General features: G+C 69.7%; 51 protein-coding genes and 1 pseudogene (2 of these 52 cut by a window edge). 31 read left to right on the plus strand and 21 right to left on the minus strand.

Annotated elements, in window-relative coordinates:
• From asnB to ACQHIV_RS15565, 9 genes are all read left to right on the plus strand, one after another.
• On the plus strand, positions 1 to 1053 hold the 3' portion of the coding sequence (asnB, locus tag ACQHIV_RS15525; RefSeq protein ID WP_427894899.1) for an asparagine synthase (glutamine-hydrolyzing). Its footprint begins 867 nt before the window's first position; only the last 1053 of its 1920 coding nucleotides appear in the window; its start codon lies beyond the left edge, outside the window; the stop codon is at positions 1051 to 1053.
• Positions 1054 to 1061: 8 nt separating this feature from the next.
• Positions 1062 to 3215 carry a bi-domain-containing oxidoreductase gene (locus tag ACQHIV_RS15530; RefSeq protein ID WP_427894901.1) on the plus strand — a complete coding sequence of 718 codons (2154 nt, stop codon included), beginning with the start codon at positions 1062 to 1064 and terminating at the stop codon, positions 3213 to 3215.
• Entirely contained in the window at positions 3212 to 5125 is a 1914-nt protein-coding gene (locus ACQHIV_RS15535; protein ID WP_427894903.1) for an alginate lyase family protein, read from the plus strand. The genes ACQHIV_RS15530 and ACQHIV_RS15535 overlap by 4 nt, the downstream gene beginning before the upstream one ends.
• A 75-nt stretch (positions 5126 to 5200) precedes the next feature.
• Positions 5201 to 6424: a Wzz/FepE/Etk N-terminal domain-containing protein gene (locus tag ACQHIV_RS15540; protein WP_427894904.1), complete on the plus strand. Its 1224-nt coding sequence runs from the start codon at positions 5201 to 5203 to the stop codon at positions 6422 to 6424.
• Positions 6421 to 8052: a hypothetical protein gene (locus ACQHIV_RS15545; RefSeq protein WP_427894906.1), complete on the plus strand. Its 1632-nt coding sequence runs from the start codon at positions 6421 to 6423 to the stop codon at positions 8050 to 8052. The genes ACQHIV_RS15540 and ACQHIV_RS15545 overlap by 4 nt, the downstream gene beginning before the upstream one ends.
• Positions 8049 to 9308 carry an O-antigen ligase family protein gene (locus tag ACQHIV_RS15550; RefSeq protein ID WP_427894908.1) on the plus strand — a complete coding sequence of 420 codons (1260 nt, stop codon included), beginning with the start codon at positions 8049 to 8051 and terminating at the stop codon, positions 9306 to 9308. The genes ACQHIV_RS15545 and ACQHIV_RS15550 overlap by 4 nt, the downstream gene beginning before the upstream one ends.
• Entirely contained in the window at positions 9305 to 10507 is a 1203-nt protein-coding gene (locus tag ACQHIV_RS15555; RefSeq protein ID WP_427894910.1) for a glycosyltransferase family 4 protein, read from the plus strand. Before ACQHIV_RS15550 ends, ACQHIV_RS15555 begins: the two co-directional genes overlap by 4 nt.
• 12 nt (positions 10508 to 10519) lie before the next feature.
• Complete coding sequence (locus ACQHIV_RS15560; protein ID WP_427894912.1) at positions 10520 to 12142, plus strand: right-handed parallel beta-helix repeat-containing protein; 1623 nt, start codon at positions 10520 to 10522, stop codon at positions 12140 to 12142.
• On the plus strand, positions 12139 to 12483 hold the full coding sequence (locus ACQHIV_RS15565; RefSeq protein WP_427894914.1) for a hypothetical protein: 345 nt from the start codon (positions 12139 to 12141) through the stop codon (positions 12481 to 12483). Before ACQHIV_RS15560 ends, ACQHIV_RS15565 begins: the two co-directional genes overlap by 4 nt.
• A gap of 38 nt (positions 12484 to 12521) precedes the next feature.
• Here the strand turns inward: ACQHIV_RS15565 and ACQHIV_RS15570 are convergent, their stop codons facing one another.
• From ACQHIV_RS15570 to ACQHIV_RS15585, 4 genes are all read right to left on the minus strand, one after another.
• Complete coding sequence (locus tag ACQHIV_RS15570) at positions 12522 to 13067, minus strand: RNA polymerase sigma factor (protein WP_427894916.1); 546 nt, start codon at positions 13065 to 13067, stop codon at positions 12522 to 12524.
• Entirely contained in the window at positions 13057 to 14583 is a 1527-nt protein-coding gene (locus tag ACQHIV_RS15575; protein ID WP_427894918.1) for a sugar transferase, read from the minus strand. The genes ACQHIV_RS15570 and ACQHIV_RS15575 overlap by 11 nt, the downstream gene beginning before the upstream one ends.
• A gap of 281 nt (positions 14584 to 14864) precedes the next feature.
• Positions 14865 to 15140 carry a PspA-associated protein PspAA gene (gene pspAA / locus ACQHIV_RS15580; RefSeq protein ID WP_344201623.1) on the minus strand — a complete coding sequence of 92 codons (276 nt, stop codon included), beginning with the start codon at positions 15138 to 15140 and terminating at the stop codon, positions 14865 to 14867.
• Complete coding sequence (locus ACQHIV_RS15585; protein WP_427894920.1) at positions 15137 to 15964, minus strand: PspA/IM30 family protein; 828 nt, start codon at positions 15962 to 15964, stop codon at positions 15137 to 15139. Before ACQHIV_RS15585 ends, pspAA begins: the two co-directional genes overlap by 4 nt.
• Before the next feature lie 164 nt (positions 15965 to 16128).
• On the opposite strand from ACQHIV_RS15585, the gene ACQHIV_RS15590 reads away from it, so the two are divergent.
• The 14 genes from ACQHIV_RS15590 to ACQHIV_RS15655 all read left to right on the plus strand — a co-directional run bounded on the left by ACQHIV_RS15590 (position 16129) and on the right by ACQHIV_RS15655 (position 29084).
• Positions 16129 to 16716 (plus strand): DUF3043 domain-containing protein, encoded by a 588-nt coding sequence (locus tag ACQHIV_RS15590; protein ID WP_427894922.1) that lies wholly within the window; start codon positions 16129 to 16131, stop codon positions 16714 to 16716.
• Positions 16717 to 16739: 23 nt separating this feature from the next.
• Complete coding sequence (locus tag ACQHIV_RS15595) at positions 16740 to 17750, plus strand: aldo/keto reductase family protein (protein WP_427894924.1); 1011 nt, start codon at positions 16740 to 16742, stop codon at positions 17748 to 17750.
• Positions 17747 to 17956: a hypothetical protein gene (locus ACQHIV_RS15600; RefSeq protein ID WP_325035728.1), complete on the plus strand. Its 210-nt coding sequence runs from the start codon at positions 17747 to 17749 to the stop codon at positions 17954 to 17956. The genes ACQHIV_RS15595 and ACQHIV_RS15600 overlap by 4 nt, the downstream gene beginning before the upstream one ends.
• Positions 17957 to 18171: 215 nt before the next feature.
• Positions 18172 to 18873, plus strand: a complete 702-nt coding sequence (locus tag ACQHIV_RS15605) for an SCO2322 family protein (protein WP_427894926.1) — start codon at positions 18172 to 18174, stop codon at positions 18871 to 18873.
• Positions 18874 to 19959 (plus strand): energy-coupling factor transporter transmembrane component T, encoded by a 1086-nt coding sequence (locus ACQHIV_RS15610; RefSeq protein WP_427894928.1) that lies wholly within the window; start codon positions 18874 to 18876, stop codon positions 19957 to 19959. It begins immediately after the preceding gene.
• On the plus strand, positions 19956 to 21563 hold the full coding sequence (locus ACQHIV_RS15615) for an ABC transporter ATP-binding protein (protein WP_427894929.1): 1608 nt from the start codon (positions 19956 to 19958) through the stop codon (positions 21561 to 21563). The genes ACQHIV_RS15610 and ACQHIV_RS15615 overlap by 4 nt, the downstream gene beginning before the upstream one ends.
• Positions 21560 to 22369 carry an ECF transporter S component gene (locus ACQHIV_RS15620; RefSeq protein ID WP_427894931.1) on the plus strand — a complete coding sequence of 270 codons (810 nt, stop codon included), beginning with the start codon at positions 21560 to 21562 and terminating at the stop codon, positions 22367 to 22369. The genes ACQHIV_RS15615 and ACQHIV_RS15620 overlap by 4 nt, the downstream gene beginning before the upstream one ends.
• Positions 22362 to 22889 (plus strand): bifunctional adenosylcobinamide kinase/adenosylcobinamide-phosphate guanylyltransferase, encoded by a 528-nt coding sequence (locus tag ACQHIV_RS15625; protein ID WP_427894933.1) that lies wholly within the window; start codon positions 22362 to 22364, stop codon positions 22887 to 22889. Before ACQHIV_RS15620 ends, ACQHIV_RS15625 begins: the two co-directional genes overlap by 8 nt.
• Entirely contained in the window at positions 22886 to 23671 is a 786-nt protein-coding gene (locus ACQHIV_RS15630; protein WP_427894935.1) for an adenosylcobinamide-GDP ribazoletransferase, read from the plus strand. The genes ACQHIV_RS15625 and ACQHIV_RS15630 overlap by 4 nt, the downstream gene beginning before the upstream one ends.
• 150 nt (positions 23672 to 23821) lie before the next feature.
• Positions 23822 to 24997, plus strand: coding sequence for an ROK family transcriptional regulator (locus ACQHIV_RS15635; RefSeq protein ID WP_427894937.1), 1176 nt, complete (start codon positions 23822 to 23824; stop codon positions 24995 to 24997).
• A gap of 82 nt (positions 24998 to 25079) precedes the next feature.
• Positions 25080 to 26150 (plus strand): sugar ABC transporter substrate-binding protein, encoded by a 1071-nt coding sequence (locus tag ACQHIV_RS15640; RefSeq protein WP_427894939.1) that lies wholly within the window; start codon positions 25080 to 25082, stop codon positions 26148 to 26150.
• Between the two features lie 136 nt (positions 26151 to 26286).
• Positions 26287 to 27102: an ATP-binding cassette domain-containing protein gene (locus ACQHIV_RS15645; RefSeq protein WP_427894941.1), complete on the plus strand. Its 816-nt coding sequence runs from the start codon at positions 26287 to 26289 to the stop codon at positions 27100 to 27102.
• On the plus strand, positions 27099 to 28400 hold the full coding sequence (locus tag ACQHIV_RS15650) for a sugar ABC transporter permease (protein ID WP_427894943.1): 1302 nt from the start codon (positions 27099 to 27101) through the stop codon (positions 28398 to 28400). The genes ACQHIV_RS15645 and ACQHIV_RS15650 overlap by 4 nt, the downstream gene beginning before the upstream one ends.
• A 114-nt stretch (positions 28401 to 28514) precedes the next feature.
• A complete protein-coding gene (locus ACQHIV_RS15655; protein ID WP_427894945.1) occupies positions 28515 to 29084 on the plus strand; it encodes a hypothetical protein in 570 nt (189 codons plus the stop codon).
• Positions 29085 to 29136: 52 nt separating this feature from the next.
• Here the strand turns inward: ACQHIV_RS15655 and ACQHIV_RS15660 are convergent, their stop codons facing one another.
• The 6 genes from ACQHIV_RS15660 to gcvT all read right to left on the minus strand — a co-directional run bounded on the left by ACQHIV_RS15660 (position 29137) and on the right by gcvT (position 36804).
• Complete coding sequence (locus ACQHIV_RS15660) at positions 29137 to 30204, minus strand: ABC transporter ATP-binding protein (RefSeq protein ID WP_427894947.1); 1068 nt, start codon at positions 30202 to 30204, stop codon at positions 29137 to 29139.
• A 20-nt stretch (positions 30205 to 30224) separates the two neighbouring features.
• Positions 30225 to 31436 (minus strand): ABC transporter ATP-binding protein, encoded by a 1212-nt coding sequence (locus ACQHIV_RS15665; RefSeq protein ID WP_427894949.1) that lies wholly within the window; start codon positions 31434 to 31436, stop codon positions 30225 to 30227.
• Positions 31433 to 32425, minus strand: coding sequence for an ABC transporter permease (locus ACQHIV_RS15670; protein ID WP_427894951.1), 993 nt, complete (start codon positions 32423 to 32425; stop codon positions 31433 to 31435). Before ACQHIV_RS15670 ends, ACQHIV_RS15665 begins: the two co-directional genes overlap by 4 nt.
• A 95-nt stretch (positions 32426 to 32520) precedes the next feature.
• Entirely contained in the window at positions 32521 to 34281 is a 1761-nt protein-coding gene (locus ACQHIV_RS15675; protein WP_427894953.1) for an ABC transporter substrate-binding protein, read from the minus strand.
• A 41-nt stretch (positions 34282 to 34322) separates the two neighbouring features.
• Entirely contained in the window at positions 34323 to 35330 is a 1008-nt protein-coding gene (locus tag ACQHIV_RS15680) for an ABC transporter permease (RefSeq protein WP_427894954.1), read from the minus strand.
• A gap of 361 nt (positions 35331 to 35691) precedes the next feature.
• The gene (gene gcvT, locus ACQHIV_RS15685; RefSeq protein WP_427894956.1) at positions 35692 to 36804 is read right to left on the minus strand and encodes a glycine cleavage system aminomethyltransferase GcvT; all 1113 of its coding nucleotides are present in this window, start codon (positions 36802 to 36804) and stop codon (positions 35692 to 35694) included.
• Positions 36805 to 36902: 98 nt separating this feature from the next.
• Here gcvT and ACQHIV_RS15690 point away from each other — a divergent pair, with 98 nt between their 5' ends.
• Positions 36903 to 38396 (plus strand): leucyl aminopeptidase, encoded by a 1494-nt coding sequence (locus ACQHIV_RS15690; RefSeq protein WP_427894958.1) that lies wholly within the window; start codon positions 36903 to 36905, stop codon positions 38394 to 38396.
• Here ACQHIV_RS15690 and ACQHIV_RS15695 read toward each other — a convergent pair.
• On the minus strand, positions 38390 to 38710 hold the full coding sequence (locus ACQHIV_RS15695; RefSeq protein WP_427894960.1) for a cupin domain-containing protein: 321 nt from the start codon (positions 38708 to 38710) through the stop codon (positions 38390 to 38392). The two genes, ACQHIV_RS15690 and ACQHIV_RS15695, sit on opposite strands and share 7 nt — an antisense overlap.
• A gap of 1 nt (position 38711) precedes the next feature.
• Positions 38712 to 39377 carry a DUF2848 domain-containing protein gene (locus ACQHIV_RS15700; RefSeq protein ID WP_427894961.1) on the minus strand — a complete coding sequence of 222 codons (666 nt, stop codon included), beginning with the start codon at positions 39375 to 39377 and terminating at the stop codon, positions 38712 to 38714.
• Positions 39378 to 39452: 75 nt separating this feature from the next.
• On the opposite strand from ACQHIV_RS15700, the gene ACQHIV_RS15705 reads away from it, so the two are divergent.
• Entirely contained in the window at positions 39453 to 40742 is a 1290-nt protein-coding gene (locus ACQHIV_RS15705) for an MFS transporter (protein WP_427894962.1), read from the plus strand.
• Here ACQHIV_RS15705 and ACQHIV_RS15710 read toward each other — a convergent pair.
• On the minus strand, positions 40729 to 41367 hold the full coding sequence (locus tag ACQHIV_RS15710; RefSeq protein ID WP_427894963.1) for a GntR family transcriptional regulator: 639 nt from the start codon (positions 41365 to 41367) through the stop codon (positions 40729 to 40731). The two genes, ACQHIV_RS15705 and ACQHIV_RS15710, sit on opposite strands and share 14 nt — an antisense overlap.
• A 29-nt stretch (positions 41368 to 41396) precedes the next feature.
• Between ACQHIV_RS15710 and ACQHIV_RS15715 the strand changes: the two genes are divergently transcribed.
• Positions 41397 to 42167, plus strand: a complete 771-nt coding sequence (locus tag ACQHIV_RS15715) for a nitrilase-related carbon-nitrogen hydrolase (RefSeq protein WP_427894964.1) — start codon at positions 41397 to 41399, stop codon at positions 42165 to 42167.
• Here the strand turns inward: ACQHIV_RS15715 and ACQHIV_RS15720 are convergent.
• Positions 42164 to 42478, minus strand: coding sequence for a hypothetical protein (locus ACQHIV_RS15720; RefSeq protein WP_427894965.1), 315 nt, complete (start codon positions 42476 to 42478; stop codon positions 42164 to 42166). The two genes, ACQHIV_RS15715 and ACQHIV_RS15720, sit on opposite strands and share 4 nt — an antisense overlap.
• Positions 42479 to 42661: 183 nt before the next feature.
• On the opposite strand from ACQHIV_RS15720, the gene lpdA reads away from it, so the two are divergent.
• From lpdA to ACQHIV_RS15735, 3 genes are all read left to right on the plus strand, one after another.
• Positions 42662 to 44041 carry a dihydrolipoyl dehydrogenase gene (lpdA, locus tag ACQHIV_RS15725; protein WP_427894967.1) on the plus strand — a complete coding sequence of 460 codons (1380 nt, stop codon included), beginning with the start codon at positions 42662 to 42664 and terminating at the stop codon, positions 44039 to 44041.
• Between the two features lie 127 nt (positions 44042 to 44168).
• Positions 44169 to 46148 (plus strand): 2-oxoglutarate dehydrogenase, E2 component, dihydrolipoamide succinyltransferase, encoded by a 1980-nt coding sequence (gene sucB, locus ACQHIV_RS15730; protein ID WP_427894969.1) that lies wholly within the window; start codon positions 44169 to 44171, stop codon positions 46146 to 46148.
• A gap of 88 nt (positions 46149 to 46236) precedes the next feature.
• A complete protein-coding gene (locus ACQHIV_RS15735) occupies positions 46237 to 47124 on the plus strand; it encodes a TIGR01777 family oxidoreductase (protein WP_427894971.1) in 888 nt (295 codons plus the stop codon).
• On the opposite strand, the gene ACQHIV_RS15740 is transcribed toward ACQHIV_RS15735, so the two are convergent.
• From ACQHIV_RS15740 to ACQHIV_RS15750, 3 genes and pseudogenes are all read right to left on the minus strand, one after another.
• Positions 47121 to 47450, minus strand: a complete 330-nt coding sequence (locus tag ACQHIV_RS15740; RefSeq protein ID WP_427896689.1) for a hypothetical protein — start codon at positions 47448 to 47450, stop codon at positions 47121 to 47123. The genes ACQHIV_RS15735 and ACQHIV_RS15740 overlap by 4 nt on opposite strands.
• 377 nt (positions 47451 to 47827) lie before the next feature.
• Positions 47828 to 48289, minus strand: a complete 462-nt coding sequence (locus ACQHIV_RS15745; RefSeq protein WP_427896691.1) for a hypothetical protein — start codon at positions 48287 to 48289, stop codon at positions 47828 to 47830.
• 1450 nt (positions 48290 to 49739) lie between these two features.
• Positions 49740 to 50201, minus strand: a pseudogene (locus ACQHIV_RS15750) (protein kinase domain-containing protein); the annotation flags it as partial.
• 117 nt (positions 50202 to 50318) lie between these two features.
• Between ACQHIV_RS15750 and lipB the strand changes: the two are divergent.
• Complete coding sequence (gene lipB, locus ACQHIV_RS15755; protein ID WP_427894972.1) at positions 50319 to 51035, plus strand: lipoyl(octanoyl) transferase LipB; 717 nt, start codon at positions 50319 to 50321, stop codon at positions 51033 to 51035.
• On the opposite strand, the gene ACQHIV_RS15760 is transcribed toward lipB, so the two are convergent.
• On the minus strand, positions 51017 to 52390 hold the full coding sequence (locus ACQHIV_RS15760; RefSeq protein ID WP_427894974.1) for a sulfatase family protein: 1374 nt from the start codon (positions 52388 to 52390) through the stop codon (positions 51017 to 51019). The two genes, lipB and ACQHIV_RS15760, sit on opposite strands and share 19 nt — an antisense overlap.
• 147 nt (positions 52391 to 52537) lie before the next feature.
• Here ACQHIV_RS15760 and ACQHIV_RS15765 point away from each other — a divergent pair, with 147 nt between their 5' ends.
• Entirely contained in the window at positions 52538 to 54256 is a 1719-nt protein-coding gene (locus tag ACQHIV_RS15765) for a hypothetical protein (RefSeq protein ID WP_427894976.1), read from the plus strand.
• Between the two features lie 7 nt (positions 54257 to 54263).
• On the opposite strand, the gene ACQHIV_RS15770 is transcribed toward ACQHIV_RS15765, so the two are convergent.
• The 3 genes from ACQHIV_RS15770 to ACQHIV_RS15780 form a co-directional block, all read right to left on the minus strand.
• Positions 54264 to 55226, minus strand: a complete 963-nt coding sequence (locus ACQHIV_RS15770; protein WP_427894978.1) for a LysR family transcriptional regulator — start codon at positions 55224 to 55226, stop codon at positions 54264 to 54266.
• A gap of 109 nt (positions 55227 to 55335) precedes the next feature.
• Complete coding sequence (locus ACQHIV_RS15775; protein ID WP_427894980.1) at positions 55336 to 56502, minus strand: ABC transporter permease; 1167 nt, start codon at positions 56500 to 56502, stop codon at positions 55336 to 55338.
• A protein-coding gene (locus tag ACQHIV_RS15780) for an ABC transporter ATP-binding protein (protein WP_427894982.1) crosses the window boundary here: on the minus strand, positions 56499 to 56580 show its end. Its footprint extends 800 nt past the window's final position; 82 of the gene's 882 nt are visible here — the last part of the coding sequence; its start codon lies beyond the right edge, outside the window; its stop codon occupies positions 56499 to 56501. Before ACQHIV_RS15780 ends, ACQHIV_RS15775 begins: the two co-directional genes overlap by 4 nt.

Below are 56580 nucleotides of genomic sequence, written 5' to 3' on the forward strand. Positions count from 1 at the left end.
CAGGACCAGAAGCTCGAGGCGATGCCGGACGACGCGATCTACGCGCGCAAGCTGGCCAAGCAGTTCGGCATCGACCTGCACGAGATCGAGATCGCCCCGGACGTCGTGGAGCTGCTGCCGCGGATCGCCGGCACTCTGGACGAGCCGATCGGCGACCCGGCCGCGATCAACACGCTGCTGATGTGCGAGACCGCGCGCGACGCGGGCGTGAAGGTGCTGCTGTCCGGGATGGGCGCCGACGAGCTGTTCGGCGGGTACCGCAAGCACCTCGCCTGCGTGCTGGGAGCGCAGTACCGACGACTGCCCGGCGTACTGCGGAACGGCGTGGTCGGGCCCGCCGTACGGCGGCTGCCGGTCACCGTCAACGGGCGCGGGCTGCGGTACGCGCGCTGGGCGAAGAGGTTCGAGACGTTCGCGAACCTCCCCGAGGAGGAGGCGTTCCGGCGCAGCTACACGATGTACGACGCGGACCAGCTCGCCGGGCTGATCAGCCCGGACCTCGAGCCGTACGTCGGGAAGCTGCTCGCCGAACACAGCGACGTCTACCACGACAACGCGCTCGACGACCACGTGAACCGGATGTGCCTGGCGGACTCGCGGATGTTCCTGCCCGGGCTGAACCTCACGTACACGGACCGCGCGAGCATGGCGGCGTCGACCGAGGTACGGACGCCGTTCGTCGACCCGGTCGTGGCGCGGGCGGCGTTCTCGATCCCGGGCAGGGACAAGATCCACCGCCGGGTCAGCAAGCTCGCGCTGAAGAAGGCAGCCGAGGCGTGGTTGCCGAAGGAGATCATCTACCGGCCGAAGGCGTCGTTCAGCGCGCCGCTGCGGGCGTGGGTACGCAACGACCTGCGCGAGCTCGTCGACGACACGCTGCTGCGCGGTGAGCTGGTCGGGAGCGGGTTCCTGCAGCGGGCCGCCGTACAGAAGCTCGTCGACGACGAGCGGGCCGGGCGCGAGGACTACTCGAAGCAGATCTGGCAGTTGCTGACCCTGGAGACCTGGACCCGCCACATGCGGTCGCTGGGCGTGACCATTACTTCTTTGTAAGGACGGACATGAAGCAGGTTGCACAGAACTACAAGTCCGGCGAGCTCGCTGTGCTGGACGTGCCTCCGCCCACCTGTGCGCCCGGCGGCGTGCTGATCCGTTCGCTGTACTCGCTGATCTCGACCGGCACCGAACTGATGAAGGTCGGCGAGGCGAAGCTGTCGCTGGTCGGCAAGGCGAAGGCGCGGCCGGATCAGGTGCGCAAGGTCCTGGACACGGTGGCGCAGCAGGGGTTGACGAGCACGTACAAGAAGGTGATGAACAAGCTCGACTCGTACACGCCGCTCGGGTACTCGCTGTGTGGTGTGGTGGTCGAGGTCGGGGCGGGGGCGGAGGAGTTCAGCGTCGGGCAGCTGGTCGCGGCGGCGGGGAACGAGTTCGCGTTGCACGCGGAGTACAACTGGGTGCCGGTGAATCTGTGCGTGCCGGTGCCGGACGGGGTGCCGGCTGAGCAGGCCGCGTTCTCCACGGTTGGTGCGATCGCCATGCAGGGGGTGCGGCAGGCCGAGGTACAGCTGGGCGACACGGCGGTGGTGATCGGGCTCGGGTTGGTCGGGCAGCTGGTGGTGCGGTTGCTGGTGGCCGCCGGGGTGCGGGTGTTCGGGATCGACACGGTCGCGGACCGGTGCCGGATGGCGGAGAAGGCGGGCGCGCTGCACTGCGCGGGCGCGGACGAGGCGGGGGTCGCCGCGCTGGAGCGGTCGTTGCTGCAGGCATCCAACGGGCTCGGGGCCGACCACATCCTGCTGGCCGCCGGCGGTCACTCGAACGGGCCGGTGGAGACCGCGGCCCGGTTGGCGCGGGACCGCGCCCGGGTGGTGGACATCGGCAAGACGAGGCTCGACCTCCCGTGGAACGCGTACTACGACAAGGAGCTGGACGTCCGGTTCTCTCGGTCGTACGGGCCGGGGCGGTACGACGACCGGTACGAGCTGGAGGGCATCGACTACCCCGCCGGCTACGTCCGCTGGACCGAACGCCGCAACCTCGAGTGCTTCGTCGACCTGATCGCCCGCGAACAACTCGACGTCGGCGCCCTGATCGCCAACACCTTCCCCATCACCGACGCCACCGACGTCTACCAAAAACTCAGCACCGGCACCTACCCAGGCGTCGGCTTCCTCTTCGAATACCCAAAGGAAGAAGCGTCTGAGGTCCCAGCCTTCGCACCCGAACGGCGTGAGTCGGTCGCGCGACCGGCTTCCGGCGGTGTGGTGCGGGTGGGGTTTGTGGGGGCGGGGAATTATGCGTCGAGCATGCTTTTGCCGCATTTGCAGAAGGATGGGCGGGCTGTGCTGGGGCGGGTTGCCACGAACAAGTCCTTGTCGGCGGCGAATGCTCAGCGGCGGTTCGGGTTCGAGGCGGTGTCTACCGACGCGGACGAGGTGTTGAGGGACGACAGCCTGGATGCGGTGTTCGTGGTGACGCGGCACAGTTCGCATGCCGAGCTTGCGTGCCGGGCATTGGAGACCGGGAAGGCCGTCTTCGTCGAGAAGCCGCTGGCGCTGAACGACGACGAGCTGGACCGGATCGTCGCGACCGTGGACGCCACCGGCAACGACCGGCTGATGGTGGGATTCAACCGCCGGTTCGCCCCGCTGCTGACCGACCTGAAGGACCGTTTCGGCCCACAGGGCAACACCTCCGTCCGCTACCTGGTGAACGCCGGCAAACTCGACTCCACCAGCTGGTACCTCGACGCGGGCAAAGAAGGTACGAGGTTCGCCGGCGAGGGCGGCCACTTCATCGACACGCTCACCTGGTGGCTCGACAGCCTCCCGATCGAGGTGTACGCCGTACCCGGCCCGGACGCCGGCGACGTCCTCGTCACGCTCCGGTTCGCGAACGGCTCCGTCGGCACGATCACGTACGTCGGCGGCGGCAACGCGCGCTTCCCGAAGGAGACGATCGACATCACCGGCGGCGGCCGGAACGCGCGCTTCGACAACTTCCAGCGCGCCTCGGTGTACACCGGCCGCAAGCCCACCACCCGCAAGACCCGCGCCACCGACAAGGGCCAACGCAACGAGCTCGACCGCTTCATCGCCGCCGTACGCACAGGCGCGCCGATGCCGATCCCCTTCGACCAACTGATCGCCACCACCCGCGCCACCATCGCCGTAGACCGCAGCCTGGCCTCAGGCAAGCCGGAGAAAGTGTGAGCCGCCAGCCCTTGGGCTGGTACGTCCGCCGCCTGCGCAGGATGTCCCCCACCGAACTCATCCAGCGCACCAGCGATGCCGGACGCCGTACTGCCTGGGCCTACCAACAGGTGCGGCCCGGGCAGGACGGAAACCTGCACCTGCCCCTCCGGCGCGAAAGAACCTTCAGTACGACGATCCCGCCGCACACCGCGTGCGCCGTACCGGAAGACGCCCGCAAGGCGGTGATCCAGCAGGCCGACGCCATCCTGGCCGGCAACCTGGAGGTACTAGGTGTCGACCGTACCGACCTGAAGGCTCCCGACTGGTTCCGTGACCCGGTAACGGGCCGCCGTTCGGACCCGACGCAGTACGTCTTCAAGCTGAACCACCGCAACGAGCAGGCCGTCGGCAACATCAAGCAGGTGTGGGAGCTGTCCCGCCACCACCACCTGACGCAGTTGGCCGCCGCCTGGTACCTGACCCACGACGACCGGTACGCCGAACGCGTAGCCGACCACCTGAACGACTGGTGGCGCACGAACCCGTTCCTGTCCGGAGTGCACTGGGCGAGCGGTATCGAGATCGGCCTGCGCCTGATCAGCTGGACCTGGATCAGACGCCTGCTCAACGACTGGCCGGGCATCACAGACCTGTTCGAGCACAACGAACTGGCGCTACAGCAGCTGTACTGGCACCAGCGCTACCTGGCCGCGTTCCAAAGCCACGGCTCCTCGGCGAACAACCATGTGATCGCAGAAGCAGCAGGACAACTAGTAGGCGCTTGTGCGTTCCCCTGGTTCACCAAGAGCGACCGTTGGCGCGCAAACGCCGCAGCCCTGCTGGAAAAGCAGCTGGACGCGAACACGTTCCCGTCCGGCCTCAACCGCGAACTGGCCACCGACTACCACCGCTTCGTCTCAGAACTCGGCCTGTACGCCGCCCTCGAAGCAGACACCGCGGGCCATCCGCTGAGCCAAGAAACCTGGGCCCTACTGACCCGAACCCTCGACGCAGCCGCAGCGATCGTCGACACCCGCCTGCGCCCACCACGGCAAGGCGATGACGACGAGGGCATGGTCTTGACCCTGGACCCACCAGACGCAAGCACGTGGTCGGCGTACCTGTCCTTAGGCGCAGCCGTGGTCGGAAGAACACCCTGGTGGCCAGAAACCCCCAGTACTGCGACCTCAGCCATCGTCGGTGCCCTGGTGAACGGCCGGCAACCAGACCGTCCAGCAGAACACCCAGGCCACTTCAGCGACGCCGGCCTGACCATCCTACGCAGCAACAACGTCTGGTGCCGCGCAGATGCCGGCCCGCACGGCTTTCTCTCCATCGCGGCCCACGCCCACTCGGACGCTCTTTCACTAGAGGTCCGCGTCGACGGCGTAGATGTCCTGGCCGACCCAGGCACGTACTGCTACCACGGTGAAGAGGACTGGCGGAACTACTTCCGTTCCACCATCGCCCACAACACCGTCGAAGTAGGCGGTGTGGAGCAGTCCACCTGGGGCGGCCCGTTCCTCTGGTTGCGCGGGGCAACCGGCAGGGTGCTGCACCGCTCCCCCACCACCTGGGAAGCCGAACACGACGGCTACACCCCCGTGACCCACCGCCGTACGGCGACCCTCGACAACGGCGTGCTCCGCGTCGAGGACCACCTGGACGCGACCGCCGACGTACGCATCGCCTGGCACCTGGGCCCCGAGGTGGACGTCGACCTGGACACCGGCCGCCTGCAATGGCCGACCGGCACAGCGACCGTCGAGCTGCCCGAGGCCTTCAGGTGGACGACGTACCGCGGAAGCAACGATCCGTTGCTGGGTTGGTACTCACCGCGATTCGGCGTGAAGGTTCCGTCCACGACGCTGATCGGCGAAGGCACGCTGACCGCCGGGTCGCCGGCGATCACCACCTTCCGGTTCTGAGTCCGTGCTGTATCAGCGTCGCGCCGTTCGCCCTCTATTACCGGACACAGTTCGGCGTTTCGGCTGGAGGGGACCGTGAGCGCACAGCAGCTCGACGTCAGGAAGTCGTGGCGGGCAATCCGCAGGCACCGCTTGATCGTGGCGGCCGCCGCGGCCGTCGGTCTGCTCGGCGGGATCGCCTACGGCTTCGCCGTACCTGCGCTGAACACCGCCACCTCCCTGGTCGTCCTGCCGCCGCCCGCGGCGAACGATCCCGCCGCGACCGCCACCCAGCCCGGCACCCAGAGCATCGAGACCCAGGTCTACATCGCCGGCAGCGAACCGGTCCTGAAGAGCGCCGGCCAGAACCTGACGCCGGCGCTGCCGACCGAAACCGTCCGGGACCGGGTCAAGGTCACCGCCGTCACCACCGACGTCATCCAGATCGACGCCAAGGGAACGACACCCCAGCAGGCGATGCGGCTGGCGAACGCGGTCGCCGAGGTCTACCTGGTGTTCATCACGACCAACCAGCAGCTGCCGGGCGACCTGGGGAAGAAGACCGGGGCCCGGGTCCTGGAGCAGGCCACCACCGCCCACGGCGGAAACGTCTTCGTGCACCTCGGCATCCTCGGTCTGCTGGGCGCGGTGGGCGGTGCCGTGATCGGTGCGATCGGCGTACTGGCGATGGTCCGCGGCGACCGGCGCCTGCGGCTGCGCGACGAGATCGCCGACGCGGTCGGGTTGCCCGTGCTCGCGTCGGTCTCGTCGTACCGCGCGACCGACAGATCGGACTGGGCCTACCTGCTCGAGCACTACCAGCCGACCGCGGTGGAGGCCTGGAGCCTGCGCAAGACCCTGCACCATCTCGGCCTGGACGTGCGGGGCGGTACGCCGGGGACGTTGACCGTGCTGTCCTTCGCCGGCGACGAGAAGGCGCTCCCGCTCGGCCCGCAGCTCGCGGCGCTGGCGAACTCGATCGGTATCTCCGCCGCGATCGTGATCGACGGCCACCAGGAGCCGGCGGACGACCAGGCGCTCACCATCCACCTGGTGGTGGTCGAACGCGAGACGCCGCACCTGGCCGAGGCCGAGCACACCGCGCGCACGATCGTCGCGCTGTCGGCCGGCTTCGTGACCGCGGAGCAGCTCGCCCGGCTCGCGGTCGCCGCCGCGGCCCAGGACCGCACCATCGACGGCATCGTCGTCACCGATCCCGATCCGACCGACCGCACCATCGGCCGGGTGTCGTCCGCCGCCCGGCGGGCAGGCTCGCGACTGCCCACCCTGCTGAGCGGGACGGCCCGGAGGACCCGATGAGCAACCAGCCGTACAACGAACCCACCGTCCGCGAGCCGCTCTGGGCCGACGACGACGACCTGTTCGACAACGAGCGGTCCGCGTCGTTCCCGCCGGACGCGCTGGTCACGTTCCGGTTCATCCGCGACGCCCTCCGCCGGCACCTGCGGATCTGGCTGGTGCTCGGCCTCGTCGGCCTGGCCGGCGGCATCGCCTCGCTGGCCGTGCTGCCGGCGCCGATCACGTCGCAGAGCCGGTTGCTGCTGACCCACAAGGACGGCGAGGACGGCACCAAGGCGATGGCCACCGACGTCAGCCTCGCCACCACGAACACGGTCGCCCAACGGGTCATCGATCTGCTCAAGCTGCCGACGACGCCGGACAAGCTGCTCAAGGACTACACGGTCGTCGCGACCACCGACCGGATCATGCAGATCACCGCGGCCGGCAAGACCCAGGCCGACTCGACCAAACTGGCGACCGCGGTCGCGCAGGTGTTCCTGATCTATCGCAAGCAGCAGATCGCCCTGCAGGACGTGCCACTGACGCGCGACCTGACCGCAGCCCAGAACGAGCTCGCGCTCGCCCAGCAGGCCGTCGAGGCAGCCGGCGACGACCCGAACCAGCTGAAGCATCCGAACAGTCCGGAGGCTGTCCGGCTCGGCGCCGCGCGAGACCAGGTGCAGTACATCCGGCAGCAGCTGCTCGACCAGCAGGTGCAGGCGTCCCGGGTGAACAGCAGCCGGGTCCTCGACGCGGCCGCGCCGGTCAGGGTCTCGTTCAAGAAGACGCTCGTGATCAACGCCGGCACCGGAATGATCGCCGGGCTGTTCCTCGGCGTCGGCTTCGTCATCGTCCGCGCGCTGATCTCGGACCGGCTGTGGAAACGGCAGGACATCTCGCACGCACTGGGGACGCGGGTCCGCCTGAGCACGCCGCGGCCACGCCGCTGGCGGCTGCTGCCGAGGCCCGCGCTGCTGCGGGACAGCCAGCGTCGCGGCCCGGAGAACCAGCTGATCGTCCAGCACCTCGACAAGCGCCTCTTCTGGGCCGAACGTCCGACCCCGGCCCTCGCGGTCGTTGCCGTCGACGACGACTACACCTGTGCCCTGGCCGTGGCGTCGCTCGCGGTGTCGCTGGCAGAGGAGGGCAAGCAGGTCCTGGTCGCCGACCTGACCCGCGCGGGCAAGCTCGGGCGGATGCTCGGCGTCCGGACCCCGGGGACGCACGAGTCCCGGTTCAGCGAGCCCGGCCGGCGGATCGACGTACATCTGGCCGACCCGGTCGACGGGCCGGCCGAGGGTGCGTACCTGCGGCTGAGCGAGACGAACCGTCCGGGTGGCTCCGAGAACGTCGCGCTGGACGCGTCCTGGGAGCTCGCGGACGTCGTACTGACGCTGGCCGACCTGACACCCGAGCTCGGTGCGGACCACCTGGGTACGTGGGCCGCGCACGCCGCCGTCGTGGTGACGGCCGGGCGCTCGACCGCGACAGCCGTCCAGGCGACCGGCGAGATGCTGCGAATGGCCGGCCTCGACCTGGACACCGCGATCGTGCTCCGCCCGGACCGCACCGACGAGAGCGTCGGTGTCGACGAGGCGGAGGCCGGGCGGACCCGTGCGGTCGACCTCGAGATGTTCGGCCGATGACGATCCCGGGTACCCGGCCCGGCGCTCTGCCCAGCACTCGGCCCAGCTCTCGTCCCGCGGTCCGGCCGACCCGGCGGGTCGTCGCCCCGGAGGTCCGGCGGCGCCGCCGGGTCCAGCTGACCTGGGCGCTGATGGTGCTGAACGTCATGACGTTCTTCCCGGGCGCACCGCACCTGCTGCCGATCCCCGGATCCCTCGGCAAGCTGATCGCACAGGGGGCACTCGTCGGCGCGCTGGTGATGGTGCTGACCGTGAACCGGCCGGTGCGGGTCCGTCCGAGCGTGTACGTCGTACTGCTGATGACACTGGCCGCGGAAGCGTTGCTGTCCAGCGTCCATGCCGAGTTCCTGTTCGGCGCACTGTTCCGCGCCGGGCGGCTGTTCACGTTCGCCTTCGTGCTGTGGCTGCTGACACCGTGGTGGACGCGGCGCGACATGTTGCTCGTCCGCACGCATCTGATGGTGCTGTGGGGCATCGTCGCCTCGGTCGTCCTCGGTCTGCTGGCGGCGCCCGGCCTGGCGCTGACCGAGGGCCGTCTCGGCGGCACGCTCTGGCCGATCCCGCCGACCCAGGTCGGGCACTACTCCGCGGTGGCGATCGGCCTCACGATCGTGCTGTGGATGTCCGGCCTGCTGCGCCGCGGTGTGGCCCTGACCAGCGTGCTGATCTGCGTACCGGTCCTGCTGCTGACCCACACCCGGACAGCGTTGGTCGCAATGCTCGCCGGAGTCCTGATCGCCGGACTCAGCCTGTTCACCGCGCGCTCGCGGGTCCGTAGGGCGTTCGCGATCGGTCTGGTCGTGTTCACGCTCGGCGCCCTCACCCTCGGCTCGGTCGTGACCACCTGGCTGGCCCGCGGCCAGGACACCGCGGAGCTCGGAGCACTGACCGGACGGAAGGCCGTCTGGGAAGCGATCCTGGCTCAGCCGCGCTCCACGTTGGGGGTCCTGTTCGGCTTCGGCCTGTCGAACAAGTCCTTCAACGGCCTGCCGATCGACAGCAACTGGCTCGGGACGTACTACGACGTCGGCCTGCTCGGCTGTGCCCTCACCGTCATGCTGGTGCTGTTCGTACTGACCGCGGCCCTCTTCCGGCCGCAAGGCCCGCAGCGCGCGCTCGCCCTGTTCCTGGTCGCGTACTGCGTCGTCGCCTCGTTCACCGAGAGCGGGCTCAGCGAAGCCTCGCCGTACCTGCTGGACCTGACGCTCGCCGCGTCCCTGGTGTACTCCACCTCCACCCGCGAAGGACCGCGATGAAGATCCTGATCGTGCACAACAGGTACCGGTCGACCGCACCGAGTGGTGAGAACCAGGTCGTCGACCAGGAGAGCGCGGCGCTCACCGCGGCCGGGCACCGGGTCCGGCACTTCGAGCGGCACAGCGACGACATCGAGGACTGGTCCACGCTGAAGAAGGCGACACTGCCGGCCCGTGTCGTCTGGAGTCGCGCCAGCCGGCACGACCTCGCCCGCGAGCTGATCCGGCACCCGCCGGACGTGGTGCACATCCACAACACGTTCCCGTTGCTCAGTCCGTCGGTGCTGTACGCGTGCCGGCAGGCCGGCGTACCCGTGGTGATCACGCTGCACAACTACAAGCTGCTGTGTGCCAGCGGTGACTTCGTCCGCGACGGCAAGGTCTGCCACGACTGCGCCGGCGGCAACCCGCTCAGCGGCGTACTGCACCGCTGCTACCGCGGGTCGGCACTCGCGACCGCGACCACCGTGCTGAACACCCGCGGCCATCGCGGCGGCTGGCAGCGCCTGGTGTCCGCCTACATCTTCATCTCCGAGTCGCAACGCCGCTTGATGGCCGGGATGGACTTCGACCCGCGGCGGACGTTCGTCAAACACAACCACGTGCCGTACGACGGCCCGCTCGCACGCCGGGCCGAGCGCCAGGTGGCGTACGTCGGCCGGCTCGACGCGGCCAAGGGCGCACCGCTGCTGATGAAGGGCTGGGACGCGTACCGCGCGACCGCGGGCGACGACGCGCTCCGCCTGGTGATCGCCGGCGGCGGGCCGATGCTCGACGAGGTCACCGCCTGGGCCGCCGACCGCCCGTCGGTCGAACTGCGCGGCCTGATGAGCAAGCCCGACGTGTTCAAGCTGATCAGCGAGTGCCGCGCCGTCGTACTGCCGTCGGAGTGGGAGGAGACGTTCGGGCTGGTGGTGGTCGAGGCGATGGCCGTCGGCGTACCGCCGCTGGCCACCGCGCACGGGTCGTTCCCCGACCTGATCACCGACGGCGTCGACGGCGCGCTCTTCGATCCCGGACGCCCGGACGCGCTCGCCGCGCTGCTGCGCGACGTCGACGCCGACCCGGAGCGGTACGCCGGACTCGGCCGTCAGGCGCGGACGACGTACGAGACCGAGCACCGGCTCGACCGGAACCTCCAGCAACTGCTCGACATCTACCGCTTCGCGGTGGACCACCCGGTCACCGCCGACCGCTGAGCCGAGGACCCCATGCCCCCCGAAGCGAACGCCTCGTCCCGTGCACGGACCGCGTGGTACCGCCGCCCACAGGTCCTCGCCGGATTCGCCGCTCTGACCGTCGCCGCCCTGGTCACCGCGGACCTCGCCGGGTACCGGCCGCACGCCGGCCGCCAGGCCACGCCCGCCGTCTCGCCGACCCGTACCGTCATGACTCCTGCCCCGGCCGCACCGGCGACCCCGCCGGCCAGGATCTGCGCGAACCAGAGGGCCCTCGCCGGACCCGCCACCGCCCCGGCCGGCGCGGTCGTGGTCGGCACCACCGACAACCTCAACGAGCTGACCACCAGCCACCCGGCCGGGACCACCTTCTGGCTCTCGCCCGGCGTACACAAGCTCGGCAACAGCCCGTACTCCCAGGTGATCCCGAAGGACAAGAACACGTACGTCGGTGCGCCCGGCGCGGTCCTGGACGGCGGAAGACTGAACCGGTACGCGTTCACCGGCTTCGCCAGCGGTGTCACGGTGAAGAACCTGACGATCCAGAACTTCGGCCCGGCCAGGACCAACAACGACGAAGGCGTGGTCAACCACGACTCCGGGGCGCGCTGGAACGTGCTGGCCAACACCATCCGGGACAACGCCGGCGCCGGCGTGATGATCGGCGACCACAATGTTGTCCGCGGCAACTGCCTGCGGGACAACGGGCAGTACGGCTTCAACGCCTACAGCGCGGACAAGGTCGCCGGCATCACCGTCCAGGGCAACGAGATCACCGGCAACAACGCCGACGACTGGGAGAAGCTGAAGGGCGGCTGCGGGTGCAGCGGCGGCGGCAAGTTCTGGGAGGTGACCGGGGCCGTGGTGCGCGCCAACTGGGTGCACGACAACCACAGCGTCGGCCTGTGGGCGGACACCAACAACACCGGATTCGTGATCGAGGGCAACTACATCGCCGGCAACCAGGCCGAGGGCATCGTCTACGAGACCAGCTACAACGCCGGGATCCGCGGGAACACGTTCGTCCGCAACGGCCTCGGCAAGGGGCCGCTGAACCACGGCTTCCCGACCCCGGCGCTGTACATCTCCGAGTCCGGCAGCGACGCGCGCGTCACCGGCGTCTTCAACCAGACCTTCGAGATCAGCGGGAACGTGTTCACCGACAACTGGGCCGGGGTGATCCTGTGGGAGAACGCCGACCGGTTCGCCGGCTCGGCCGCCAACACGAGCACCGGCGTGGGCACGCTGGTGAACCCGTCCGTGGTGACCGCGAAGACCTGCACCGCCACCACCATCCGCAACCAGCCGTACCTGGGCGACTGCCGCTGGAAGACCCAGAACGTGCGGGTGCACGACAACGTGTTCACCCTGTCCCCCGACAAGATCTCGCCCGCCTGCGGCTTCACCAGCGGCTGCGGCTTCAACGGCCTGTTCTCCAACTGGGGCACGTATCCCACCTGGTCGCCGTACCAGAAATCCACCGTGCAGGACGCGATCACCTACCACCAGGGCAACCGGTTCTTCAACAACACCTACGCCGGCCCGTGGAACTTCATCGTCCACGAGCAGGGCAACCGGGTGAACTGGGCCGCCTGGCAGGGAGCGCCGTACGGGCAGGACCAGGACAGCGTGGTCAAGGTGCTCGGGGAGCGATGACCATGACGGAGCGGGCCGCCGGCGAGCAGATCGCGCTGCTGCGCTGCATCGGGTACGCCGCGTTCAGCCGGCGCGACCGTGACGTCGACGTCCTCGACCTCGTCTTCGACAGCCTGATCGACGCCCCCGCAAGCGAGGGCGTACGGCGGCTGCGGTTCACCGGGTACGGCGTCACGCTGGACGTCGAACGTACCGAGCAGGCCGTGGAACTGCGGGTATTACCCGCCGGGCCGGTCGTGGTGGAAGCCTGCGGCGACGAGGCCACCCGGCTGGTCAGCTTCTTACTGCGGTGGCCCGCGGGCACACGACGGCCGGTCCGGACCGCCTGGGTGATGCTTTAGGCGGCCCGGACCGGCTGTGCACATTTCTTTGGGCTGCCTCAGGAGGCAAGCAGCAGCCGGAGCTTGTCCAGGCAACGGCCGCGGATCGGGCCGATGCTGCCGATCGGGATCCCGATCGTCGCCGAGATCTCCGCGTACGGCGCCGGCGGGTCGGCCATCAGCATGCCGAGCAGTTGCTGCCACCGGTCCGGCAGGCTCTCGAGGGCCCGCCGTACGTCGTCGGCGCGCTCGCCCGCGAGCAGGTCGGCGTCCGGTTCGGGCTGGTCGCCGGCCACCTCCTCGAACGCCGTCGCCTCGTAGGTCAGCAGCACGCGCTTGCGGAACGCCAGCACCCGCAGGCATTCCCGGCGCGTGGTGACGACCAGCCAGGCGCCGACCCGGGCCGGGTCGACGCGATCGATGTGTTCGAGCAACCGCAGCCAGACCATCTGCGACACGTCGGCCGCGTCGCTGTCGGTCAGCCGGAAGCTGCGGGTCACGGCCCAGACGAGCCGCGCGTAGTGGTCGACCAGCCGGCTCCAGGCGACCTGGTCCCCGGTCGCGGCCTCGACCACCGTGGTCTGGTCGAAGTCCCTAGTAAGCACCGTCACTCCCCAGGACGGCGCGGGCGGTCTTCCACAGGATCAGCAGATCCAGCGCGATCGACCAGTTGTCGGCGTACCGCAGGTCGAGCCGCATGGACTCTTCCCAGGTCAGATCGCTGCGGCCGCTGACCTGCCACAGGCCCGTCAGTCCCGGCTTCACCAGCATCCGGCGCGCGTCGTCGAGCTGGTACTGCGCCACCTCGGCGGGCAGCGGCGGACGCGGACCGACCAGCGACATGTCGCCACGCAGCACGTTCACCAGCTGCGGCAGCTCGTCGACCGAGAACCTCCGCAGATAGCGCCCGATCCTCGTCACCCGCGGGTCGTCGCGGAGCTTGAACAGGATCCCGTTACCCTCGTTCAGCGCGTGCAGCTCGGCCTTGCGTTCCTCGGCGTCGGCCACCATCGTGCGGAACTTCAGCATCCGGAACTGCTCGCCGCCGCGACCGACCCGGGTCTGCCGGAACAGCACCGGACCGCGGCTGGTGAGCTTCACCAGGACCGCCGTCACCAGCAGGAGCGGCAGCAGGGCCAGCATCAGCAGGACGCCGACCACCCGGTCGAAGATGCTCTTCAGCACGTGCGGCCCGCCGCTCACCGACGGCCGCTCCAGGTGCAGCAGCGACAGCCCGGCGACCGGCCGGATCGAGATCCGCGGACCGGCCACCTCGACGATGCCCGGCGACACGATCAGCTCGACGCCGCGCTGTTCCAGCGCCCAGGACAGCTTCCGCAGCGAGTGCCCGGTGAGCTCCGGGTCGGCGGCCACCGCGACCACCTCGACGTCCCACTCGTCGACGGCCTTCAGGATGTCCATCTCGGCATGGCCCAGGCGTTCCGGCCCGGCCTCGTCCGGCAGGTCGCCGCGCGGCAGGCAGCTCGCCACCACGACGTACCCGTCGGTCTTCCGCTCCTCCAGGTGCCGGTGCAGCGTGGTCACCTGGTCGTTGCGCCCGACAACGAGTACCCGGCGCATGCAGCGGCCGGCCGTCCGGCGCTTCGAGATCTGCCGGTGCAGCACCCACCGGGCGAACATCGCCGCGAAACACGTCATCGGGACGGCCAGTACGACGAACCCGCGAGCCACCTGACTCTTGGTCGCGTACGACGTCACGGCAACCACCGCGGTCAGCGCGACGGCCGCCCGGATGATCGACCGGAACTCCTCCGGCCCGGTGCCGAAGTAGCGGGTCTCATAACCCCGCTCCAGCGCGACGCAGACCAGCCAGGCGATCGGCAACGCGGCACCGAGAACGACGTAGCCGAAGTCGATCTGGGCCCCGAACCGGACCACGAGCGCCAGCGAGACACCGAACAGCGCGGCAACCAGGTCGCCGGCGAGCGCGGCCCACCGGTACTTCGCGACCCAGCGCGCCTCGGTGAACCGTGCCGCACGCGGCACGACCGCGGGTACTTCGTCCGGTACCACCCAGACCGGCCGACGTCGTTCCCCCGACGGCGCCGGCCGTAAGTCAGCCGGATCGGCCAACCCCTCGGACATGACAAATTCAGTCACGCACAGTCACCCCCCACAGGTGAAAAACCGAAACCCGTGACCAACCCACTCCCCGTCACGAATTTCGTCCAACGCCGCCCCCACAACGGCGTGAACCAGAGAGTACTACGAGGTCGCGGCGGAAAACAGCATCGGACGGGAGTGTTTACCGCCGAGCAATCCGACTCTCAGGTTCGGCAAGAAAAAGACCTCCGGGAACCCTGTTTCGGGTTCTCGGAGGTCTCAAACGACTACTTCAAGTGACCAGTTGGCCGGGTCGGGGCACTGGCCTCGAAGGGGTCTCAGCCGGCGATCAGGCCGTCGCCGCTGATCAGCTCGCGCATCTCGGCGAGCGAACTGTCCGACGGGGGCAGGATCGCGTCGGAGTCGTGCAGTTCGTCGTCCGGCACCTTCTCGCCGGAACGGACGAAGTCCAGCAGGGCCGCGAACGCGGTCTGGTACGCCGCCTCGTCGCCGGACGACACGGCCTTCTCCAGGTCGCCGTCGACCGCGTTGAGCGCGTCCAGCTTCTCGTCGGCCAGTCGCCACTGACCTTCACCCATGATGCGAACGATCACCGAACATCTCCGTCCTGAGGTCGCGCCGGCTCCGGGGCTGGTTGGGTGGCCGGCTGCTGCACTGGCTGGGCGGGCTGCTGGGCGGCCTGCTGTCCCTCACCGGAGATCTCCTTCGGCGCGCCGCCGCCGGAGAGCTGGGCCTTCATCGCGGCCAGCTCGTTCTCCACGTCCGAACCGGACGACATCCGCTCGAGCTCGAGCGTGATGTTGTCCTTGCTGGTCCCGGTGGCGTCGTCGAGCGCGCCGGAGGCGAGCAGCTCGTCGATCGCACCGGCCCGGGCCTGCATCTGCTGGGTCCGGTCCTCGGCGCGCTGCACCGCGAGGCCGACGTCGCTCATCTCCTCGGAGATGCCGGAGAACGCCTCGTTGATCCGGGTCTGCGCCTCGGCCGCGGTGTAGGTGGCCTTGATGGTCTCCTTGCGGGTCCGGAACGACTCGACCTTGGCCTGCAGCCGCTGGGAGGCGAGCGTGAGCTTCTCCTCCTCGCCCTGCAGCTGCGCGTGCTGGGTCTGCAGGTCGTCGATCTGGCCCTGGAGCCCGGACTTGCGGGTCAGGGCCTCGCGGGCCAGGTCCTCGCGGCCCATCGAGAGCGCCTTCTGCGCCTGCTCCTGCAGCTTCGCCGACTGGGACTGCAGCTGGGACGCCTGCAGCTCCACCCGCTTCCGGCTGGTGGCCACGTCGGCCACGCCGCGGCGTACCTTCTGCAGCAGCTCCAGCTGCTTCTGATACGAGTAGTCAAGGGTTTCGCGAGGATCCTCGGCCTTGTCCAGGGCGGAGTTCGCCTTGGCCTTGAAGATCGTCGACATCCGCTTGAAGATGCTCATCGATATCCGTACCCCTTCTGTGCCGGCCTGACGACCCGGCGTGCGTATCGTCCACCCTATGTCCCACCGGGTCACCACACCATCAGGACAGGCCCCGATAAAGTGGTGTAAAGGTCCGGGGACCACCCCGACGCGCCCTGCCCTGCGAATGAGGTTCCGAACCCGTGTTCCGTCGTACCAAGTCTGAGACAGCTACCACCGTACCCGCCGACCCCCAGGGCAAGCCGGGCGGCAAGGGGCGGCCGACGCCCAGCCGCAAGGAAGCGGAGGCGGCCCGGAAGGCGGCGTTCAAGAAGCCGCGGAACCGCAAGGAGGCCTCGGCGATCCGCCGGGACAAGATGCGGACCGAGCGGGCCAAGATGCAGCAGGCCATGCAGACCGGCGACGACCGGTACCTGCCGGCCGCCGACAAGGGCCCGGTCCGGCGGTTCGCCCGCGACTATGTGGACGCCCGGTACTCGGTGATGGAGTTCGCGCTGCCGATCCTGCTGGTGGTGTCGCTGGTCGGCGTGGTGTTCTCGCCGCAGTTCCCGTGGCTGGCCGGGATGGTGAACCTGCTGTTCCTGTTCATGATCCTGCTGATCGCCGCCGACTGGTTCCTGCTGACGGCGGGGCTGAAGAAGCAGATCCGGATCAAGTTCCCGAAGGAGCCCCTCAAGGGGATCGGCTTCTACGCGGTCCGGCGGACCATGCAGATGCGCCGCTGGCGGCTGCCCAAGCCGATGGTGAAGCGCGGCGAGAAGCCGTCCTGAGCCCTGGCAAGTAGGGTCTGGGTATGGACTTCCGCTATCTGGGCAACAGTGGTCTCAAGGTCAGCGAGATCTCGTACGGCAACTGGCTGACGCACGGCTCACAGGTGGAGAACGAGCAGGCCAAGGCCTGCGTCCGGGCCGCCCTGGAGGCCGGCATCACGACGTTCGACACCGCCGACACCTACGCCAACACCAAGGCCGAGTCGGTGCTCGGCGAGGCGCTGGCCGGCGAGCGCCGCGAGTCGCTGGAGATCTTCACCAAGGTGTACTGGCCGACCGGTCCGATGGGCCCGAACGACACCGGCCTGTCCCGCAAGCACATCCACGAGTCGATCAATGGCTCGCTCAAGCGGCTCGGCACCGACTACGTCGACCTCTACCAGGCGCACCGGTACGACACCGAGACGCCGCTCGAGGAGACCATGGAGGCGTTCGCCGACGTCGTCCGGCAGGGCAAGGCGCTGTACATCGGGGTCTCGGAGTGGACCGCGGAGCAGCTCCAGGAGGGCCACCGGCTGGCCCGTGAGCTGCGCATCCCGTTCGTCTCGAACCAGCCGCAGTACAGCATGCTCTGGCGGGTCATCGAGGGCGAGGTGGTCCCGGCGTCCGAGGAGCTCGGGATCAGCCAGGTGGTGTTCTCGCCGATCGCGCAGGGCGTGCTGACCGGCAAGTACCTGCCCGGGCAGCAGCCGCCGGAGGGCTCCCGGGCCACCGACGCGAACGGGTCGAACTTCATCAAGCGGTTCCTCACCGACGACGTACTGACCCGGGTCCAGGAGCTCAAGCCGCTGGCGGCCGAGGTGGACCTGTCGCTGTCCCAGCTGGCGATCGCCTGGGTGCTGCAGAACCCGAACGTCGCCTCGGCGATCATCGGCGCCTCCCGGCCCGAGCAGGTCACCGAGAACGTCAAGGCCTCCGGCGTGACGCTGGACGAGAGCCTGCTGAAGCGGATCGACGAGGTGCTCGGCCACATCGTCGAGAAGGATCCGGCCAAGACCGTGCAGAACGCCCCGCAGAAGCGGCCGAACTCGTGAGCTGGAGCTGGCGGTTCGAGACCGCGACCGGCGCGCTGGTCGACCCGGGCGAGGTCGGCGGCGCGGAGTTCTCGGCCCAGGGCGACGCCGAGAGCTGGCTGGGCGAGACCTGGCGGGACCTGGCCGACCGCGGCGTCGGGCAGGTGTACCTGCTGGAGGACGGCCGTGAGGTGTACGGGCCGATGAGCCTCTCGTCGGCAGAGTAGGATTCGCACGAACCACACGCCTGCGTCACAGGGAAGCCGGTCCAAGTCCGGCGCTGACCCGCAACCGTAGGCCACCGCACCTGGTGGCAAGCCGGAACACTGTGACGCAGGCAGTCAGGCTCGACTACCCGCCGTGGTCCGCGGGTGGAGCCCCTACCCTGCCGGTGCAGGCGGGACCTCCTCCACCGGGCTGCGGCCCGACCGAGGAACACATCATGACTGCACATCGCCGGACCCTCCGACTGGTCCTGAGCCTGCTGGCGGGTCTCCTGCTGGCCGGGACCGTTGCCACCTCGGCGCGCGCCGAGGACGGCTACCGCTTCTGGGGCTACTACCAGTGGACAGCAGGCCAGTGGGCCTTCTCGCAGAAGGGCGCCGACGCCACCGTTCCCGCCGACGGGGCGGTCGAGGGCTGGCGCTTCGCCGTCGGCGGCGCCAAGCCCCGGGTACCGCGGGCCGCGGGCGACTTCGAGGCCATCTGCGGCAAGACCCCGGCCGAGAGCGGCAAGAAGCGCGTGGCCCTGGTCGTCGACCCGGGTACGCCGGAGGACGCCGTCTCCGGTGAGACCCCCGGCCAGGCCACCGGGACGTGCGTGGTGACCGCCACGGCCTCGAACGGTGCGCAGATCCTGGCCGCGACCGGGCCGGACCGGATCGAGAAGGGCCTGACCTGCGGGATCAACGGGTACCCGGCGAAGGGCTGCGGCGACCAGGTGAAGAACATCAAGGTCCCGGCCACCGACACCCCGGTGACGCTCGAGATCAAGTCCGCCGTGGGCTCGACCGCCGCCCCGGCCGCCCCGGCCTCGGACAACAGCGGTACGCCGTGGACCGGCATCATCATCGCGATCGTCGTGGTCGTGCTGCTGGCGGGCGGCGGGCTGATCCTGAGTCGCCGCCGTACCGCAGCGAAGTAGATGCGCGCCGTACACCACCTCACACTCCCCCGGGCACTTCACCCGGGGGCCTGGTGGTTGTGGGCGCTCTGCATGGCTGTTGCTGCCAGCCGGACGCGTAACCCGGTCTTGCTGGTTCTTATCCTCGCGGTCACCGGTTTTGTTGTAGCTGCGCGGCGGAGCGACGCGCCGTGGGCGCACAGCTTCACGGCGTTCCTCAAGCTGGGGCTGCTGGTCATTGCGATCCGGGTGGTTCTGCAGGCGTTGCTGTCCACCCGCTCGCAGGGCAACACGGTGCTGTTCACGCTGCCGCAGGTCCCGTTGCCGGACTGGGCTGCCGGGGTCAAGCTCGGCGGTCAGGTGACGGCCGAGGCACTCATCACCGCTCTGTACGACGGTGGGCAACTGGCAGTGATGCTGTGCTGCGTGGGCGCGGCCAACGCACTGGCCAGCCCGCGGCGGTTGCTGAAGTCGTTGCCGGGAGCCCTGTACGAGATGGGCGTCGCCTGCGTCGTGGCGCTGACCTTCGCACCACAACTGGTGACGGACGGCCGCCGGATCCGCGGTGCCCGCCGGCTGCGCGGCCGTACGCGCGCTTCCTTCCGTACGACGGCTATGCCGGTCCTGGAGGGCGCACTGGACCGTTCTGTGGAGCTGGCGGCTGCGATGGACTCCCGCGGGTACGGGCGTACGGCGCAGGCTTCTCGTGGTCAGCGTCGGCTCACAGCATTGTGTGTGCTGCTGGGCCTGCTAGGGATCCTGCTCGGCGTCTACGCGTTGCTGACCGACTCCATGGCGTTTCCACTCGCCGCCGGCGCGCTGGTGGTCGGCGTACTGCTGGCGGTCGCGGCGATGGCTGTAGGACGCCAGCGGGTCAGCAGGACGCGCTACCGGCCGGATCCGTGGGCATTGCCCGAGTGGCTGGTCGTGGCGGCCGGTGCGGTCGCTGCCGGAGCCATGGTGACCGCGGCGGTGCGTGGTGTGGACGGCCTGCTGCTGGCAGGCCCGTTGGTGGTTCCGCCGGTACCTGTGCTGCCGGTTGTCGGCGTACTGATCGGCCTGGTGCCCGCACTCGCCGCACCACCGTTGAAGAAGGGCGCCGCATGATCGAGTTCGACCGGGTGAGCGTGACGTACGACGGGGCCCGGGGGCCGGCTCTGCGGGACGTGAGCTTCACGGTGCCGGAGGGTGAGCTGGCGTTGGTGATCGGGCGGACCGGCTCGGGCAAGTCCACGTTGCTGCGGGCAATCAACGGGCTGGTGCCGCACTTCACCGGCGGTACGCTCGCCGGGCGAGTGCTGGTGTCCGGGCGCGACACCCGGGAGTACCGGCCGCGCGACCTCGCGGACGTCGTCGGGATGGTCGGGCAGGACCCGATGGCCGGGTTCGTCACGGACACGGTCGAGGACGAGCTCGCGTACAGCATGGAGTCGCTGGGCGTGCCGCCGGACGTGATGCGCCGCCGTGTGGAGGAGACGCTCGACCTGCTGGGGCTGGCCGACGTACGGGACCGGGCCCTCACGTCGTTGTCGGGCGGTCAGCGGCAACGGACCGCTATCGGTGCGGCCCTGACGTCGCATCCCGCCGTACTGGTGCTGGACGAGCCCACGTCGGCGCTTGACCCGCAGGCAGCCGAGGAGGTGCTGGCTGCGCTCCAGCGGCTCGTTCACGACCTGGGCGTCACCGTCGTGATGGCCGAGCACCGGCTGGAGCGGGTGATCCAGTACGCCGACCGGGTGATCGAAGTACCGGGTGGGGCTGCTGCGGTGTCGACGGGACTGCCCGCGGACCGCATGGTGACCGCGCCCGTCGCACCGCCCGTGGTGGAGCTAGGGCGGCTGGCTGGCTGGTCACCGCTCCCCCTGTCTGTACGAGACGCAAGGCGCGCCGCAGTGACCTTGCGCTCCCGCCTGGTGTCACCCCCGTCGCGTACGGCGGGACCGTTGGGGGCTGAGCTTGCCCACTGCAAGGACCTGGTGGTGGGGTACGGCGCCGTCACCGCACTGCGCGGCGTCTCCATCAGTGTCAAGGCCGGCGAGGTCGTCGCGTTGATGGGCCGCAACGGCGCGGGCAAGTCGACGCTGCTCAACGCGCTCGTAGGCATCGTCCCTGTCCGCTCCGGTACGGCGGTTGCCGCCGGGACGGACCCTCGACGTACCAAGCCGAAGCAACTCGTCAAGGCGGTCGGCCTGGTCCCACAGGAGCCAGCTGACCTGCTGTACGCCGCTACGGTCGCGGACGAGTGCGCCAGCGCGGACTCGGACTTCAAGGTGCGTGCGGGTAGCTGCCGGGCGTTGCTGGAGCGGCTGGCGCCGGACGTGGCGTTGGACGTGCACCCACGTGATCTGTCCGAGGGACAACGGTTGTGCCTGGCGCTGGCCGTCGTACTGTGTGGCGCTCCTCCCCTGCTGTTGCTGGACGAGCCGACGCGTGGGCTCGACTACGGGGCGAAGCGGCGGCTGGTGGCGATCCTGCGCGAGCTGGCGGCGGCTGGGCACGCGGTGGTGCTGTCGACGCACGACGTGGAGATGGTGGCTGAGGTTGCGACGCGGGTGATGGTGCTGGCCGAGGGTGAGCTGGTCAGCGACGGCCCGACCGCCGAGGTGATCGCCGGGTCTCCCGCGTTCGCGCCGCAGGTCGCGAAGATCCTTGCACCGTTGCCTTTCCTGACGGTCGGCGAGGTCGCCGACGCGCTGGATCGAGCCTCATGAACCTGATCCGCCTGAAGCCTCGCAGTACGGTCGCGTTGCTGGTCGCCTCGCTGGTCGGCGTACTGGCGTTCGCCTGGCCGTTGTTCTTCCGGACCGCGCAGGCCGGCGCGGCGGCGATCGGTCACACCACGGACGCGCCGTGGCTGTTCGTGTTGCTGCTGCCGTTGCTGGTGGCCGTCGTACTCGCGGAGCTGTCCGAGTCCGGCATCGACGCCAAGGTGATCTCGCTGGTCGGCATGCTCGCGGCGGTCGGCGCGGCGCTGCGGGCGCTCGGCCCGGGTACGGCGGGACTCGAGCCCGGGTTCTTCCTGCTGGTGCTGGCCGGGCGGGCGTTCGGCGCCGGGTTCGGGTTCGTGCTCGGCGCGGTGTCGCTGCTGGGCGGGGCGTTGATCAGCGGCGGGGTCGGGCCGTGGATGCCGTTCCAGATGTTCGCCTGCGCGTGGGTCGGATGCCTGGCCGGGCTGCTGCCACGGGCCGGCGGGCGGCTGGAGCTGCTGCTGCTGGCGGCGTACTCGCTGGTGTCCGGGGTGCTGTACGGGATCATCATGAACCTGTGGTTCTGGCCGTACGCGACGTTCGGGAGCGACTTCTCGTTCGTCCCGGGTGACGCGCTGGCCGAGAACCTGCACCGGTACTTCCTGTTCGTGGTGGCGACCTCGCTCGGGTGGGACATTCCGCGCGGGATCCTGTGCGCGGTGCTGGTGCTGGTGCTCGGGCGGCCGATCCTGAACGCGTTCCGGCGGACGGCCCGCAAGGCGGCGTTCGAGGCGCCGGTGGTTTTCGAGCCCGGGAGGACGAATGGCTGATCGGACGTTGGTGCTGGGCGGGGCGCGGTCGGGCAAGTCGATCGCGGCCGAGCGGCTGCTGGCCGACGTACCGGACGTCGTGTACGTCGCCACCGGCGGCGACGACGCCGGCAGCGCGGAGTGGGCCGACCGGGTGGCCAAGCACCGGTCGCGGCGGCCCGCGTCGTGGGGCCTGGCGGAGACGATCGACCTCGTCCCGCTGCTCGAAACCCCCGGCCCGCCGTTGCTGATCGACTGCCTGACGCTGTGGCTCTCCCGCACCATGGACGCCCTGCAGGTCTGGGAAAGCCTCGGCCGCGCGGACGTCGTCGAACAGCAGATCACCCGCCTCGCCGGCGCCTGGTCGTCCACCCCACGCCGCGTAGTTGCCGTCAGCAACGACGTAGGCTCCGGCATAGTCCCCGCCGACCCCGCCACCCGCCTCTTCCGCGACCTGATGGGCCGCCTCAACACCACCATCTCCCTGGCCTCCACCCAAGTCCTCTGGACCATCGCCGGCCGCACAATCCCACTCACATGAGTACTTTGAGCGACGGGCTGCGGCTTTCATTCGGCACGCTCACCGTTCTTCCGGCGGGGGTTCCGCGGCGGGTGGATCGGGTGGTTGGGGGGTGGGCGATGGTGTTTGCGCCCGGGGTTGGTTTGGTGGTGGGTGGGGTTGCGGCGGGCGTGGTGGCGTTGGTGGAGGTCGTGCGGCCGGAGGCGGGGCTGCTGGCGGCTGTGCTGGGGGTGCTGGTGGTGGGCGGGTTGGCCGGTGGGTTGCATCTGGACGGGCTGGCGGACTTCGCGGACGCGCTGGGGTCGCGGCGGGATCGCGAGACGATGTTGCGGATCATGAAGCAGAGCGACATCGGCCCGTTCGGCGTGGTCGCGATCGTCGGCGTGCTGTTGCTCGACGTCGCCGCGCTGACCGCCTGCGTACAGGCGGGCTTCGGCTGGCAGGCGGTCCTGATCGCCACCGTCGCCAGTCGCCTCACCCTCCCCTGGTCCTGCCGTACGTCGATCCCCGCCGCCCGCCCCGACGGCCTCGGCACCGTCGTCGCCGCCACCGTCCGCCCCACGACCGCGACCGTCGCAACAGCACTCACCCTCGCGGCAGCCGTCGCCCTCACCTGGCTCCACACCACGAGCGTCGCGCGGTTGACCGGCGCCGCGGCCGCCGTACTTCTCGCGGTCCTCACCAGCCTTCTCACCAGCCGCCAGGCGACCAAGAAGCTCGGCGGCACCACCGGCGACGTACTAGGCGCAACCGTCGAACTGGCCCTCCCAGTAGCCCTCGTAACGCTCGCCCTGACCGTGTGAGCGCTCACCTCCAGCACGCTGTCCCCGCGGTGGTCTACTGTCGCCGATGGAACGATCAAGTGGGGTAGTGACGGCGAGGTTGCGACTGATGTTCATGGTTCACGACCGGTGGGCGGCCGGGTACGCCCCGCGATCCGTTATCTTTATGTAATGAACGCAACTCGCCCAGCTCCGGGCTCGCAGGCTTCGCTGCGCGAAGCCAATCGTGCGCGCGTTCTCGGTGTCGTCCGGCAGCACGGCCCGCTCACCCAGGTCGAGATCGCGGCCGCCTCCGGCCTCTCCGCGGCCACCGTGTCGAACATGGTGAAGGAACTCGACCAGGCCGGCATGGTCGGCCTGTCCCGCAGCATCCGCAACGGCCGCCGCGCCGTCCTGGTCTCGCTCGCGTCCGGCGGCGGCCTGCTGGCCGGCGTCGCGTTCGGCGAGCGCGACGTCCGGGTCGCGGTCGCCAACAGCTCCCGCGAGATCCTCGCCCAGCAACTGATGCCGCTGCAGGCCGACCACGTCGCCGACGAGGGCATGGAACGCGCGGCCCGGCTGCTCGCCGACCTCGCCGAGACGGTCAGCTCCGGCGTCGAGGACATCTCCGCGATCGGATTCGGGCTGCCGATGCCGGTGGACGCGATCAGCGGCGAGGCCGGGTCGGACGCCGTCCTCCCCGGCTGGCGCGGCGTGAACGTCACCGACGCGATGTCGGCGTACCTGCGGGCGCCGGTCGCGCTCGACAACACCGCCAACCTGGCAGCCCTCGGCGAACTCCGGGCCGGCGGGCTGCGCGGCGTCCGGAACGGCTGCTACCTGAAGTTCTCGTACGGCGTCGGCGCGGGCCTGGTGATCGACGGCGAGGTCTACCGCGGCTCAGCCGGTACGGCGGGCGAGATCGGCCACGTCACGATCGACGAGAACGGCCCGATCTGCCGGTGCGGGAACCGCGGCTGCCTGGACACGTTCGTCGGCTCCCGCGCCCTGATCAGCAGCCTCGCCGCCTCCCACGGGCCGCTGCGGCTGAAGGACATCGTGCACCGCGCGGCGGCCGGCGACGCGGGCTGCCGCCGGGTGATCGAGGACGCCGGCCGCCGGGTCGGCGTCGCCGTGGCCGGCGTGGTGAACCTGCTCAACCCGGAGGCGATCGTGGTCGGCGGACTGCTCGCCGAGGCCGGCGAACTCATCCTCGGCCCGCTCCGCGAGGCCCTCGACCGGTGCGCGATCCCGAGCGCCGCCGCGACCGTCGAACTGCGCCGGGCCGAGCTCGGCGACGAGGCCGACATCGTCGGTGCGATCCACCGCGCGTCGATGCTCAGTCACACCAATATCTCCATTTCTTGAATTCAAGTCTTGACGTCAAGGGCTGACCCGGCTTGACTGCGGGGCAGGCCAAAATCGGCCTGTCCCGTCAAGGAGCCGCCACATGTCCCTCTCCGCACTCCGTCTCGTCGGCCTCGGCATCGCCGTGTCGGCCCTTGCCACTTCCCTGGTGGCCTGCGGCTCCAACGACTCCGGCAGCAAGGGTGACGCCAAGAAGATCGCGCTGCTGCTGCCCGAGTCGAAGACAACCCGGTACGAGGCCCTCGACCGTCCGCTGTTCACCGAGGCGCTGAAGGCGGCCTGCGCGAAGTGCGAGCTGATCTACAGCAACGCCGACCAGGACGCGTCCAAGCAACAGCAGCAGGCCGAGGCCGCGCTCACCCAGGGCGCGAAGGTCCTGGTCCTGGACCCGGTCGACGGCAAGGCCGCCGCCGCGGTCGCCGCCTCCGCGAAGGCGCAGAACGTCCCGGTGGTCGCGTACGACCGGTTCATCGACAAGGCCGACTACTACGTCTCGTTCGAGAACGAGGCCGTCGGCAAGCTGCAGGCGCAGACCCTGGTCGACACCCTCAAGGCGGCCGGCAAGACGTCCGGCAACATCGCGATGATCAACGGCTCGCCGACCGACCCGAACGCGGCCGAGTTCAAGAAGGGCGCGCACAGCGTGCTGGACTCGAGCGGGTTCAAGATCGCCGCCGAGTTCGACACGCCGGACTGGAGCCCGGACAAGGCACAGGCCTGGATGGAAGGCCAGCTGAGCGCGATCAAGAACGGCCTGGTCGGTGTGTACGCCGCCAACGACGGCACCGCGGGCGGTGCGATCGCGGCGCTCAAGGGCGGCGGCGTGAAGCCGCTGCCGCCGGTCACCGGGCAGGACTCGGAACTGGCCGCGATCCAGCGGATCGTCGCCGGCGACCAGGCGATGACCATCTACAAGGCGGTCAAGCCGGAGGCCGAGGCCGCCGCCAAGGGCGCGGTCGCGCTGGCGAACGGCAGCAAGCCGGAGTCCACCACCGACAAGAACGGCGTACCGGCAACGATCCTCGACCCGGTCGCGGTGACCAAGGCCAACATCAAGGACACCGTGGTGAAGGACAACCTGTACAAGATCACCGACATCTGTACGGCGTCGTTCGCCGCGGCCTGCACCGCCGCCGGACTCTCCACCAACTGACCGCCCCGCGGCGTTGCCCCCGTAGTGAGGTGCGGGGGCAACGCCGGTCTTTCAGGTTCCGTAACCGGCAGAGCCTGTTCCGCCCCGCCGTACCGCCGGATCATGGCCTGAAATCCAAGCCCAGGAGGCTGATCGCGTGACTGTAACCCCGGCTCCCCTCGACGTCGGCGCCGGCACGGTGCTGCGGCTGCAGGGGATCTCCAAGCGCTTCGGCGCCGTCCAGGCGCTGAAGAACATCGAGCTGGACGTCCGGGCCGGCGAGGTACTCGCGCTGGTCGGCGACAACGGCGCCGGCAAGTCCACGCTGGTCAAGACCATCGCCGGCGTCTACACCGCCGACGACGGGACGATGGTCTTCGACGGCCGCCAGGTCCGGGTCGGCAGCCCGGCCGAGGCGCAACAACTCGGGATCGCCACCGTGTTCCAGGACCTGGCGCTCTGCGACAACCTCGACGTGGTCGCGAACCTCTACCTCGGCCGCGAGCTGCGGACCGCGGGCGCCCTCGACGAGGTCGAGATGGAACGCCGGTCCTGGGACCTGCTCCGGCAGCTGTCCGCGAAGATCCCCTCGGTCCGGATCCCGGTCGCCAGCCTGTCCGGCGGCCAGCGGCAGACCGTCGCGATCGCCCGCAGCCTGCTCGGCCGGCCCAAGGTCGTGATGCTGGACGAACCGACCGCGGCCCTCGGCGTAGCTCAGACCGCCGAGGTCCTCAACCTGGTCGAACGGCTCCGCGAACGCGGCCTCGCGGTGATCCTGATCAGCCACAACATGGCCGACGTGATGGCGGTCGCCGACCGGGTCGCGGTCCTGCGGCTCGGCCGGAACAACGGTGTCTTCGTGGTCAGCGAGACCCGGACGCAGGACATCATCGCCGCGATCACCGGCGCCGAAGACAACGCGGTCTCCGCGCGCGCGACGCGCCGGAACCGGGAGGAGGGTCCCACCAGATGAGCATCCAGGGATCGGGCACCCGCCCCCAGGACACCGCTCCGGAGCCCGACGGCGGCGTGCAGTCGGCCGCCGAGCTGCCGGCCGACCTGCAGGACGAACGGCTGATCGCGAGCCGCGGGATCAGCGGCGCGGTCAGTGCGTTCACCGCCCGGCTGCGCTCCGGCGACCTCGGATCGGTCCCGGTGGTGATCGGGCTGATCATCATCTGGGCGGTCTTCCAGATCGCGAACAGCTCGTTCCTGTCCAGCCGGAACCTCGTGAACCTGACGTTGCAGACGACGTCGGTCGGCGTGATCGCGCTCGGCATCGTGCTGGTCCTGCTGCTCGGGGAGATCGACCTGTCGGTCGGTTCGGTCAGCGGGTTCGCGGCGGCGGTCGTCGGTGTCACGTTCGTCAACAAGGGCTGGCCGCTCGTGGTCTCGTTGCTGATCGGCATCGCGCTCGGCGTGCTGGTCGGGCTCTTCTACGGCCTGCTGTACACACGGTTCGGCGTACCGAGTTTCGTCATCACGCTCGCCGGGTTGCTCGGGTTCCTCGGGTTGCAGCTGCTGGTGCTGGGCAAGGACGGCACGATCAACCTGCCGTACGACTCCGCGCTGGTGGGGTTCGCCACCCGCAGCTTCCTCTCCCCCGCTGTCGCCTACGGGCTGGTCGTCGTTGTCGTCGCGGTCTACACCCTCACCCGCCTGCAGAGCCGGAAGGCCCGCCTCGCGGCCGGGCTGTCCGCGGCGCCGACGTCGTTCATCGCCGTACAGGCAGCCGGCCTGGCCGTCGTACTGCTCGTGCCGGTCGCGATCCTGAACGGCGACCGCGGTGTCTCCTCGATGTTCCTGCTGTTCCTCGCGCTCGTGGTCGTCGCCGACTTCGCCGTCCGCCGGACCCGCTGGGGACGCTCGGTCTTCGCCGTCGGCGGCAACGTCGAGGCCGCCCGCCGGGCCGGTATCAACGTCCGGGCGATCTACCTGTCGGTGTTCGCCGCCTGCTCCACGTTCGCGGCCCTCGGCGGCATCCTGGCCGCGGCCAGGCTGGTCGCGGTCGGCCAGGCCAGCGGCAGCACAGACACCAACCTGAACGCCATCGCATCCGCGGTAATCGGCGGCACCAGCCTCTTCGGCGGGCGCGGCTCGGCATACTCCGCACTCCTCGGCGCGCTGGTGATCATGTCGATCTCGAACGGCCTCGCATTGCTCAGCCTGGACTCGAGTGTCCGCTACATCGTCACCGCCGGTGTCCTGCTGATCGCCGTCACGATCGACTCGCTCAGCCGCCGCAGCCGCCAGGCCCACGGCCGAGCGTAACGCCGGAGAGTTCTCTCAGACTCTGGGAGGCCAGACCCTCTGTGGGGTTAACGTCCTGAACGGGCTAGTTGCCTGAAGCATCTAATTCGACCAGGATCGAAAGGTTTGACAACGATGAAGTGGAAGATTCCGGGAACCCGTCGTGCTCGGGCGATCGGTGCCGGTGCCGTCGTGACCACGGCGGCACTGGTCGCGGGTGGGGTGGCCGTCGCGAACAGCGCCGGCGCGGCGACGACGTCCACCACGGCGACGTCGTACCGGACGCAGCTGATCGAGATGCGCACCGCCGGTGCGAAGGGGTACTTCTACACCTCGAACCAGGCTGAGTTCCTGGCCGCGCAGAAGCGGGGCTGGACGTTCACCGGACAGGTTCCCGGCTACGTCGCGAACACCGCGGTCCGCGGTACGGTCCCGGTGTTCCGGATGCGGGTGAAGTCGGGGTCGTCGTACCTGTTGACGATCTCCACCGCCGAGCGCAACAAGCTCGCGGCCTCGGGTTCGTGGGTGTACGAGGGTGTCATCGGGCGGATCCCGCTCGCTGCCGCGGCGGATCGGACGAAGATCTACCGGGTGTCGAAGAACGGGCTCGGCTGGCGGGTCATGCGCACCACCCAGGCCGCGGCGTACGTGAAGGCCGGCTGGCATCTGGACGGCTTCATGGGCTACGTCTGGACCCACAAGTAAGAGCAGACAGGAGTGGGCCCCCGTCGCCATTGACGGGGGCCTACTCAGCACATCACGCGGTGGCGGCGGTCAGGTCGACCTTCGGCTCCGCGAAGTGGCAGGCGGCCGTGTGGCCCTCGGAGGACTGCGGCTTGATCTCCAGCAGCGGCTCCTGGGTGGCGCAGATGTCCTCCGCCTTCCAGCACCGGGTCCGGAACCGGCAGCCGCTCGGCGGGTCGATCGGCGAGGGTACGTCGCCGACCAGCCGGATCCGCTCCTTCGGCGGTACGCCGCGGATCGTGCCGAGGTCCGGGGCCGCGGACAGCAGCGCCTGGGTGTACGGGTGCTGCGGCGCGTTGTAGATCTGGTCCCGGCTGCCCTGCTCGACGATCTTGCCGAGGTACATCACCGCGACCTCGTCACAGAAGTGCCGGACCACGCCGAGGTCGTGCGCGATGAACACGAACGCGATGCCGAGATCGCGGCGCAGGTCCTCGAGCAGGTTCATCACCTGGGCCTGGATCGACACGTCCAGCGCGGACACCGGCTCGTCCGCGATGATCACCTCGGGCTCGACGGCCAGCGCCCGGGCGATCCCGATCCGCTGCCGCTGACCGCCGGAGAACTCGTTCGGGTACCGGTTATGGTGCTCCGGGTTCAGGCCGACCCGCTCGAGCAGCTCCTGGACCCGCTCGAGCTCCTTGTTCTTCGGGACCAGGTTGTGCACCCGCAGCGGCGTACTGAGGATGTTGCTGACCGTCTGCCGCGGGTTCAGCGAGCTGTACGGGTCCTGGAAGACGATCTGCAACTGCCGGCGGAACGGGCGCAGGTCCCGCTCCTTCAGCCGCGCGATGTCGGTGCCCTTGAAGACGATCTCGCCGGCCGTCGGGGTCAGCAGCCGGGTGATCATCCGGCCGGTGGTCGACTTGCCGCAGCCGGACTCGCCGACCAGGCCGAGGCTGGCGCCGGCCTTCAGCTCGAAGCTGACGCCGTCGACGGCCTGGACGACCTTCTTGGTCCGGGCCAGGCCGGCGGCCTCCTTGATCGGGAAGTGCATCTTCAGGTCGCGGACCTGGAGCAGGGTCTCGCCCTTGGCGGCCGGTGTGCCGACCGCGTCGACGGGACGGGTTGCGTCGCTCATCTCTCTCCTCAGTCCCCTCGTCAGCCCAGTCTCGGCGCGACCTCGGTCTCGTACACCGAGACCTTGTCGTGCAGGTGACAACGGGACGTGTGCGCACCGGCGCCGTCGACCGGCAGCAGTTCCGGCAGTTCGGTCGTACACAGCTCGCCCTTGACGCGGTCCTTGTACGGGCAGCGCGGGTTGAACGAGCAGCCGTCCGGCAGGTTCAGCAGGCTCGGCGGCAGGCCCTTGATCGGGCGCAGCCGCTCGTTCGCCGCCGACACGGTCGGGATCGACTCGAGCAGGCCCCAGGTGTACGGCATCCGCGGGTTCGCCAGCACGTCCTCGGCGGTGCCGTACTCGACGCAGCGGCCGGCGTACATCACCAGCACGTCGTCGGCCATCTCGGCGACCACCCCCAGGTCGTGGGTGATCAGCACGATCGCGGAGCCGAACTCCTTCTGCAGGTTGTTCAGCAGGTCCAGGATCTGCGCCTGCACGGTGACGTCGAGCGCGGTGGTCGGCTCGTCGGCGATCACCAGCTTCGGGTCGTTGATCAGGCTCATCGCGATCATCGCGCGCTGCCGCATACCGCCGGAGAACTCGTGCGGGTACTGGTTGAACCGGCGCGGCGGGTTCGGGATGCCGACCAGGTCGAGCATCTCCAGCGCGCGCTTCTTCGCGACGTCCTTGGAGACCTTGTGGTGCACCCGGTACGCCTCGACCAGCTGGTTGCCGATCGTGTACAGCGGGTGCAGCGACGACTGCGGGTCCTGGAAGACCATCGACACCGCGTCGCCGCGGATCTTCATCAGGTCGTTCTCGCCGAGGCCGACGATCTCGTCGCCGCCGACGCGAATCGACCCGGTGATCCGGGTCCGCTTCCGGTCGTGCAGGCCCATCACGGCCATGCTGGACACCGACTTGCCGGACCCGGACTCGCCGACGATCGACAGCGTCCGGCCGAGCGGGACCGAGTAGCTCAGCCCGTTCACCGCGCTGACCAGTCCGTCGGCGGTCGGGAACTTCACGGTCAGGTCCTCGACCACCAGGTACGGCGTCTCGCCGCTCGGGTTCAGGGAGCTCTGCCGACGCTCACGGGTCGCGACCGAGGGACCGCGGGGCGCGGCCGCCGCCGGGGCGTCCGCCGGGGTCGCTGCGTCGTCGGCCATGCTGTCCTTCCGGTCTTCGGGTGCCCGGTCTTCGGGTGCCTGCTCATCGGGCGCGCCGTCGGTCGACGCCTCGGCGCTCACGCGAGCCTCACCCGGGGGTCGATCAGGCTGTAGCCGACGTCCACCACGAGGTTCATCACGACGATCAGCACCGACGCCACCAGTACGGTGCCCATGATCACCGGCAGGTCGTAGTTGTTCAAGCTGTCCAGCACGAGCACACCGAGGCCGGGAAGGTCGAAGATCCGCTCGGTGAAGATCGCGCCGCCGAGGCTGCCGGCGACGTCCAGGCCGAAGATCGTCACGACCGGGATCAGCCCGGAACGCAGTGCGTGCTTGTAGGTGACCACCCGGTCGGACAGGCCCTTGGCCCGCGCGGTCCGGATGTAGTCCTCGCTCAGTGTCTCGACCATGGATCCACGGGAGTATCTGGCATAGGACGTGCAGTTGTAGATCCCCAGCACCAGCCAGGGGGTTATCAGGCCGGCCACCCACTTCGCCGGATTCTCCGACGGGGGCGTCCATTCACCGCGCGGAAGGATCGGATACAGCACGGTCAGGTACAGCGCGACCATCAGCGCGACGATGTAGTACGGCACCGAGCTGACGACCAGGGTCGTGCTCATCAGGGCCCGGTCGCCGAGGGTTCCGCGCCGCTTGGCGGCCATCGACCCGACGAAGACGCCGATCGTGAGCACCAGGACGGCGTACCCGAGAACCAGTGACAACGTCACCGGGAACCGGGACTTGATCATGTCGGTGACCGGACGGTTGTTCTTGAACGAGAAGCCGAGGCACGGGGCTTCACAGTGCTGCTTCACGCCGGACGTGGTGAAGTCGCGGCCGGTGAAGATCCCGGCGGTGTACTCGGCGAACTGCTGCACCTTGGGCTGGTCGAGATGCAGGTTCCGCTTGATCTCGTTGTAGCGCTGCGTGGTGCACTGGCGCTCACCGCAGATGGCGCCGGCGGGGTCCGTCGGCGCGATGAAGAACAGCGCGAAGGTCGCGATCAGCGTTGCCAACACGACACTGAGCGCGCTGACCAGGCGGCGCGCCACGAAATAGAGCACGGGATCGACTCCTCACCGATCGGCGTGGTGCCCGGACTTGTGGTCCGGACACCACGCCACCTTCAGTGGATCAGTACTTCGTCAGAACGGACTTGTCAGGACGGCTGCTTCAGGAACATCGAGGTGAACTCGGGCATGCCCTGTGTCGGGTCGTTGACCGCGTGCCCGATGTTCGTGCCGACCGGGAAGTTGCTGGAGCTCCAGTAGAGCGGCAGCACCGGCAGGTACTTCTCCAGGATGTCCTTGTCGACCTTCGACCATTCCTTCAGCTGGTCGTTGGGAGACTTCGCGGTGACCGCGTCGATCTCCGCGTCGAGCGCCTTGTCCTGCAGCTGGCCGACGCTGTTGCCCAGGCCGATCGCGTCCGACTTGAACAGCACCGGGAACCAGCTGGTGCCGCTCGGCCAGTCGGAGCACCAACCGGCGGGAGTCTTGCCGATGTTGACCGGAGCGTTCTGGTCACCGTTGGCCGCACGGATCTTGGCCTTCGGCAGACCGACCGCACGGACCTTGAAGCCGGCCTTCGTGAACATCTGCGTCCGCAGCTGGTTCACCTGGGTCGAGATCTTGTCGTCGATCGAGTAGTACCAGCTGAGCTCGAAGTTCGACTTGCCCAGCTTGGCCAGCTCGGACTTGACCTCGGCGGCGACCGCGTCGTCCTCGGCACCCTTACCGGTACCGGTCAGGCCCGGCAGCTGGTACTTCTCGAAGCCCGGCACGGCCGGCGGCAGGATCGTCGACGACGGCGGGTCATCAGTCGGGTTCAGACCGGCGACCTTGCGCCACGCGTCGTACGGGTACGCCTTGGCGATCAGCTTGCGGACCTCCAACGGAATCTTCCGGGTGTCCATGGTGTACATGATCGAGCAGGGCGACTCGCCCTTGATCATCTGCGACTGGTCCTTGACCTCGGGCAGCAGCGAGACGTCGAGGTTCGAGTAGCTCAGCGAGCTCGCGTCCGGACCGCTGCTGGCCAGCACCTGGCGCTGGGCCTTGATCAGGTCCTGGCCGAACTTGAAGTCCCAGCCGTCCACGTACTGGTGCCGCACCGGGTCGGTGTTCGGGTCCCAGTTCGGGTTCTTGGACAGCTTGAGCTCGGTGCCGACGACGTTCGACGTGACCTGGTACGGGCCGGTCACCATCGGCTTCAGCTCGTAGTTCTTCTGGGTGTCCTTCGCCTTCGGGATCGGCGCGAACATCGGGAAGGCCGCGTAGTACGGCAGGTCGTCGAACTTCTTCGCCAGCTTGATGACCAGCGTGTGGTCGTCCGGCGTCTCGACACCCTTGTAGTTGTCACCGCCCGCGACGTACGGGCCCTTGTACTTGTCGCCGTCCAGGAAGAACGTCTTCTGGTACGTCGGGCCGTCCGTGAACAGGTCGGTCGCGAACGACCGCTTGATCGCGTACGCGTAGTCCTCGGCCTTGACCGGGGTGCCGTCCTGGTACTTGATGCCCTGCTTGAGCTTGAAGGTCCAGGTCAGACCGTCCTCGGACTTCGTACCGAGGTCCTCGGCGAGGTCCGGGACCAGGACCGGCTTGTGGTTCGGGCCCTCCAGCCGGTACTGCGTCAGGCTCCGGAAGAACAGCTTCTCGATCTGGTTCCCGTCCACGTAGTACGTGTCGGTACTGTCGAAGGTCGACGGGGTCACGTCCGAGAGGACGGTGATCGTGCCGCCCTTCTTCGCGCCGTCGACGTCAGGGGCAGGGCCCTTCGCAGTGGCGTCCGTAGCCTTTTCCTGGGCGCCCCCCAGATTGCTCCCACCACTGTTGTTTCCGCTGTTCGACGACGGGCTGCCACAGGCCACGGCGGCCAGCATGACCGTCGCCGCGACCGCGGTTATCCGTTTCCACTGCATGGTCGGGTTTCTCCTTTTCTGCCGCTGGGGCAATCGCCGAACTACCGGCGAGTCTTGGGGTCGAAGGCGTCCCGGACCGCGTCTCCGAGCAGCGCCAGGGCAAGCACCAGACCGGTGATGCCGACGACGGGCAGCCAGAGGTACAGCGGGTCGGCCTTGAACCAGTTCGTGGCGACGGCGATCGTCTGGCCCCAGGAGGGCTTCGGTTCGACCAGTCCGACACCGAGGAAAGACAGTCCGGCCTCCGCTGTGACGTACGCGGGCAGCGACAGCGAGGCCGAGATGACGATCGGGGCCACCAGGTTCGGCAGCAGTTCCTTGAAGAGGACACGGCTGGTCGGAACACCGAGCGCCTTGGCGGCAAGGACGAACTCGCGCTCCCGCAGCGAGAGCACCTCGCCGCGGATGATCCGGGCCAGGCCTGCCCAGCCGAAGAACGAGAGTACGAAGATCAGCACGTAGAAGCGGATGTTCGCCTGGTCGTCGGGGGTCAGGTTGAACGACCCGCCGCGCATCGACTCGACGATCGGCACCAGCGCGATCGCGAACAGCAGGTACGGCAGGCTCAGCACGAAGTCGATCAGCCAGGAGATCACCCGGTCGACCCAGCCGCCGAGGAAGCCGGCCAGCAGGCCCATCACCACGCCGACGGCGGTGCCGACGACGGTGGCCACGAACGCGATGATCAGCGACGGCTGCGCGCCGTACACCCAGCGGGCGAAGTTGTCCCGCCCGGTCTTGGGCTCGACGCCGAACCAGTGCTGACCGTTCACGTTGAACGTCGGGTAGCCGTACTCGTCGACCAGCTCGGGGTGGAAGGTGCCGATGTCCTGGCCCTCGAGCTTGGCCAGCAACGGCGCGAGCACCGCGATCAGGATGAAGAACAGCACCACGGACGCGCACACGACCGCGACGCGGTCCTTGCGCAGCCGGTCGAAGGCGATCCGGCTCGGGGACTTGCCGTGCGGAGTGGCGCCACTGCGGACCGGCTCCGCCGATGCCGGGTGATCTTCGACTCCTACGCTCGAGTCGGGCGACCCAATACTCATTCGCACTCCGTCAGTTCGTCGGCCGGATTTCGGTCCGTTGATCCGGCACATATCGGTGGATAGCGTGCCGAGCCTTTGCTCTGTGGCGGGCTCGCGTCAAATCCCCTTGACACCCGAATACCCCACAACCGCGCGCTAGCCTGCCTGACACTGTGACACCAAACCAGCGGTGCCTGGCACCAGTGCACAAATCGTTACCGGAACGCGTACTGGAACGGAATATTTGCCCCAAATCGTCACTCTGAGCAGTCAAATCTTCGCAATGCGCGTCGGCACAGCACCGACAGTGGCCATTTTGTGCCAGGTTATTACGGAGAGTGACGATTTGACGCGTTCGGTGGCAGTGGGTGTCAAGGGCCCGCTAGCGCACGTGCACCGTCACGAACGGTGGTTTCACGACGTCGAAGATTTCCTGCCGGCCGCGGATGTCGACGGTCACCTGGTCGCCTTCTTTCACCGCCGCGTCGAGCAGTGCCAACGCAACGCCCTTCTTCAAGGTCGGAGAGAACGTGCCCGAAGTCACTTCGCCCAGAGTCGCACCCGATTGGTCCAGAACGGTCATGTGCGGCCGGGGAATACCGCGGCCGGCCGCGCGCAGGCCGCGGAGGATGCGAACCGGGCCCTGTTCCTTCTCCGCGCGCAGGGCGGCGTCGCCCCAGAAGTGCTCCTTCTTCCAGCCGACGGCCCAGCCCGAGCGGGCCTGGACGGGCGTGATGTCCGGCGAGATGTCCTGGCCGTGCAGCGGGTACCCCATCTCGGTCCGCAGCGTGTCCCGTGCGCCCAGTCCGGCCGGGACGATGCCGTACTGCTCGCCGGCCTTCAGTAGTGCGTCGAAGACCGGTACGGCGGCGGCGTTCGGTACGACGAGCTCGTACCCACGCTCGCCGGTGTAGCCGGTCCGGCAGACGACAACCGGCGTACCGCCGAAGTCGGCCGTCGCGAAGGCCATGTAGTCGTGGCCGATGGGCAGACCAATGGCGGAGACCACCTCGTCGCTGTTGGCGCCCTGGACCGCGAGGATCGCGTAGTCGTCGTGCACGTTGGTGACCTCGACGCCGTCCGGCGCGTCCGCCTGCAGCAGCCGGACCACCTCGGCGGTGTTGGCCGCGTTCGGGATCAGGAACACGTCGCCGTCGGCGTGCAGGTACGCGATCAGGTCGTCGACCACTCCCCCGCGCTCGTTGCAGCACAGGGTGTACTGCGCCTGCCCGGGGGCGATCTTGCCGAGGTCGTTGGTCAGGCACGCGTTCACGTACGCCGCGGCGCCCGGGCCCTTGACCGTGGCCTTGCCGAGGTGGCTGACGTCGAAGACGCCGACCGACGTACGCACCGCCGTGTGCTCGGCCACGACGCCGCTGTACTCCAGGGGCATCTCCCAGCCGCCGAACTCGGCGAACTTCGCACCGAGGGCCAGATGGCGCTCGTGCAACGGGGACTTCTTCAAATCGGTCGGCTGTGCAGGTGACGGGGTCATGGAGCGCAAACTACCTGACGCGTAGCATGCGGTGGCAGCTTGCACGTACCGTCACGACCGGCCATCTGAGTGCCTGGTCAAGGAGGACTGAGGATTTCGTGACCACCATCACCCTGAGCAAGTCCGATGCCGCCGGCGTCAAGACCGACGCCGTGGTCATCGGCGTGGTCAAACTCGGCGGCGGCGTCACCCTGCCGGCCGGCACCGAGTCGCTGAACGCCGCGTACGGCGGGAAGCTGGTGGAGGTGCTGACCGGCCTCGGTGCCACCGGGAAGGCCGGCGAGGTGACCAAGGTTCCCGGACCGAAACCGGGTAAGTCGGCGACGCTGATCGCGGTCGGCCTCGGCGCGGCGCCGGACGGTTCGCTGAAGACCGAGGACCTGCGGGCCGCGGCCGGTGCGGGCGTCCGGGCCGCGAAGGCCACCCAGTCGGTCGCGTTCGCGCTGCCGACGCCGGACGCCGAGTGCGTGCGGGCCGTCGCCGAGGGCGCGCTGCTCGGCCGCTACGCGTTCACGGCGTACAAGTCGTCGGACAAGGACGAGACGCCGGGCAGCCTGACCGTCATCACCGACCTCGCGCGGAACAAGGACGCCAAGGCCGCGCTCGAGCGCGCGCAGGTGACCGCCGAGTCCGTCGCCCAGGTGCGCGACTGGGTGAACACCCCGCCGTCGGACCTGCACCCGGTCGAGTTCGCCGCGGACGCGGTCCGGCTCGGCAAGGAGTACGGCGTCAAGGTCGAGGTGCTCGACGAGAAGGCGCTCGCCAAGGGCGGGTACGGCGGCATCCTGGGCGTCGGCCAGGGCTCGACGAACCCGCCGCGGCTGGTCCGGCTGACGTACACGCCGAAGAAGCCGGTGACGCACCTGGCGTTCGTCGGCAAGGGCATCACGTTCGACTCGGGCGGCCTGTCGCTGAAGACGTCGACCGGCATGGTCAGCATGAAGTCCGACATGGCCGGCGCCGCCGCGGTAATCGGCGCCACGCTCGCGATCGCCCGGCTCGGTCTGCCGGTGCAGGTCACGACGTACGCCGCGATGGCCGAGAACATGCCGTCGGGTTCGGCGGCCCGGCCGTCGGACGTGCTGACGATGTACGGCGGCAAGACCGTCGAGGTGCTGAACACCGACGCCGAGGGCCGGCTGGTGCTCGGCGACGCGCTGGTCCGGGCCTCCGAGGACGAGCCCGACCTGATCGTCGACGTGGCCACCCTGACCGGCGCCTGTGTCGTTGCCCTGGGCACCAAGGTGGCCGGCGCGTTCGGGAACACCGACGGCGCCCGGGACCGGGTGGTGGACGCGGCGGTCGCCTCCGGCGAGGCGATGTGGCCGCTGCCGATCCCGGCCGAGATGCTGGACAAGCTGAAGTCGCACTCGAAGGTCGCGGACCTGGCGAACATCACCGGCGAGCCGTGGGGCGGCGCGCTGGCCGCGGCCGCGTTCCTCGGCGACTTCGTTGCCGACGGCATCGACTGGGTGCACCTCGACGTGGCCGGCCCCGCCTTCAACGACGGCGCCGCCGCCGGCTACACCCCGAACGGCGGCACCGGGTACGCCGTCCGCACCCTGATCGAGCTGGCCGCCTCAGCTCAGTAGCGGATCTCCAGCATGGTGCAGCCGGTCACAGTCGTGTACGGGCCGTGCGGCATCCCCGGCGGCCGGCACGCGTAGTCGCCGGCGCGGAACGTCTGCTGGAGGGTGAGATCGGTCAGCTCCCCCTCCAGCAGGTACACCTCTTCGACGTACTCGTGCCGGATGACGCCGGCCTCCGTCGTCGTCCCCGGCGCCCACCGCGCCAGCCTGGTCAGCATCCCGTCCGGCCCTTGGCTCAGCACCTGCTCCGCCACCCCGCCGCCGGCCTCGACCCACTCGCCCCGGCCGCTCGGGAAGAACTCCCGCTCGTCCTTCATCTCAGTCCCAGGCCGGCGCGAGCTCTTCGACCCGGTACGCGATGCGGCTGCTCACCCCGCGCGGATCCGTCAGCTCCACCCGCCAACCGTCGCCGAACTGGTCCACCCCCGCGATCATCGGGATCGTCCCGCTCAGCAGCACGGTGCCCGGCACCAGCCGCTCCCCCAGTTCCTTGATCCAGTACGCCGGTGGCAGCAGCTGCCCGAGCGTCCCGTCCTGGATCAGCTCCTCACGGTCCCCGTGCCGGACCCAGGCCCGCAGCGTGAACTTGTCGAGCTCGTCCTCGACCTCCGCGAGCCGCCACGCGACGTCGCCGAGCACGTCCGGCGCCGACTGCTTGCTCCAGGCGACACCGTGCACCTCGAGCGCCCGGTCGGTGTGGTCGCAGGCGACCGTCAGCAGGTAGTCGTCCGGCGTGACGACCAGCGCCCACTCCGCCTCCCCGGACGTCTGCCCGTGCGCGACCTGGACGGATTCGGGCCGGCCGACCAGGGACGCCGACAGCGGGTAGAGCGTCGGCACCCGGTTCGGCGCCGGTACGCCGAGGGCGGCGAGCTCGTCGACGTGGTGCCGGACCTGCGCGGTCTCGCGGCCGGCGTACCCACCGTTCAGCGCGTAGCGCACCTCGACCTCGCGGGCGCTCCCGTCCGGTAGCTCGAATCGCATGGATTCCTCCTCAGGTCTTGCGTGAACACGTTGTATACAGCGAGTATGTAGCAATCCGACCTGGAGGTCCACCCCATGCCTACTACCGCCCCTGACCGCCGCGGGCTCGTGAAGGCGTTCGCCGCGAGCCTGTCCGGCACCTCGCTGGAGTGGTACGACTTCGCCGTCTACTCCTCGGCCGCCGCGCTCGTCTTCGGCGACCTCTTCTTCCCGGGCAGCGATCCGCTCACCGGGACCCTGCAGGCGTTCGCGACGTACGCCGTCGGGTACGTCGCCCGGCCGCTCGGCGGCATCTTCTTCGGCCGGCTCGGCGACGTGATCGGCCGCAAACGCGTACTGGTCGCGACGCTGCTGCTGATCGGTGTCGCCACCTTCGGCATCGGCCTGCTGCCGACGCACGCCCAGGCCGGGGCGATCGCGCCGACACTGCTGGTCGTCCTCCGCTTCGCCCAGGGCGTCGGCGTGGGTGGCGAGTGGGGCGGGGCGGTGCTGCTGAGCAGCGAGTTCAGCAAGCCGGATCAGCGCGGCTTCTGGGCGTCCGCCGCGCAGGTCGGGCCTCCACTCGGGACACTGCTCGCCAACGGGGTGCTGGGAGTGCTCGCAGGCTCGTTGTCCGAGGACGCGTTCCTGAGCTGGGGCTGGCGGGTCGCGTTCCTGCTGTCCGCCGTACTGGTTGCCTTCGGCCTGCTGATCCGGACGAAGCTCGAGGAGACACCGGTGTTCCGCGAGCTGGAGGCACGCGGCGAGCGACCGGAGGCCCCGGTGTCCGAGGTACTGCGGAACGAGACGCGGCCGCTGGTCGCCGCGATCCTGGCGCGCGTCGGGCCGGACGTGCTCTACGCGATGTTCGCGGTCTTCGTTCTCACCTACGCGACCAAGGACCTCGGTATGAGCCGCGGCGAGGCCGTTGCCGCCGTACTGGTCGGCTCCGGCTGTCAGGTCGTGCTGATTCCGCTGGCCGGGTGGCTCTCCGACCGGTACGGGCGCCGTACCGTCTATGCGATCGGTGCTGTCGGTGGCGCGGTCTGGAGCGTGGTGTTCTTCGCCATGGCGTCGTCGTTGGCGACACTGCTTCCCGGTGTGGTGATCGGGTTGCTGTTCCATTCTCTTATGTACGGGCCGCAGGCAGCGTTCGTTTCGGAACAGTTCACGGCACGGCTGCGCTACACGGGCAGCTCGCTGGCGTACACGTTCGCCGGCGTCATCGGAGGTGCGCTGGCGCCCCTGGCGTTCACGTACTTCCTGGCGAAGACAGGCTCCGGCTATGCGATCGCGACGTACATCGTGGTGGCTTGTGTGATCACACTGGTGGGGCTGCGGCTCGGCCGGGCTGTGCAGGACGAGCTGGTCGTCAGCCGTGCATGAGAAGTGCGCCCGTGGAGTCCAGGTGGCTGAGGATCGCCTTCTCGGCCACGTTGGGCTTGCCGGCCGCGAGACCGTCGACGATCGCCTGATGCTCGGCGACGACCTCTTGTCTTCTGGTCGCACTGCGTTGCAGGGCAACCAGCCCCAGTACGACGTGCTTGGCGCGCAGGTTGTCGTACAGCCGGCCGAGCACCGAGTTGCCGGCCGCCTCGACCAGCAGCGCGTGGAACTGGCTGTCCAGCTCGATGAACTGCTTCGCGTCGCCGTCGCCGACGATCGCGCGCTGCTGGTCGAGCACGGCGGACATCGCGTCGACCGGGGTGCTCCCGGCGGCCAGCGCGGTCGTCGCGGCCCAGCACTCGATCACGCCGCGGGCCTGCATCATCTCCGCGATCTCCCGGCCCGGCACCGGCGCCACGAACGCGCCGCGGTGCGGGACGAGCTGCACCAGGTCCTCGGCGGCGAGCATCAGCAGCGCCTCCCGGACCGGCGTCCGCGAGATCCCCACCTCGGTCGCGACCGCCTGCTCGTTGATGAACGTCCCCGACACGGCCGGGTCACTCAGCACGACCGCCCGCAGATGCTGGTACGCGCGGTCCCGGCCGGAATCCCCACTCAATTGCATACGTCATGTATACAGTCTCGGAGGTCCTGATGACAGTCCTGCGCGTGGCGGCGGCCCAGCTCGTCGCCGGTCCCGATCCGGTCGCCAACCTTGCCACGGCGACCGGCGCCGTACGGCGCGCGGCCGCCGCCGGAGCCGAGCTGGTCGCGCTCCCCGAGGCCACGTCGGCCTGCTTCGGCACCGACCTCGCGACGGTGGCCGAACCGCTCGACGGGCCGTTCGCGACCGGGCTGCGGACGGTGGCCGCGGACCTCGGGATCGTCGTGGTCGCAGGGCTGTTCGAGCCGGCCGCGGACGGGCGCGTGCACAACACTTTGCTCGCCACCGGGCCGGGCGTCGAGGCGGCGTACCGGAAGATCCATCTGTACGACGCGTTCGGGTCGCGCGAGTCCGATACGGTTGCTCCGGGCAACAGCCTGGTCAGCTTCGGGTGGCGCGGGCTGACCGTCGGCTTGGCGACGTGTTACGACCTGCGGTTCGCCGGGCAGTTCACGGAGCTCGGGCGGCTCGGGACGGAGCTGGTCGTCATACCGGCGTCGTGGGGTGCGGGGCCGGGCAAGGAAGAGCAGTGGGATCTGCTCACCCGGGCGCGGGCGGCGGACGCGCAGGCGTACCTGCTGGCATGCGACCAGGCGTACGTACCGCCGACGGGAACCGACCCGCTCGGGATCGGCCGGAGCAGCCTCACCGGGCCGCTCGGACAGACGCACGCTCGGCTGGACGCGGCAGCCGGGATCCTGCACGGCACGGTCGACACGGACGTGGTCGCGTCGATCCGGGCCCGGGTACCGATTCTTTAGCGACCGTTCTTCTTCATGCGGGCGTTGTACTCGCGCATCCGCGGCGGGTAGCCGACCACGGCCGCGTCGTACGACGGGATGCCGAGGCGGTTCGCGAAGTCGTGCGCCCACTTGACCGACGGGACCCGCCGACGGGTCCACTCACCGTCGATCGCGACCAGCAGCAAGGTGTAGTCGGTGACCGCCGTCTTGGGCTCGACGAAGCCCTCGACACCCTGGCGGCTCTGGGCGAACTCCCGCAGGTGCGCCTGGTCCGGGGCGTCCGCCCGGCGCATCGTTCCGGCCTTCTGCCGGCGACCGAACCACTTCATGACGACAGTGTCCACTATGTGTGCAAGTCGGGGCCGGAGTCCTGGATAACGGTTGGCCCCGGTCGCCGTCGGCACGCCAGAACCGGCCCGGGCGTGGATCCGGCGGTTATCGGTGAAAGGATGGCGGCGGGCGGGGCCCGCGATCCGGGACCGCCCGCATCGACCGGACCCACGGAGGAACCTGTGACTGACGCTGGTACGACGTACGACCTGGTGATTCTCGGCGGGGGCAGCGGCGGCTACGCGGCCGGTCTGCGGGCCGCGACGCTCGGCCTGTCCGTGGCGCTGATCGAGAAGGACAAGGTCGGCGGCACCTGTCTGCACCGTGGCTGCATCCCGACCAAGGCGCTGCTGCACGCCGCGGAGGTCGCGGACTCAGCCCGCGAGGGTGAGCAGTTCGGGGTCCGGACGACGCTCGAGGGCGTCGACATGGGCGGCGTGAACAAGTACAAGGACGGCGTCGTCGAGCGGTTGTTCAAGGGGCTGCAGGGCCAGTTGAAGGCGCGCGGCATCACCGTGATCGAGGGCGAAGGGCGGTTGACGTCGGCGACGACCGTCCAGGTCGGCGACACGACGTACACCGGCCGCAACGTCATCCTTGCCTCCGGCTCCTACTCCAAGTCGCTGCCCGGGCTCGAGCTCGACGGTCACCGGGTGATCGCGAGCGAGCACGCGCTGACGCTCGACCGGGTCCCGGAGTCCGCGGTGATCCTCGGCGGCGGCGTGATCGGCGTCGAGTTCGCGTCCGCGTGGACCTCGTTCGGCACCCGCGTGACGATCGTCGAGGCGCTGCCGCGGCTGGTCCCGGCCGAGGACGCCGACTCCTCCAAGACCCTCGAGCGGGCGTTCCGGAAGCGGAAGATCGCCTTCAAGACGGGTACGCCGTTCGAATCGGTGACGGTGACCGACTCCGGCGTACAGGTGCACGTCGCGGGCGGCGAGGTCATCGAGGCCGAAGTACTGCTGGTCGCGGTCGGCCGTGGGCCGAACACCGCCGGCCTCGGGTACGAAGAGGTCGGCGTCGCGCTGGACCGCGGGTTCGTGACCGTCGACGCTTCTCTGCAGACGAGCGTGCCGGGCGTGTACGCCGTCGGCGACATCGTGCCGGGCCTGCAGCTCGCGCACCGCGGGTTCCAGCAGGGCATCTTCGTCGCCGAGCACATCGCCGGCCTGGCGCCGACCCCGATCGACGAGACCGGGATCCCGCGCGTGACGTACTCCGAGCCCGAGGTCGCGTCGGTCGGACTGACCGAGGAGCAGGCGCGGGCGAAGTACGGCGAGGTCGACATCCTCAACTACCCGCTCGGCGGGAACGGCAAGTCGCAGATCCTCAAGACCTCCGGCTTCGTGAAGCTGGTCCGCGCCCGCGACGGCGCGGTCGTCGGCCTGCACATGGTCGGTTCCCGCGTCGGCGAGCTGATCGGCGAGGCGCAGCTGATCTACAACTGGGAGGCGTACCCGGCCGACGTCGCCCCGCTGGTGCACGCCCACCCGACCCAGAACGAGGCCCTCGGCGAGGCGCACCTGGCGCTCGCCGGGAAACCTTTGCACTTCCATGACTGACCCTGCTGGTTCACCCCAGTAGGTTGGGGCCGCAGGAGCGTGGGGATGGCCGTGACCCGGATCCCACGCGCTCCGGCGGCACCGTAGGCTGACACTCGACCGATCAGACGAAGGAGCAACGACCGTCATGCCGACCTCTGTATCCCTGCCGGCCCTCGGGGAGAGCGTCACCGAAGGAACCGTCACCCGCTGGCTCAAGCAGGTCGGTGACACGGTGGCCGTCGACGAGCCCCTGCTGGAGGTGTCGACCGACAAGGTAGACACCGAGATCCCGAGCCCTGTCGCCGGCACCCTGCTGGAGATCAAGGCCGCCGAAGACGAAACCGTAGAGGTAGGCGCCGAACTGGCCGTCATCGGCGACGCCGGCGAATCCCCCGCCCCAGCCGCTCCCGCCGACTCCGCAGCCCCAGCTGCTGCCGCTCCCGCCGCCCTGGCGCCCGCCGCGGCTCCGTCCGCTGCCCCCGCCCCGGCCCCCGCCGCCGCTCCGGCTGCTGCCGCCCCGGCCCCCGCTGCTGCTGCGGCTCCCGCGGCCGCTCCGCCCGCTGCCCCGGCTGCTGCTCCCGCCGCCCCGGCGCCTGCTGCCACCACTCCTTCCGCGGCCGCCGCGAACTCGACCCAGACAGAGTCCCCGGCCGCCGCAGCCAACGCACCCCAGGCAGCCTCCGGCACCTCCGTCACGCTCCCCGCCCTGGGTGAAAGCGTCACCGAGGGCACCGTCACCCGCTGGCTCAAGCAGGTAGGCGACGACGTAGCCGTAGACGAGCCACTCCTCGAGGTCTCCACCGACAAGGTAGACACCGAGATCCCGTCCCCCATCGCCGGCAAGCTCCTGGAAATCAAGGTCGCCGAAGACGAAACCGTAGAGGTGGGCGCCGAACTGGCCATCGTCGGCTCCGGCACCCCCGCCGCCGCCCCGGCCCCGGCAGCTCCGGCCCCGGCCGCCGCAGCCCCCACCGCCGCAGCCCCCGCCGCCGCACCTGCTCCGGCCCCCGCACCGGCACCCGCCGCTGCCCCGGCCCCCGCACCCGCCGCAGCCCCGGTCCCGGCCGCCGCACCCGCTCCGGTTGCCGCCCCGGCCGCCGCGCCCGCACCGGTTGCCGCTCCGGCCGCCGCCGCTCCGGCGCCTGTTGCCGCTCCGGCTCCCGCCGTACCGGCCGCATCCCCCAACGGCGCCGCCACCGACGGCCCGAACTACGTCACCCCGCTGGTCCGCAAGCTGGCCGCGGAGCACGCCGTCGACCTGAACGCAGTACAGGGCACCGGTGTCGGCGGCCGCATCCGCAAGCAGGACGTACTCGCCGCCGCCGAGGCCAACAAGGCCGCCGCGGCCGCCGCACCAGCAGCCGCCCCCGCGGCCCCGGCCCCCGCCGCCGCGAAGGCGCCCGCGATCAGCCCGCTGCGCGGCACCACCGAGAAGATGAGCCGCATCCGCAAGGCGATCGCCGCGCACATGGTGAACAGCCTGAAGGTCTCGGCCCAGCTGACCACCGTGGTCGAGGTCGACGTCACCGAGATCGCCAAGCTGCGGAACAAGAAGAAGGCCGAGTTCGAGGCCCGCGAGGGCGTCAAGCTGTCCTTCCTGCCGTTCTTCGCTCTCGCCGCGGTCGACGCGCTCAAGCAGTACCCGAAGCTCAACGCCTCGATCGACGAGGAGAAGGGCGAGATCACGTACCACGCCGCCGAGCACCTGGGCATCGCCGTGGACGTGGAGCGCGGCCTGATGGTCCCGGTCGTGCACAACGCCGGCGACCTGAACATCGCGGGCCTGGCGAAGAAGATCGCCGACCTCGCCGACCGCACCCGCAACAACAAGGTGCTGCCGGACGAGATGGCGGGCGGCACGTTCACGATCACCAACACCGGTAGCCGGGGCGCGCTGTTCGACACCCCGATCCTGAACCAGCCGCAGGTCGGCATGCTCGGGACCGGTGCGGTGGTGAAGCGCCCGGTCGTCATCACCCACCCGGAGCTCGGCGAGACGATCGCGATCCGGCAGATGGTGTACCTGGCGCTGACCTACGACCACCGCCTGGTCGACGGCGCCGACGCGGCCCGCTACCTGACGGCCGTGAAGCAGCGCCTCGAAGAGGCCCAGTTCGACGTCTGATCCGATCGACGACGGCGCCGGTGCCTGTCCTCCGCGCGGGGGACGGCCACCGGCGCCTTCGCGTTCACCCGACAGGGAGTAGTCCGCGATGAAATACGTACTGGCCGGCGCGTCCGGCTTCCTCGGCCGGGCCCTCGCCCGCGATCTGGTTGCCGACGGCCACCAAGTACTGCGGCTGGTACGGCGTACCCCGGCGGCGCCGGACGAACTCCGCTGGGACCCGGCCCGCGGCGACCTGGACCCGGCCGCCCTCGACGATCCCGACGTACTGGTCAACCTCGCCGGCGCGAACATCGGCCGCCCGTGGACACCGACGTACCGGATGACGATCCGCGAGAGCCGCGTCCGTACGACGGCAACCCTCGCGGCGGCCGCGACGCAACTCGACCGCCGGCCCGTACTGATCACGCAGAGCGGGATCGGCGGGTACGGCACCGACCTCGGCGACCGCATCCTCACCGAGGACTCCGACCTCGGTGACGGCTTCCTCGCCGACGTCGTCCGCCTCTGGGAAGGCGCGCTCGAACCCGCCCGCACGGCAGGCTGCCGGGTCGCTGCCCTCCGCACCGGCGTCGTCCTGGGCCGCAAGGCTCCGGCGTTCCAGCTCCTCTCCATCCCGTTCCGCCTCGGCCTCGGCGGCCGCCTCGGCTCGGGTACGCAGTACTTCCCGGTCGTCTCCCTCACCGACTGGATCCGCGCCGTCCGCCACGTAGCCGAGAACGACGCGGTGGAAGGCCCGGTCAACATCGCCCTACCGACCCCCGCCACCAACATCGAGTTCACCGAAGCCTTGGCGACGGCTCTCCACCGCCCGTCCTTCGTCCCTGTCCCGGCCGCCCTGATGCAGCTCGTACTGGGCGAGTTCGCGTGGGAACTTCTGGGCAGCAAGCGAGCCCTGCCGACCCGGCTCCAATCCACCGGCTTCACCTTCCACCACCCCCAAGTAGCCACCGCCATTTCCGCCGCCCTCACCTAGGTAGTCGCGCGAGCGATCGTGGTGATGCGCCAAGGCTGGCTTTTCGAGCTTGTAGGCACTGCGGTCAGGGTGATGAGCCGCGCTGAGAGCTGACCTGCCGGGAGTGGGGTCTTCGTACCGAGCCGGTCGACGACTTCACCCGCGGTGAGGTGGTCGACGGTGCGCAGCGTGATGGTGGTCGGCGTACGCGCGGCGATCGTGGCGCTCTCGATCGTGATCCGGAGCCCCTGCACCCGCACGTTCTGCTTCCGATAGCTGGCCAACAACGCCCGATCGGCTGCCCAAGGCGGGCTTCCCGGCATATAGATCTGGTCGAGTGCGGCCACGTCAAGCGTGCTGAACGCCTGCGACCGTTGGTCGTCAAGCCGCTCCAACGTCCGCAGCCAAGCTCTCGGATCAACACTCGCAACGGTCGGCGGACCACCAGCTCGCTCGCCCACCCGTGTCGGCTCCGCACCCGGTGTCGGTTCCGCACCCTGCGTCGGCTTCCTCGCGGGCGTCGGGTGCGCACCGGTCGGTGTCACCGGTTGTGCAGTAGGCCGGGCAGAAGTCGACTGACGAGATGTGGGCAGCGTGGACGCGGCCCCGGTGGTCGTTTGCTGCATGGCCGGTGACTTGGGTGGTTCGGACTGTGCGCTTGTCGAGCTGTCGACGGTGCGCACGGCCGCGATGCCGAGTACGAGTACGACGACAGCTCCGGCCGCTACTGCCGCCAGTACGCCGTACGCGGGATGCATGTACCGCCCATACCGCTGCCGGCCACCAACAACCCGTCGATCCCGCAGCCGCCCACGCCGAAACCCATCTCGACGCCGGCCCTGCCCACGGCCCCGAAGCCCTGCGCCCCAGGCGGCACCCGCAAGATCAGGCTTACCCAGCCCACGAGCTCCAGCAGGACCCGGTCCACGAGCCCCCGGTGCATGACCACCCGCTCCGTGACCGCCCGCTCCGTGACCACCTGCTCCGTGACCACCCGCGCCGTGACCACCCGCTCCGTGACCACCCGCTCCGTGACCACCCGCGCCGGAACCACCCGCTCCAGAACCATCGGTTCTTGAGCTGACGGTTGCTGTGCGCCGTGTCCCCGTATTGCCCAAGCCCGCAACGGCGGAGCCTGCACCACCAGCTCCTGCACCACCAGCTTCACCAGCAGTTCCGCCGCCACCGGTCGGGGGTCCTGGGCTTGCACATGCGGGGTCTGCGTGGCCGGTCTTGGCGCCAGCAGCTGCCGTGCTGCTTGTTCCAGTAGCAGCTGGGCGCACAGCGGTTGAGCCTGTGTCGCTGGTTCCTGTGCCAGTCCGGTCCGCGGTGTGCGGGACTGCGCTGCCGGGGATTCCGCCGGCGGGGACTGCGTCAGGTGCGGGCGCATCGGTGGCGTGGGGCGTTCGGCTGGGGGACGTGCTGTGTGGGGTGTGGAGGCGGGCGGAGCGGGTCGTACGGATTGTGCGGCCGGTTGGGGTTTTGGTGCGGCGGCTTACGCGGGCGCGGGTGGGGTTTGCGGTGGTGGGGGTTGGGTGGTGCGGTTGGGACGGGTGGGTTGGCTCGGGTGTGTTGGGGGTTGGCAGCGGGGGCGCCAACGGGTTGCGGGCGAGCGAGGGTGCGCCGTCATCGTCAGGCGGGGCGGTGGGCGGGGTCTGGCGATGGTTGGCGCGGGCTACGGGGCTGCACGCAGTACCGGAGTCGAGCGGTTGCTGCCCGACGGCCGGTGCGGCGCTGGACGCGGGGTTCGAGGCCGCCCGCGGGTTGGACCGTTGCTGCTCCGAACTGGTCGACGGATCGCTCGCTTGGTTGGAGTTGGGCGGGTGGTCCGCTGGGTTGGTCGCAGGGGTGCCTGCGTTGTTGGGGCTGGGCGGTTGCAGGCCTGGGCCGGTCTCGCGATTGGTCGCCTGGCTGGAGTTGGACGGTTGCCGCACTGGGTTGGTCGCGGGAGTGCCTGCGTTGTTGGAGCTGGGCGGTTGCAGACCTGGGCCGGTCTCGCGGCTGGTCGCCTGGCTGGAGTTGGACGGTTGCCGCACTGGGTTGGTCGCGGGAGTGCCTGCGTTGTTGGAGCTGGGCGGTTGCAGACCTGGGCTGGTCTCGCGGCTGGTCGCCTGGCTCGAGTTGGACGGTTGCCGCACTGCGTTCGTCGCCGGGTCGGTTACGTGGGTGGGCTCGGCCGGGTGCTGCGCGGAGTTCGGCGCGGAGTTCGGCGCGGAGTTCGGCGCGGAGTTCGGCGCGGGGTTGCGGGCGGGAGTGGAGTTGGGCGCTTGCTGGGTTGGGTTGGCGGCGGGGGTGGAGTTGGGGGCTGGCGGGGTTGGGATGGTTGCCGGGGCGCTGGTGGGGGTGTTTGCGGGGGTTGAGTTGGGTGGTTGGGGGTGGGTGGGGTGGTGGGCTTGGGGCGGAGTGGGAGTTGGGCGGGCTTGGGGTGGGGTTGTGGGTGGGGAGTGGGGGCTTGGGGTGGGGAGGGTGGGTGGGAGGAGGCCTTCTGGGGGGATGGCTAGTTCTATGGGTTCGGGTTGGGAGAGGGTCAGGAGGCGGGTGGGGATGGCGGTGAGGAGTGGGGTGGGGGTGAAGAGGTGGGGGTCTGCGCCGACTTGGTGGGCCAGGGTTGCGAGGGCTTGGGCGTCGGCTTCGGGGGTGGAGTGGCGGAGGGTCGGGTCGGTGAGGATGGGGCGGCCGTCGGCGTCGAACATGATGTTGTTCGGGGTGATGGAGCCGTGGGTGAGGCCGTAGTCGTGGAGGTAGGTGAGGGCTGAGGCCAGCGGGGTGAGCAGGGTGACCAGTTCGCCTTTGGTGAGGGGGCCGCGGCGGGTGAGGAGGGCGGTCAGGGTGCCTGCGGCGAGGTGCTGGCTGATCAGGATCCAGCCGGTGTCGGTTTCGTGGAACTCCGTCAGGCGGGCGATGTGGGGGTGGCGGAGGCGGGTGAGTTTGGTGAGGTCCTCGCGGACGCGGTGGGTGTCGGACAGGGTGCCGGCGGGGATGTGTTTGAGCACGGCGTTGCGGCCGGTTGCGCGGTCCCGGACCTGCCAGACGGTGCCGGCGGATCCGGAGCCCAGCTGCCGGCGCAGGCTGTAGCCGGCCAGGTTTGCGAGATCCATGTCCAAGAGGATGCACCGATCGCGAACACCCCCGCGGAAGTTATCCACAGCCCCCACCCGTCCGGCGGGAACGTACCCCGCGGTTGGCTCGAGTCAGCGGGACCTACACTCGGAAGAGTGAGTGCGATCAGGTACGTGGAGGCTGGGTTCGGCGCGGAAGCGGTGGAGTACGAGGCTGCTTGGGCCGAGCAGCGGAGGCTGCATGCGCAGGTTGCCGAGGGCGCCGACAGCGGCACGGTGATTCTGCTGGAGCACCCGCCGGTCTACACGGCCGGTAAGCGCACCGAGCCGCACGAGCGGCCGCTGGACGGGACACCGGTCGTCGATGTGGACCGTGGCGGCAAGATCACCTGGCACGGCCCCGGGCAGCTGGTCGGGTATCCGATCGTGAAGCTCGCCTCACATGTGTACGTCGTGGACTACGTCCGCCGGCTCGAAGAGGCCCTGATCGCGGTCTGCGCGGAACTCGGTGTGCGGACCGGGCGGGTCAAGGGACGCAGCGGCGTGTGGGTCGCCGCTGATGAGCGCGGGCGGGAGCGGAAGATCGCCGCGATCGGGATCCGGGTCGCGCAGGGCGTGACCATGCACGGGTTCGCGTTGAACTGCAACAACGACCTGGCCTGGTTCGACCGGATCGTGCCGTGCGGGATCTCCGACGCGGACGTGACCACGCTGTCCAAGGAACTCGGTCGTGAGGTGACGATCGCCGAGGTGCTCGAGCCGGTACGGCGGCATCTCGACGAGCTCCTCGCGTGGAACGAGTACGAGCGCAGCCCGGACATCGACCACCACGAGGAGCCGCCGACCGCGATCACCTACGGGTTGACGGTCTGAAGCCCCACGGCCGTGCGCCAGTCGGCGTGCAGCGCGCGCAACTTGGCGGCGATCTCCGGTTGCGCTGACAGCTCGTTCTGCTGTTCGCCGATGTCGTCGGCCAGGTTCGCGAGGAACCAGCCCTCCCCCATCGGCGCGTGCTCGTAGTCGCGCAGGTGCCGCGTGTTCTCGTTGTCATCGACCCAGCTGAGCTTCCAGTCGCCGGACCGGACCGCCCACTGGAACCCGCAGTCCCAGTGCAGGTTCTCGTGGGCCACGTCGACCGTCCCGGTCAGCACGGGCAGGATGTCGACACCGTCCGTACCGTCGACCGTTGCTCCGGCCGCTGCCGCGAGCGTCGGTACCAGGTCGAGGGTGCTGAGGAGTGCGTCCGTACGACGACCCGCCGGCAGGTGGCCCGGCCAGCGCCAGAGCATCGGGATGCGGATGCCGCCGTCCCAGAGCGTGTACTTCGTCCCGCGCAGCGGAGCGTTGTCGCCGAAGTTGCAGGTCGACCCGCCGTTGTCCGTCACGTACACGACGATCGTGTCGTCGCCGGCCGCGTCGAGCAGCCGGCCGATCTCGGCGTCCATCAGCTCCAGCTGGGCCAGGTAGTACTCGCGGCCGTGCGGGAGGTTCGGCACGATCACGTCGTCGTACCACTCCATGAACGGGCCGTCCGCCTCCGGCGACCAGTCGCGGAACGCGGGCAGGCCGCGGGTGTTCAGCTCGGACTCCGGCAGCTGCCAGCAGAAGTTGTGTACGGCGTTGAACGCGACCATGCAGAAGTACGGGCGTTCGTCCTCGGCGGTCATGAAGTCTGCTGCACGGCGGCCGAACTCTGCGGTCAGGAAGCCCTCGTGCTCAACAGGCTCGTCACCGGACAGCAACGGCTGCACAGCCATGTGGTGCGCCGCGGGCTGCCCGTACGACTCCACTGCGTCGTCAGAGTGGTGCAGGTAGTTCAACCGCCCGAACGACTGCCCTGCCAAGCCGTAGAGCGTCTCCTCGAAGCCATGGTGTGGTGGGCACGCCCTGTCCCCCACGTCTTCCTTGCCGTAGTGCACCTTGCCGAAGTAGCCGGTGCGGTAGCCCTGGCCGCGGAGCACTTCGGCCAGCGTCGGTACGTCGTCCGGTGGGAAGGCGGCCGAGTCGAACCATTGGCCGCCCCATCGCTGCTGGTAGCGGCCGGAGATGATCGACGCCCGCGACGGGCTGCAGATCGGTGCTGTCACGTAAGCGTCGGTGCAGGTCACGCCCTCGGCCGCCAGCCGGTCCAGGGCCGGTGTCTTTACGTCGGGATGTACGCCGAGCCCGCCGCGGTCGGCGTAGCCGTGGTCGTCGGACACGATCAGCAGGATGTTCGGAGCGGGCAAGGGCTCATCCTCTCGAGAGACGTACGGCCTGGTCGAGTAGCCATCTCAACTCACCAGCCAGGCGTTGCACCAGAGGCGTCTCAGCGGACAGGGTGTGTGCCGAAGTGTCTGCGGGGTGTGACGGCTGTTCGTCGCTACCTTGGGGTTGTGTCCAAATTTCTTGGGTTCTTGCTCGGCGTAGCCGTTGCTCTGGCCGGACCGGCCGTGTTCGGGGTGCTCGCGGCGCCGGGTGGTATCGAGCTGAACGCTAAGGGGATGGCGCTGGCCTTCGGCATCGGCGCGCTCGTCTTCTGGGCCGTCGTTTCGTACTTCTCCGGCGCCGGTGCGCTCGGGGCGTTCGTCGCGTTCGGCACCCTGGTCTACTGCTGGCTGTGGATCCCGAACCGGACCACGAACTTCCTGAACGGTGTCCCGGGTGTGACCAACGGGATGATCGAGGGGTCGAAGCAGTACACGCTGAACGGCGTCGTGCCGGTGCTCGGGGTGATCTCGCTGGTGTACTCGATCCAGCTGATCGTCCGCGGGGTGCAGCGGCGGCGCCGGGACCGGGTCGAGGCCGAGCGGGCGCAGCGCGAGCAGGAGGCGGCGCAGGCGCAGCAGGAGGCGGACGTCGCCGCTGTGTATCCGGTTGCCGGGGGCACCTATCAGGAGCCGGTGCCGTATCAGCCGCACAGTTCGTACGACGACCTGTTCGACGAGCCGGAGCCGGTACAGCCGCGGAACCAGGCGGACGAGCAGACGCGGCAGTTCCCGGTGGGGGCGGGTGCGGGGTTCGAGCAGACGCGGCAGTTCCCGGCCGCCGATGCCGAGAGCAACCAGTCCGACGAGCAGACAGCCGTAGCCGCCGCCCCGGCGGCGGAGGCGGCGCAGGAGGAGCCTGCGGCCGAGCAGCACGAGGGGCCGGCGGCTCCGGTTCCCGGGCAGCACGAGGAGCCGCAGACGCCGGTGGGTGCGGCGGAGGCAGCTGCGCCGGAGGGTGCGGAGGCGAACGGCCGGCGAGACGACGAGCCGACGCAACCTGCGCAAGCGCAGGAAGCTGCTGCCGCGCAGCAGGAGCCGGCGGCGGAGGCGGCTCCGGTCGCGGACGCGGCTCCGGTCGCGGACGCGGCTCCGGTCGCGGACGCCGCTCCGGTCGCGGAGGCCGCTCCGGTGGCGGAGGTAGCTCCCGCGGGTGGGCAGCCGAAGGTGGGGCAGGACGGCGAGCCGACGCAACCCGCACAGGTGCAGGACGCTGCCGCGCAGCAGGAGGCAGCACCCGTGGCGGGGGTGGCTCCCGTGGCCGAGGTAGCCCCCTCGGGTGGGCAGCCGAAGGTGGAGCAGGACGGCGAGCCGACGCTACCAGCACAGGCGAAGGAGGCTGCTGCGCAGCAGGAGGCGGTGGCGGGGACGCCCGCTCAGGTGGCAGACCAGGCTCGGGGTGCAGGAGCGGCTCCGGAGGCAGGAGCGGCTGCGGGAGCAGAGGCAGAGGTGGTCCGGGAGTCTGCTGCGGACCAGGCCGGGGCTGCGGCGGAGTCGGCGGGTGGCGAGACGAAGGCTGCGGGTGCTGCGGCGGCGGGCAACCGGCCGGTGGAGGACAAGCCGACGGGTAGCGCGGCGGTCGGCAACCAGCCGGTGGAGGACACGCCAGCGGGTAGTGCGGCGGGAAACCGGCCGGTGGACGACAAGCCGGCGGGTGGTGCGGCGGTGGAGGGTAAGCCGGTGGAAGACAAGCCGGCGGGTGGTGAGGAGCGGGTGGGGGGTTTGGCTTCGAGGGTGATGCCTAAGGAGCAGGTGGGGTCGCAGTATCGGGAGCGGATGGAGGACCCGGAGGACACCGGGGAGTTCTTTCTGAGTGCGTTCGAGAATCCGGCCGTCAAGCCGGCCTAGGTACTACCTACGCGACGTGCATGCGCTGCGGGTGTTCCCCCCGCCGCGCATGCTCCGTGATTGCCTCCGAGTACGCCGTACTCGCCATCTCCAGCACTTCGCCGGCCATCTGTGCCCGTGGTGAGTCCGTGCTCCAGGCAAGCACCAGCTTCCGGTGGATCGGGTCCCCGACCAGTGTCCGCGTGGTGACGTCCGAGGACAGCATCCGGTATGACGTGGGCGAGATCAGCGCCACGCCCTGCCCGCTGGTGACGAACCCCATCAGCACCGACGTGTCGACCGAGTGATGTTCCACCCGCGGCTGGAACCCGGCCGCCTCGCAGGCCGCCCGGAACAGCACATGGAACCCGCTGTCGTCCGGCGGCTCCCCGATCCACTCCTCGTCGCAGAGCGCCGCGAGGTCGATCTCGCCGCGCGTCCGGACGGCGACCGGGTGGTCCGCGGACAGCGCGACGTACGCCGACTCCGACTCGACCACCGTGGTCGACTCGACGCCGGACGGCAGCCGCAGCTCGAACCCGGGGAACTCCCGCAGCAGCGCGAAGTCCAGCCGCCCGCTCTCCAGCTGCTGCAGCAAGACGCTCGACGACCACTCGACCTCGATGCTGACCTGTTCGATCTCGCCGTGCTCGCGGAGCCGGGACGCGATCCCGGACATCGGCGCGGTCGGGAACCCGCCGAGCCGGACCGCGGACGACTCGACCGCGGTCATCGCGGACACGGTCGCGGACAGGTGGTCGACGTCGACCAGGATCGCCCGCGCGCGGTCGACAGCGTACCGCCCGAGCGGGGTCGGCGTGACGCCGGTGCGCGAGCGTTCGAAGAGCTCTCCCCCGAACGCGGCCTCGATCCGCTTCAGCTGCGCGGTCAGGCTCGGCTGGCTGACCTTGAGCCAGCGGGCGGCCCGGCCGACGGACCCCGCTTCTGCCACCAGGACCACCACCCGTAGATGGCGCAGCTCGACGTTCATGCGTTGAGACCGTAGTCGAGGTCTACGCACAGCTCACAGGCGCCCTACATTGCGGTTTCGTCACAGCCGGGTCCTCCCCTGTAACGCCGGACCCGGTTGTGACGATGAGCTACGACATCTTGAGGGCCAACGCCTCCCGGTAACCGAGCCGGCGGCCGGTCTGCAGCAGCGTCCGTTCGTACAGCCGGGCACCGACCCGGACGATCAGTACGGTCGCCAGCAGCAACAGGGCGATCGAGGCCAGCGGCTGCCAGAGCGGCACGTCCTCGGTGAGCATCCGCCCCGGCATCGACATCGACGACGCGATCGGGACGAACGACGCGATCGTCTTCGCCGACGTACCGGCGAACACCGAGAAGAAGAACGGGACCATCAGGATCATCTGCCCGGGCAGCGTGGTCGACCCGAGGTCCTCCTGCCGCGTCGCGAGCGAGCCGGCGACCGCCCACAGCCCGGCCAGCGCGACGAACCCGAGCACGAAGAACACCACGAACCACCCGGCGACCGGCGCGACCACCTCGAGTACGGCGGCCTGGTCGGTGGCGAGCAGTCCGATCAGCGAAGCTCCGGCGATCACCACGATCTGCGCGAGCGCCAGCACCGTGTTGCCGAGCACCTTGCCCCACAGCAGCGCCCGGATCGGCACGGCGGCGGCGAGGATCTCGACGACCCGGCTCTCCTTCTCCTGTACGACGCTCTGCGCGATCATCATGCCGAACCCGAGCGCGGTCATGTAGAACACCAGCGCGAGCCCGATGTTGACGAAGTGCGACACCAGATCCGGCAGCGGGCCGGGCTTCAGCAGGCTGACCTCGACCTTCGTACCGGCGTGCAGTTCGGCCGGGGTGAGCCCGGCCTTCGCCGCGTTGGCCGCCGTACCGACCGTCGCCGCGGCCTCCCGCAGCGCGCTCTCGATGCCGCTGTCCACCTGGTCCTTGCCGAGTACGACGTACCCGTCGGTGCCTGGCAGCAGCGCCGCCTTCACGTCGCCGTCGGTGACGGCCTTCTCGGCGGCAGGGCGGTCGGACAGCCGGACGACGTCGTACCCCTTGCCGCCGACCGTTGTCGACGCCTGCCGCACCACCTTGGCGGCCGCGTCGTCGACGACGCCGATCTTCGACGCGCTCCCCTTGCCGATCAGGACCGCCGGCAGGATCGTCGCGGCCATCACGATCAGCAGCATCACGACGGTCGAGCCGACGAACGTCTTGTCCCGCAGCTTCGTGCTGATCTCGCGTTCGGCGATCAGCACCCACGGCCTGTCGAGTGCGTTCATCGGGTCGCCTCCCGGAAGACGTCGCTCAGCGCCACCCGTTCCGGCCCGAACTCCAGCACCCGGCCGCGGCTGATCGCC

Origin of the sequence: Kribbella polygonati (assembly GCF_050320105.1) — a bacterium.
GTDB lineage: Bacteria > Actinomycetota > Actinomycetes > Propionibacteriales > Kribbellaceae > Kribbella.

Excerpts from the sequence above, each read along its gene's own strand:
- ACQHIV_RS15530 (WP_427894901.1), top strand. The coding sequence starts at position 1,062 with ATGAAGCAGGTTGCACAGAACTACAAGTCCGGCGAGCTCGCTGTGCTG.
- ACQHIV_RS15545 (WP_427894906.1), top strand. The coding sequence starts at position 6,421 with ATGAGCAACCAGCCGTACAACGAACCCACCGTCCGCGAGCCGCTCTGG.
- ACQHIV_RS15550 (WP_427894908.1), top strand. The coding sequence starts at position 8,049 with ATGACGATCCCGGGTACCCGGCCCGGCGCTCTGCCCAGCACTCGGCCC.
- ACQHIV_RS15555 (WP_427894910.1), top strand. The coding sequence starts at position 9,305 with ATGAAGATCCTGATCGTGCACAACAGGTACCGGTCGACCGCACCGAGT.
- ACQHIV_RS15560 (WP_427894912.1), top strand. The coding sequence starts at position 10,520 with ATGCCCCCCGAAGCGAACGCCTCGTCCCGTGCACGGACCGCGTGGTAC.
- ACQHIV_RS15565 (WP_427894914.1), top strand. The coding sequence starts at position 12,139 with ATGACCATGACGGAGCGGGCCGCCGGCGAGCAGATCGCGCTGCTGCGC.
- ACQHIV_RS15585 (WP_427894920.1), bottom strand. The coding sequence starts at position 15,964 with ATGAGCATCTTCAAGCGGATGTCGACGATCTTCAAGGCCAAGGCGAAC.
- ACQHIV_RS15595 (WP_427894924.1), top strand. The coding sequence starts at position 16,740 with ATGGACTTCCGCTATCTGGGCAACAGTGGTCTCAAGGTCAGCGAGATC.
- ACQHIV_RS15605 (WP_427894926.1), top strand. The coding sequence starts at position 18,172 with ATGACTGCACATCGCCGGACCCTCCGACTGGTCCTGAGCCTGCTGGCG.
- ACQHIV_RS15610 (WP_427894928.1), top strand. The coding sequence starts at position 18,874 with ATGCGCGCCGTACACCACCTCACACTCCCCCGGGCACTTCACCCGGGG.
- ACQHIV_RS15615 (WP_427894929.1), top strand. The coding sequence starts at position 19,956 with ATGATCGAGTTCGACCGGGTGAGCGTGACGTACGACGGGGCCCGGGGG.
- ACQHIV_RS15620 (WP_427894931.1), top strand. The coding sequence starts at position 21,560 with ATGAACCTGATCCGCCTGAAGCCTCGCAGTACGGTCGCGTTGCTGGTC.
- ACQHIV_RS15625 (WP_427894933.1), top strand. The coding sequence starts at position 22,362 with ATGGCTGATCGGACGTTGGTGCTGGGCGGGGCGCGGTCGGGCAAGTCG.
- ACQHIV_RS15630 (WP_427894935.1), top strand. The coding sequence starts at position 22,886 with ATGAGTACTTTGAGCGACGGGCTGCGGCTTTCATTCGGCACGCTCACC.
- ACQHIV_RS15635 (WP_427894937.1), top strand. The coding sequence starts at position 23,822 with ATGAACGCAACTCGCCCAGCTCCGGGCTCGCAGGCTTCGCTGCGCGAA.
- ACQHIV_RS15640 (WP_427894939.1), top strand. The coding sequence starts at position 25,080 with ATGTCCCTCTCCGCACTCCGTCTCGTCGGCCTCGGCATCGCCGTGTCG.
- ACQHIV_RS15650 (WP_427894943.1), top strand. The coding sequence starts at position 27,099 with ATGAGCATCCAGGGATCGGGCACCCGCCCCCAGGACACCGCTCCGGAG.
- ACQHIV_RS15655 (WP_427894945.1), top strand. The coding sequence starts at position 28,515 with ATGAAGTGGAAGATTCCGGGAACCCGTCGTGCTCGGGCGATCGGTGCC.
- ACQHIV_RS15660 (WP_427894947.1), bottom strand. The coding sequence starts at position 30,204 with ATGAGCGACGCAACCCGTCCCGTCGACGCGGTCGGCACACCGGCCGCC.
- ACQHIV_RS15675 (WP_427894953.1), bottom strand. The coding sequence starts at position 34,281 with ATGCAGTGGAAACGGATAACCGCGGTCGCGGCGACGGTCATGCTGGCC.
- ACQHIV_RS15680 (WP_427894954.1), bottom strand. The coding sequence starts at position 35,330 with ATGAGTATTGGGTCGCCCGACTCGAGCGTAGGAGTCGAAGATCACCCG.
- gcvT (WP_427894956.1), bottom strand. The coding sequence starts at position 36,804 with ATGACCCCGTCACCTGCACAGCCGACCGATTTGAAGAAGTCCCCGTTG.
- ACQHIV_RS15695 (WP_427894960.1), bottom strand. The coding sequence starts at position 38,710 with ATGAAGGACGAGCGGGAGTTCTTCCCGAGCGGCCGGGGCGAGTGGGTC.
- ACQHIV_RS15700 (WP_427894961.1), bottom strand. The coding sequence starts at position 39,377 with ATGCGATTCGAGCTACCGGACGGGAGCGCCCGCGAGGTCGAGGTGCGC.
- ACQHIV_RS15705 (WP_427894962.1), top strand. The coding sequence starts at position 39,453 with ATGCCTACTACCGCCCCTGACCGCCGCGGGCTCGTGAAGGCGTTCGCC.
- ACQHIV_RS15710 (WP_427894963.1), bottom strand. The coding sequence starts at position 41,367 with ATGCAATTGAGTGGGGATTCCGGCCGGGACCGCGCGTACCAGCATCTG.
- ACQHIV_RS15715 (WP_427894964.1), top strand. The coding sequence starts at position 41,397 with ATGACAGTCCTGCGCGTGGCGGCGGCCCAGCTCGTCGCCGGTCCCGAT.
- ACQHIV_RS15720 (WP_427894965.1), bottom strand. The coding sequence starts at position 42,478 with ATGAAGTGGTTCGGTCGCCGGCAGAAGGCCGGAACGATGCGCCGGGCG.
- sucB (WP_427894969.1), top strand. The coding sequence starts at position 44,169 with ATGCCGACCTCTGTATCCCTGCCGGCCCTCGGGGAGAGCGTCACCGAA.
- ACQHIV_RS15735 (WP_427894971.1), top strand. The coding sequence starts at position 46,237 with ATGAAATACGTACTGGCCGGCGCGTCCGGCTTCCTCGGCCGGGCCCTC.
- ACQHIV_RS15770 (WP_427894978.1), bottom strand. The coding sequence starts at position 55,226 with ATGAACGTCGAGCTGCGCCATCTACGGGTGGTGGTCCTGGTGGCAGAA.
- ACQHIV_RS15775 (WP_427894980.1), bottom strand. The coding sequence starts at position 56,502 with ATGAACGCACTCGACAGGCCGTGGGTGCTGATCGCCGAACGCGAGATC.